The sequence below is a fragment of the Pseudomonas sp. FW306-02-D09B genome, from assembly GCF_058782685.1.
Genome location: NZ_JBYSXY010000010.1, coordinates 135,800 through 192,300 on the forward strand (window position 1 = coordinate 135,800; position 56,501 = coordinate 192,300).

The following is a 56,501-nucleotide window of genomic DNA, read 5'->3' on the forward strand; positions in this document are numbered from 1 at the left end:
AGTACACCGAAGCGCCGGCTTCGGAGACCATGACCTTGGTCATTTTCATCGCCGGGTATTTTTTGATCAGGTCCGCGGCGAGCTTGTCGGTTTCACGGCTGGCAGTGCCGTTGCCGATGGCGATCAGGTCCACCGAGTGCTTGGCGCACAGGGCGGCGAGCACGGCGATGGTCTGGTCCCACTTGTTGTGCGGCACGTGCGGGTAAACCGTAGCGTGATCCAGCAGCTTGCCGGTGGCGTCGACCACCGCCACCTTGCAACCGGTGCGCAGGCCCGGGTCCAGGCCTAGTGTGGCGCGTGGGCCGGCAGGCGCGGCCAGCAGCAAGTCGTGCAGGTTGTGCGCGAACACGTTGATCGCCTCGGTCTCGGCGCCGTCACGCAGCTCGCCGAGCAGGTCGGTTTCCAGGTGGGTGTAGAGCTTGACCTTCCAGGTCCAGCGCACCACTTCACCGAGCCATTTGTCGGCCGGGCGGTTCTGGTTGGCGATGCCGAATTGCTGACCGATCATGCCCTCGCACGGGTGCATGGTGCCCGGCAGCTCGTCACCGACTTTCAGCGCGGAGCTGAGAATGCCTTCGTTGCGGCCACGGAAAATCGCCAGGGCGCGGTGCGATGGCATGCTTTTCAGCGGTTCGTCGTGTTCGAAATAGTCGCGGAACTTGGCGCCTTCTTCTTCCTTGCCGGCGATCACGCGGGCACTGAGGGTGGCTTCCTGCTTCAGGTAACTGCGCAACTTGTCGAGCAGGTTGGCGTCCTCGGCGAAGCGTTCCATGAGGATGTACTTGGCGCCTTCGAGGGCCGCTTTCACATCCGCCACGCCTTTTTCAGCGTTGACGAAGCGTGCGGCTTCGGTGTCTGGCGTCAGGTTCGGGTCGTTGAACAGGCCGTCGGCCAGTTCGCCAAGGCCGGCTTCCAGGGCGATCTGGCCCTTGGTGCGGCGTTTTTGCTTGTACGGCAGGTACAAGTCTTCGAGGCGGGTCTTGGTGTCGGCGAGTTTGATATCGCGCTCGAGTTGCGGGGTCAGCTTGCCTTGCTCTTCGATGCTGGCAAGGATGCTGATGCGCCGTTCGTCGAGTTCTCGCAGGTAGCGCAGACGCTCTTCCAGATGACGCAATTGCGTGTCATCGAGGCTGCCGGTCACTTCTTTCCGGTAGCGGGCGATGAAGGGCACCGTGGAGCCTTCATCGAGTAGCGCGACGGCCGCTTCGACCTGTTGTGGGCGTACACCGAGTTCCTCGGCGATGCGGCTGTTGATGCTGTCCATAAAACCACCTGACAAATTGTGAAAGCAGGCTCGCGGGCGCAGGGAATAAGGCCCGGCGAGTCTGGTTGAGCGGCCTGGCGAGCGCCGCTACCTGGATCAAAAGGCATCCCATTGACCCGTGGAATCGAACAATTACTGCCGGGCGATGAAAAATAAAAAGCCGCCACCGGCAGTAACGATCAGACGTTGCCCGACACAAAAGGCCGCGCATTATAACCGCCGTTCTGCCCGATGGGGGCATCGCAGGCTGTAGGCATAAAGGCCATGTCGCTGGCGGTAGAGGAAAAATCTGCTAACAATGCACACGGTGCGTATAACGGCAGCTACGCCATAATGCGCACCGAGATCAAAGGAGCATCCAATGAGCAGCACTGCACAAACTGCTGAAGGCGAAAAAATTCTTATCGTTGACGACGATCCGGGGCTCAGCAGCCTGCTGGAACGTTTTTTCGTCAGCAAGGGCTATCGTGCCCGCGCCGTACCGAACACCGAACAGATGGATCGTTTGCTGGCGCGTGAAGTGTTCAACCTGGTCGTCCTCGACCTGATGTTGCCCGGCGAAGACGGCCTGACTGCGTGCCGTCGTTTGCGTGGCGCAAACAATCAGATTCCGATCATCATGCTCACCGCCAAGGGCGATGAGCTGAGCCGTATCAAGGGCCTGGAACTGGGCGCCGACGATTACCTGGCCAAGCCGTTCAACCCGGACGAGCTGATGGCGCGTGTCAAAGCGGTCCTGCGTCGCCAGTCGGCTCCCGTACCGGGCGCACCGGGCAGCGAAGACGAAAGCGTGACCTTCGGTGATTACGAATTGTCGCTGGCGACTCGCGAACTCAAGCGCGGCGACGAAGTACACATGCTCACCACCGGTGAATTCGCGGTGCTCAAGGCGTTGGTGATGAATGCGCGTCAACCACTGACCCGCGACAAGCTGATGAATCTGGCCCGTGGCCGCGAATGGGATGCACTGGAGCGTTCCATCGACGTCCAGATCTCCCGCCTGCGCCGGATGATCGAGCCTGATCCATCGAAACCACGCTACATTCAAACGGTCTGGGGCGTGGGTTACGTGTTCGTTCCGGACGGCACCGCGACCAAGTGATCGGTGATTTGTAGGAGCGGGTCAGCCGGGTAACGTGTCACCCGGTTGATTCGCGATCCGCAATTCTGCGAGCTTCGCTCGCTCCTGCAAAGTATGTAGCGGTTGTCTATGAAAACCCCCGTGTGGTTCCCCCAAAGTTTCTTCTCTCGCACCCTCTGGCTGGTGCTGATCGTCGTGCTGTTTTCCAAGGCGCTGACCCTGGTTTATCTGTTGATGAACGAGGACGTGCTGGTGGATCGCCAATACAGTCACGGTGTCGCGCTGACCTTGCGTGCCTACTGGGCTGCGGACGAAGAAAACCGGGCAAAGATTGCCGATGCCGCGACACTGATTCGTGTGGTGGGCGCCGGTGTTCCCGAGGGTGAACAGCATTGGCCCTACAGCGAAATCTACCAACGCCAGATGCAGGCCGAACTGGGTGCCGACACCGAAGTGCGATTGCGCATGCACGCACCGCCGGCGCTTTGGGTTCGGGCCCCGAGCCTGGGTGACGGCTGGTTGAAAGTACCGCTGTACCCGCATCCGTTGCGTGGCCAGAAAATCTGGAACGTCCTCGGCTGGTTTCTCGCCATCGGCTTGTTATCCACCGCGTCGGCGTGGATTTTCGTCAGCCAGCTCAACCAACCGCTCAAGCGGCTGGTCGATGCCGCCCGGCAACTGGGCCAGGGGCGCAGCGTGCGCCTGCCGATCAGCGACACGCCGAGTGAAATGACCGAGGTCTATCGGGCGTTCAACCAGATGGCGGAAGACGTTGAACAGGCCGGCCGCGAACGTGAATTGATGCTCGCCGGGGTATCACACGACCTGCGCACACCGTTGACCCGTTTGCGTCTGTCGCTGGAGCTGATGGGTAATCACAGCGACCTGAGCGACGACATGGTGCGTGACATCGAAGACATGGACGCGATTCTCGACCAGTTCCTGGCATTCATTCGCGATGGTCGGGACGAGTCGGTCGAGGAAGTCGACCTGAGTGATCTGGTGCGCGAAGTAGCGGCGCCTTACAACCAGAATGAGGAGCGGGTGCGCTTACGCCTGGAGCCGATCCAGCCATTCCCGTTGCGCCGGGTCTCGATGAAACGTCTCTTGAACAACCTGATCGGCAACGCCTTGCATCACGCGGGCAGCGGCGTTGAGGTGGCGGCGTATGTTTCGGGCGACGTCAGTGCGCCTTACGTGGTGCTGAGCGTCATGGACCGTGGCGCCGGGATCGATCCGTCAGAGCTGGAAGCGATCTTCAACCCGTTCACCCGTGGCGACCGCGCGCGGGGCGGCAAGGGCACCGGGCTAGGGCTGGCCATCGTCAAGCGAATTGCGTCGATGCATGGCGGCAACGTTGAACTGCGCAACCGCTCCGGTGGCGGCCTGGAAGCGCGAGTGCGGTTGCCGCTTGGGCTGATGTTGCCGAGGGATGCTGTCTAACGGCAGGTCGCGATCCTTGTGGCGAGGGAGCTTGCTCCCGCTCGGTTGCGCAGCAACCGCAAAACCAGCGATTGTGTTTAACCTGATCCAGCACAACCGCTGCATTTGGGAGTCCTTCGGCCTCCAGCGGGAGCAAGCTCCCTCGCCACCATGGGACTGGCCGAGCGTTAGCCTTTTCCTTTGGTCCGCGTCATATTCGGCCCGCCGTTCTTCTCGATGTGCTGAATGATGATCCCCGCCACGTCCTTGCTGGTGGTGGTTTCGATCCCTTCCAGCCCTGGCGACGAGTTCACTTCCATCACCAGTGGCCCATGGTTGGAACGCAGGATATCCACACCCGCCACGCTCAAACCCATGACCTTGGCCGCACGCAGCGCGGTCATGCGCTCTTCGGGGGTGATCTTGATCAGGCTGGCGCTACCGCCACGGTGCAGGTTGGAACGGAACTCGCCGGGCTTGGCCTGACGCTTCATCGCGGCGATCACCTTGTCGCCGACCACGAAGCAGCGAATGTCCGCGCCGCCGGCTTCCTTGATGTATTCCTGAACCATGATGTTCTGCTTGAGGCCCATGAACGCCTCGATCACCGACTCCGCCGCCGTCGCCGTTTCACACATCACCACGCCGATGCCCTGAGTGCCTTCCAGCACCTTGATCACCAACGGTGCGCCGTTGACCATTTCGATCAGGTCGGGAATGTCGTCCGGCGAGTGAGCAAAACCGGTGACCGGCAAACCGATACCGCGACGAGAAAGCAATTGCAGCGAGCGCAGTTTGTCCCGCGAGCGGGCGATGGCCACCGACTCGTTGAGCGGGAACACGCCCATCATTTCGAACTGGCGCAACACCGCGCAGCCGTAAAAAGTTACCGAGGCGCCGATCCGCGGGATCACAGCGTCAAAGCCTTCCAGCGGCTTGCCGCGGTAGTGGATCTGCGGCTTATGACTGGCGATGTTCATATAGGCGCGCAGGGTATCGATCACCACCATCTCATGGCCGCGTTCGGTGCCGGCTTCAACCAAACGACGAGTGGAATACAGACGCGGGTTCCGCGACAGCACAGCGATCTTCATGCAACACCTGTGGAAGAGGTAGTGGACACCGGGAACACCGGCTTGTCTTGAACGTATTTAATGCCTGGATTGACCACCAATTGGCCGTCGATCAGGGCTTTGGAACCGAGCAGCAGGCGATAACGCATGGACTTGCGGCAGGCGAGGGTGAACTCCACTCGCCAAACCCGATCGCCGAGCGCCAGGGTGGTACTGATCACGTAACGCACCTGTGCTTGGCCATTGGAGCTTTTAATGGTCTTCATCGTCACCAGCGGCGCTTCGCAGCGACGGTGACGCAACTGCACCACCGTGCCCAGGTGCGCGTTGAAACGCACCCACGTTTCCCCGTCGCGCTCGAACGGCTCGATTTCGGTGGCATGCAGGCTGGAGGTGCTGGCGCCGGTGTCGATCTTCGCCCGCAGGCCCGCGACTCCCAAATCAGGGAGCGCCACCCACTCGCGCAGACCCACAACGGTCAAATGGTCAAATGTCTTCAAATGTGCTCAACCGGTGAGGAACCGTTCGCACCGCAAAGCGGCCGAATTTGCGGTATTCACGCAGAATAAAGGTTAAAAGGCGACAGATATCTACGGCCCGGATTCTCGGCTGCCGAGCGAGGCTCGAAAGCGTCGCGCATTGTATGCTGAACCGGCGAAATTCATGGCACGACAGAAACGGTAGTACAGTTCAGAAATATTTCAGAATGAGGAAAACCCATGGCACAAAAAAACGAAGAGGACGACAAAGTCCGTCTCGATAAGTGGTTGTGGGCGGCGCGCTTCTACAAAACCCGTGCGTTGGCCAAAGCAGCGATCGAAAGCGGCAAGGTGCATTGCCGGGGGGAGCGCTGCAAGCCGGGCAAAGAACCGAGGATTGGCGACGAGTTTCAGATTCGCGCCGGTTTCGATGAGCGCACCGTGGTGGTCCAGGCACTCTCGATCGTCCGCCGTGGCGCCCCTGAGGCCCAGTCGTTGTACGTTGAGACCGAAGCCAGCATCGCCAAACGCGAAAACGCCGCAGCCCAGCGCAAGGCCGGTGCGTTGGGCGTCAGCACTGACGGCAAACCGAGCAAGAAACAGCGCCGGGACCTGTTCAAGTTTCATGGCGGGAACGCAGGCGAGTAATCGCGCTTGTGTGGCGAGGGAGCTTGCTCCCGCCGGCCGGTCCGCGCTCGGGCGAAGCAGCCGTAAACCCAGCTTCCGGGTAGTACCTGACCTCACCGCGTTGGCCGGGTCTTGGAGTCCTTCGGCCTCCAGCGGGAGCAAGCTCCCTCGCCACAGGCTAACGGGGCTAAACTAGCGAGCATCGTTACGTCGCGGTTCGAGCTTGCTTGGAACAAACCCGGATTGTTCATAAAATGCCTGCCATGGCCAATATTAATGCACCGAAACGGTGCGCAAGGCGCGGCTTTCAGCCCTTGTCATCCTTTAGTCTTCACTTCAGATACCCAGACCTATGACTGATCTACCGGATACCGACTTCACCCAACGCTTCATCTTCGATGACAGCGACACCCGCGGCGAGCTGGTGGCGTTGGAGCGTAGCTATGCCGAAGTCCTCGCCAAACATCCCTATCCGGAGCCGGTCGCGCAACTGCTTGGCGAACTGATGGCGGCTGCGGCGCTGCTGGTCGGCACCTTGAAGTTCGATGGCTTGCTGATCCTGCAGGCGCGTTCCGAAGGCCCGGTGTCGCTGTTGATGATCGAGTGCTCCAGCGAGCGTGAAATCCGTGGTCTGGCCCGTTACGACGCAGACCTGATCGCCGCTGACGCGACTCTGGCCGACATGATGCCCGACGGCGTGCTGGCGCTCACCGTCGACCCGACCCAGGGCCAGCGTTACCAGGGCATCGTCGACCTCGACGGCGCGACCCTGGCCGACTGCTTCACCAACTATTTCGTCATGTCGCAGCAAGTCGGCACGCGCTTCTGGCTGCACGCCGACGGTCGTCGCGCCCGTGGTCTGCTGCTGCAACAACTGCCGGCCGACCGCCTGAAAGACGAAGAAGAACGCGCCGCCAGCTGGCAGCACATCACCGCGCTGGGCAGCACCCTGACCGCCGATGAATTGCTGAGCCTGGACAACGAAACCATCTTGCATCGTCTCTACCACGAAGAGCAGGTGCGCCTGTTTGATGTGCAGAAACTACGCTTCCATTGCAGTTGCTCGCGTGAGCGTTCTGCAAACGCGCTGTCCAGCCTGGGTCAGGAAGATGCTCAGGCACTGGTCGTCGAGCACGGTGGCCACATCGAAATCGACTGCCAGTTCTGCAACCAGCGCTACCTGTTCGATGCGGCCGATATCACCCAATTGTTCGCCGGAGCGGGTGTCGATACGCCGTCAGATACCCGTCACTAAAACGCTTCAGCGCAGGTAAATTCACTGGTAAACGCCGGAATAACGCCGTCCTGACGGGAGGGCCCTACTATTTTTGGGCTTTTCTGGCATAATCCGGCCCACTTTTTTAGCGGTAGTAGTGCGCGACTTTCTACTACAAAACGTTTGGAGCACTCGGCCACTGGCCGACGGGGAACCTCATGACGCAAGCCAATAATGCTGTGTACACCGATCTGAGTGTTGATGATCTGGTTAAAGAAGCCCTGAGTCGCGGTGAGGGCGAGCTTGCCGATACCGGCGCGCTGGTCGTTCGCACCGGTCACCGTACCGGTCGTTCGCCCGTCGACCGTTTCATTGTTGAAGAGCCAACCACTCAGGCCGCTATCGCCTGGGGCCCGATCAACCGCAAGTTCCCGGCCGACAAGTTCGATGCCCTGTGGGCTCGTGTTGAGGCGTTCAACAACGCGCAAGAGCATTTCGTTTCCCACGTGCACGTAGGTTCTGCCGAAGAGCATTACCTGGCCGTGAAAATGACCACCCAGACTGCCTGGCAGAACCTGTTCGGTCGTTGCCTGTTCATCAACCCGGCCCAGTACAACCCGGCTGGTCGTGAAGAGTGGCAAGTTCTGAACGTCGCCAACTTCGAGTGCGTGCCAGAGCGTGACGGCACCAACTCCGACGGCTGCGTGATCATCAACTTCGCGCAGAAGAAAGTGCTGCTCGCCGGCATGCGCTACGCCGGTGAAATGAAGAAAGCCATGTTCTCGGTGCAGAACTTCCTGCTGCCGGCCGCCGACGTACTGCCAATGCACTGCGCTGCCAACATCGGCGAAGAAGGCGACGTGACCCTGTTCTTCGGTCTGTCCGGCACCGGCAAGACCACCCTGTCCGCCGACGAAAGCCGTTACCTGATCGGTGACGACGAACACGGCTGGGGCGAGGGCGTGGTGTTCAACATCGAAGGCGGTTGCTATGCCAAGTGCATCGACCTGTCCGAGAAGAACGAGCCTGTCATCTGGAAAGCCATCAAGCACGGCGCCGTCCTGGAAAACGTCGTGATCGACGACGCCAAGCACGCCGACTACACCGATGTCAGCCTGACCCAGAACAGCCGCGCCGCCTACCCGCTGGAGCACGTTGCCAAGCGTTCCGAGAAGAACCTGGGTGGCGAGCCAAACGCTGTGATCTTCCTGACCTGCGACCTGACCGGCGTACTGCCGCCAGTGTCGATTCTCAATGAAGAACAAGCGGCCTACCACTTCCTGTCTGGCTACACCGCGCTGGTGGGCTCGACCGAAATGGGTTCGGGCAGCGGCATCAAGTCGACCTTCTCCACCTGCTTCGGCGCACCGTTCTTCCCGCGTCCGGCTGGCGAATACGCAGAACTGCTGATCAAGCGCATCCGCGGCTTCGGCTCCAAGGTCTACCTGGTCAACACCGGCTGGACCGGCGGCGGCTACGGCGTCGGCAAACGCTTCAACATCCCGACCACTCGCGGCGTGATCGCAGCAATCCAGAGCGGCGCGTTGATCGGTGCAGCCACCGAACACCTCGACACCATCAACCTCGACGTGCCACTGGCTGTGCCAGGCGTTGAGACTGGCCTGTTGAACCCACGTAACACCTGGGCTGACAAGGCTGCTTACGACGAAGCTGCTAAAGCGCTGGCGGGTCTGTTCATTGAGAACTTCAAGAAGTTCGAAGTGAGCGACGCGATCAAGGCTGCTGGGCCGAAGTTGTAAGTATCGGTAGTGGTTTGAGGTAAGAGAAAGCCGCCCTTAGGGGCGGCTTTTTTGTACGTGAGACTTTAGCCATTGCTCGGTTGGAGTATGTAGTCATCAAAATTGATGATGTTAATGTTGTCATAGTCTTCGGCTGTTAGTATTTCATTGAGATCAATGCTTGTTGCAATAATAACTTGGCCACCAAAATTTTCGGTGTGGGTTGCTTTTTTTATGAGTGATCCGAAATCTTTTTTATTAGCTTCGTGTTGTCTTGGCTCGTCAAAAACGACAAAGCCAGAATGTTTGACCTGTTCATAGACACTTGAAAGCTCTAGCAGTGCTAGTGTGTATGACCAAATAATTCGTATGTAATCACTAGCGGAAGAGTCCGCGACTATGTCGAATCCGTCAAGCTCGGGTCTGTATGTGAGTCTAGATACTTTAATGGCGTTGATGTCAGAACTGTTGTAACCGAACTTCATTAGGTTGGATTTTAGTGTTTCTTCAAGAGTGGTCAATATGTTGGAGGATATGCTTGTTGTTGCACGTTTTTTTGCCTGCTCCAATGCTCCCTTTGAAAGGCTCCAATCTTTATGAATGGCGAGAGCTCTCGTGTTGAGCTTAAGTTCTTGTATTTGAATTTTCTTTGTTTCTCGAATGGATTGCTCTGTTTCAATTCGTTCTCTGAGTAGAGATATTTCATCCTTATTTAAATTTTCCTCATCTTTCCTTAGAGTTGTAATTTCTGCATGTAATAGATTTTTCTGCTCATTGCGAGCATTTATTTCAAGCTGAAGATTTTTTGCTGTTGCTGATTGATTTAGTATTATTTTTTGATAGAAGTCTTTTTGGTTTTTTAAGTATTCGACATTTTGCTCTACGGATAACGGTTTGATAGATGCATTTGGCTTGACTAAGCTCTCATACATTTCACTTTCGCATATAGGGCAATTTTTTGTGACAACAGGAAGGTCAGCCTTACTGCCGACATCTTGTAATCGTTTCAATTGTTTGTAGCGATCTAGGTCATTCTCGATTAAGTCGAGCTTCTGTTGTGATTTAAATTCTGACGACAAAAGGCTTTCGAATTTCAGTTCAAGGCTTTCTATTGTTTTATTTGTCTGAAATAGTGCTTTGCTTTTTTCTAATAATGGCTCATGTATAATTCTTTTCTTCGAGTTGCTAGTTATTTCGTTGAGCCTATTTTGAAGGCTGCGGAGTCTTTGATCTAATGTTAAAGTAATATTTCCTGAAGGGAAGATAAAAGAAATTGGATTCGCACCAAGCTCATTGTCTAGTTGTAGGTGCGCTTTTAATTGAATGGAGTTTAGCTCTGCGATTGAGAAAGACGCAGTGATGTTTTTATCCCATTCGCTCTGCAATTCGTCTATGCTTTTTCTTAGTTGGGCAATTTTATTTCTTTCAGCGTAATCTTCAAGCCCTAAGACAAATTCAGTTGCGGAGGATTTTACGTTTTTTATTTTATAGTAGCTTGGTGTGTTGGCTTGTATTTCAGACCAACCTCTTTTTTGCTCGATGAAGAAAAGAGGGAATATGCACTCTAGATATAAAGGAGTTTCCCTGCCTTCGTAGGTGACAACTTTTGGTAGTGTCCAGCCGATAAAACGCTCCAGCCAAAAATGAAAACCAAATGTGCTTTTTGCAGACCCTATGTCTCCCGCTGCCCCCAAAAAATAATCTCTTGTAGTTTCTCCCTCAACAATCACAGTTATTTTGTTCGGGTTGCCTAGTGCCTCCCGTTTAAGACAAGCTTTCACTCCTGATCTATTAGATAGCGATAGCTCGACGCCGGAAAAAAGAACTTTATTGTGATGCTCAGAGCCTTTGTTTTTAAGAAGATAGCTGTACATCGATTTGGGGAAAGGTTGTTTTCTACTCGGGCCAAGAATAGCTTCTAATCCAAGTGCGTAAGCTATTGCATTTATGCAGGTTGATTTGCCGGAGGTGTTTTCGGCTCGAATTATATTTAGACCTGGCTTTAACGGAATTACAGTTGAGAATACCCCTTCTGAGGTTTCAGAGTAAATTTTTATTTCTTCAAGGTTCAAACCAAGCATTTTACTCTCCTAGAATTTTAGAAACTGCCGTGTTAGTTAGGCTTGAAGATATAGATTGAAGAAAATCGACTTCGCTAGTTAGAATATTCTCCTCGCTAATTAATGAGTTCAGCGAGATCCCGAGTTCGGTGAGACTAAGTCTGGAGTCTTCTATAAGGATTAGGTTTTTGGCTAGGCACAGCTCAATAGCTTTCTCGTCACTTCTGTCAATTGAAATATCGAAAGTGTCTTTGTTGGTTAACCTTTCGACATAAAAGGCCCACTGCTGTTTTCGAATTAACATCCAAACAGCAACCTTTATTTTGTTTATTGTTACTTGTGAGTTTTTGTCTTTCAAGTTATTCAGGGAAATTATGATCAGCGATATGCGCCAGAGTGGCCGCATTTCGATAGGTAGAGGGTAGCCTTGTTCACTAATTTTTAGCGTTGATGTGCTTTCAGCTATGGTGTTATTCATATATGACAAACTCCAAATTGCATTCGGCTAGCCATTTTGCAAGATGGCCTGTGGCTAAAAGTTCAATATTCCTAGTCGATATGTTATGGTTGCTATTCAGGAATGAATCTCTGTTTAGCTTTAGAAGCTCTTTAAGTACTTCTTGAGGTGTTAAGCCCCCATAGTGAAAGTCGCTTTTTGTACGATCCAGACTTTCAATTGCTTGGACAAAAATGTCTGTTTCAATTTGAGGAAATACTGCGCGGTAGTAATCCATTAGTTCATTGAGCTGTATATATTTTGTTACTTGCTCTTCTTTGAATATTTCTGTAGCGCGGTCTTTTAAAATTGCGTTAGATTTTCTTTTAAGGTTTTCATGGAATGTCGAATTGGAACTCATCCAGTTTTCAATATCTACATGGCTAACAGGGTTTACTTCAAGGTCGACTTTTTCTAGGACTAGATGCCTTGCGGTTAAAGCAGCTTCTGGAAAGCTTTCATCTGTTTCGATTTTGACTTGAAAAAAATTATCTATAAAGTCGAGGCTTTGAAGTCGGACCTCCTTTTCTTTGACCTTGCATTTTTTGATTAAGTCACGACTCTTTATTTCAGGGATCATTAAGATCCAATGAGTTATTTTTAGGTCGCCAATTAATTTCTTAATTTCTACTTTGTATTTCTCAAGTTTTTTCAGGTCGTCCGTTATTTTTTTTGTAACTTTTTTCTTGTATTCCGCCATGGAGTAATCTGGCTTTGGAAAATAGCACTGATATATCGTCCCGTCTGAAGTGAAAAATTCAATTCCATGATCACCTCTGTCGTCTGCCGGCACATATGTGAAATATTTAAATCCATATTGCTTTCTTAGAATTTGTTCGCAATATTTTTCCCATAGCGGACCATCTAATTGTTGTTTGTATTTATTTAGTAAGCTAGAAATTGTTGTTTTAGGATTTCCGCCATCGCTCATAGAAATGCGCCCAATCGATTTAGAGGTTTAAGCTTGTAGTCGACTAACGGTCGTCCTGAGTGTAATTGTGTCGTCTGCACTTTCGAGTAGTTGTTATCGCTCTGCCACTGTTTTGGTAGGGCAGTAAAGTACAATTTACTTGAGTCGTAATTGTTGTTTTTTTCTGGTGACAGTTGCTGCTTTGTTTGTTTGATGTTGGTTGAGGCGGAAGGGTTGTTGTATGACTTTTTCGAGGTGCAGCGGTACCGCAGTACTCAAGACAAATACTGATTTGGAGGCGGGAATCTACCGTGTCCTGATCCTGGGACTTCATGGCATCCATTTCTCATGCTAGGTAAGCTGAGTACCATATATCTTGTAGATGTCACTCAGCATTGGAGTGAGATTAAACTGGATGGCATCATTTTGCTAGCACCTGCACAGCGGGTGCCTTGAGACTTTGGTATGGGATATACGTCCTGGAGTCTGGAACTCCGAGGTGCGTTAGCTGAGGATAGACGTCTATGTCTTTCCCTCAACTCTCGAAGAGTCGAAGCAGCAATGGCTTTTGCTGAATGCGTTTCTTCATCGGTGGAGCGAAGGCGAGACTCGAGTCGCTTCAGAACGCGTTCACGTTATGACGCAAGTCACTTGCCTTCTAAATCTTGCGTATACCAGCGTTGCGCCTTGATGGCCTGGTAGAGCATGCCAATGGTCAGCGGGACTTTGTCGCCACGTCCCTTGGCCCGTCGTTTGAGAAACACGTCAAAGCCTTCGGGGTGAAAATAGCGATAGGCGTCGTAGTCGACGAGGTCGATCGCGAATTGTTCTTCCAGGGTTTCCATCAGGTGCCGGGCGTCTGAGCCATCGCAGCCGAGGTCGAAATTGATCGAGGTGCTGAGGGTGATGGTTTTGCGTTCGGGCAGGCCGAGTTCTTCGTGCAGCAGCTGCATTAGCAGGTGCATGACATGATCGTCGGGGAAGTTGGGTGCGAGGTTCATTACGGGACGTCCGGTTGGGCTTATGGGGATCTTATTGGCCGTCGGGCTTGGGGGGAAGGGCAGAAGCAGAGGTTGGAGGTTCGTCTTGTCGGTACTTTGCGAGCACTTCTTCTCGTGTAGGAAGTGGTTTGTCGAGGTCTGCCTGTGACGTGTCGAATCCGGCGAGGCGTAGGCTGGCCAAGTAGTTTGAGCGGCGGACTTTTTCGTAATGCGCTTGTTTTTGTTTGAAGGTTAATTGGCTCATGACGGCAGTCTCGGGGCTGCTGTTTCTTTCATTTATGTCTGAAAACACGCGGTGCGTTCATCGCTGGCAAGCCAGGCTCCTACAGGAACGTGGCGTGCCAGCGCGTGTGGTGTGTCAGGTAGGCGCTTTCCAGTTCAGCATGCGTTGCTGGGCAACCTGAAGTAGGTCGCCTCCGATGTAGGGCATCTCGTTTTTTGCCATAGACGCTTGGCTTTCTCATCTTCAATGCCGGGCCAAAGGCTGTCGATGTTGGCTTGTACTCGCCTCCTGACTCCGACGCTTAGGGTAATGGTGTCGACCTATGCGTCATGGCGGTGCTGGAGCATCCATCGCAACGGCATTCCCGTAGGTATTTCCTGAAACCTCTTGACTCTTAAAGTTTACGCATGCGACAGCTGTCCACGTTTTATGGAATGTGGACAGTTGGAAAAACGGTTTCGTGGAGAGTCAAGATCTTTGATGGTTCCCGCGCTCTGGGACCCTGCGATGAGATATGGCGACGTTGTACCGTTCAACCGGCTAACGCGCTCAACACATGGACAGGGTCATTGTGTATGGCTTTCAGCAGGGCTTTGGCTGGTCCTGTCGGTTCTCGACGGCCCTGCTCCCAATTGCGCAGAGTGCCGAGTTGGACGTCGATCAACGCTGCGAATTTGGCCTGAGTCAGACCGGTAGCCTTACGAATTTCTTTGACTTGCAACGCGTCAACATGGAATTCGCGGGAAGGCAGGCGTTCACCCCGTACGATCTCGTCCATCTGTTGCACGCTTTCCATCAGCTCATCAAAAAACTTGCTCATGGTTATCTCCAGTGTTCGATGACGGCTTTCAACGCTTTGCGTTCATCGGCGGTTAGGTCTTGTTGCTCATTTTTAGGGTAGATCATCAACAAAGCGATCTGCGATGCCGAGACGAAATGGTAGTAAATCACTCGGGCTCCTCCTCGTTTGCCGTGCCCCTTGGCCGCGACCCGCATTTTTCGAATCCCGGCTGTCCCTTCGATGACGTCGCCAGCCGAGGGGTTTAGCACCAGCACCTTCTGCAAGGCGATATAGGCATCATCATCTAATAGTTCTTTGGCTCGACGAGTGAAGATTGGAGTCTCAATGAAAATCATTGTTAATGTACGCCATTGGCTTACTTTCGGGCAATGCTGATCAGCATGAATGGACTTTCATCTGTTCAGTTGTAACTGGTGTTTGATCGTTCTCACGCAGAACGTGAGAACGATCTGCTCACTCGGACTTCAGGACGGCGCTTTCCAGTTCAGCATGCGTTGCTGGGCAACCTGGAGTAGATCGCAGCCATCTTGAGTCAGCAGGTACAGGGCGTGGGTGATATGGGGGATGTCTTTGATATCGCCGTGTTTGAAGCATTGGCAGTGCAGGGTTTCGAGCAGGTCGCTGGAGGCGCGGATGCGTTGTAGGGCGGCTTCGAGGATGTCTTGCGGATCGGCCTCTGTGTCGATGATCAGGAGCGGGGAATCGGTGAGGTTGGTTTGGAGTGGGCGGTAGCGATCGGTGAACGGATTCCATGAATTCATTTTTTGTAGCCTCAAATGCATCAGGAGTAACCGCCGCCATCGTGACCAAGCGAAGGAGGCGGACTGTGTTCGGGTTGGTCAACCAGTGAGGCTCACATTCCTGGCACGCCCGAGGGCGTCCCAAACACAGCCACCATATAGCGTGCAGGCACTTGATGTGCCGGCAGCATACAACGGACGCGGATATATGAGCTATTCGGGTGACCAAGCCCGAGCCGCTGATTTTGCAGCGACGCTAACGACTATAGGTGTGGTGTGCCGGCTGGCGATAGCCGACAAGGAGCACGAGGTTGTAGGACGGGGACGAAGATTGGTAAGGCCGTGTCTATCGGTCTGTCTGCCGACGTAGGACGTCTCGTTTTTCAGCCATAAAGCGCTTGGCTTCGTCATCTTCAATGCTGGGACGAAGATCGTTGATGCTGGCTTGTACTTGCTCCCTGAACCATACATCGTAGGCAGCATGGTCGATGGTGTTTTGTGTCTCTATGGGTTTGCTGGGGTTGGCCATGTTTTTCACCTCGTCATCCGCTGCCGAGCCACCTCAAGCAACTCACTCCCATCCTGAGTCAGCAGATAAAGCGCATTGACGATATTCGGAATGTCTTTCACATCCGCTTGCTTGAAGCACAGGCAATAAAGCGTTTCGAGCAGGTCGCTGGAGGCGCGGATGCGTTGTCGGGCGGCGTCCAGGATGGCGTGGGGGGTGGCCTCGGTGTCGATGACCAGGACCGGGGTTTCGCTGTAGTTGGTTTTGAGTGGGCGATAGCGGTTGTTAGACGGATCGTGCGGGTTCATTGAACGTGTCCTGTAGGAAGTCGCGGCGTCGCTCCTGCAGGCCGACACACGGGGTTTAGCCGCGCCGCAAACTATAGAACCCGATCCCGAAGTCTCGCAAGACAGCCCGAATGGACAGGTTTTGTAGGGGGTTTACTTGCTCTTAAGGCTGGGGACTACGCACCGCCCGAGGTTTTTTCAGCGAATCCCCTAGAGGTCAATTTTCCTACGCGATTGTCAGGCGAAACGCGGCAAATTTCGGTATGGTGCGCGCCAGAATCCGTAGGGCGTTTCTCGACGTCTGTTTAAACACTTAAAGGGAATTAGGTATGCGATTGCATCGTATGGCTTCGATTTTGTCGCTGTGGGCCGCTTTTGGCTCGGCGCAGGCTGAACAACTGCCGATCGAGGTGTTGAGTGCGGTGGTCAAGGATCAGAAGATCGCCGACGCTGAAGTGCTGTTGCAACGCAACGGCGCGCAGAACGTGGTGGGGCGTACCAATGCTCAGGGCCAGGTCAGCCTGACCGCCGATTTTGCCGATGACGCCAGCAACCTGCTGATCATCAAGAAGCCGGGTTACTCCAACCTGGTGGTCAAGTGCCCGTGCAAGGGCATGACCTATGCCGTCAGCCCGGTGATGACCAACCTCGACGGCCTGCGAGTGGTGCTGACCTGGGGCGCAACCCCGCGGGACCTCGACTCGCATATGATCTTCCCCGGCAACAACATCTACTTCGGCAGCAAGCAGGGCACCGACGCTCATCTGGATGTCGATGACACCACCAGCTATGGCCCGGAAACCATCACCCTGGAGAAAAAGCACTACGGCGAGAGCTACGTTTACGCCGTGCATGACTTCAGTAACGGCGGTAATCCAAGCTCGAGTGAGCTCTCCAACAGCCAGGCCAAAGTGTTCGTGTACATGGGCCAATCGCTGGTACGCACTTACTACGTGCCGCAAAACCGCAGTGGCAACCTGTGGACCGTATTCCGCATGACCGGCAGCGGCGATTTCCAGGACATCAACAACTTCACGGGCTCGCAGGTCGATGCCAAGAACGTATTGAACGAAGTCTCGCCGTTGCTTGATGACAGCGTTGCCGTCACTGCCGTTGCGGTCAGTGCTTCGGCACTGTCGGATGCGAAAAGCCTGAACCAGAAAGGCGAAGCGGCCTACCACGCCGGCGACCTGCCGCAGGCGATCGACTTCTATCGTCAGGCTATCGAACTGAACAACGGTTTCGGTCAGGCCTACAGCAACCTGGGTCTGGCGTATCAGAAGGCCGGCAACACTGCCGAGTCGATCTGGGCCAACCGCAAGGCTATCGCTCTGGCCAGCGGCAATTCGGCTGCCACTGTTCGCGCCAGTTCCTACTACAACATCGCCCGTATCTATGAAGCGGCGAATCAGTTCCCCGACGCATTGCGTCATTACCAGTTGGCCAAGCAGCAAAAAGCCAACCCGGTGTATGACAAGGCGATCGAGCGCGTGCAAAACCGCTGATCGGTTTGCGTTGAGTTGACCCCATAACGCGCCTCTATCGGCGCGTTGTGCATTTAAGGAGCTGGGTATGCGGTTGCGGGTTTTTACGTTTTTACTGCTCGGTTGCCTGTGGGCAAACACCGCGCACGCGGTGGGTGCGGCGGTGTTCGCGACGATTGATCGCGGCGGCTGGCCAGGCTCGCTGGCCACTGAGGCGGGTTTCGATACGGCCTCGCGCGCCGAGATGCTGATGTTCGGCAAGGCGTTGCTGGCCAGCGAAGCACTGGACGAAAACGCCCTCAAGCAGCGTTTGGGTTTGAAGCAAGTCGAGTTCAAATCCGTGGAGCAGGTGCGCCAGCGTTTCTGGGACCGGCTATTGAGCAACTACCGCAGCGCCAGCCAGAACTGCGAGGCCGAGCTGTTTTGTCCACAGGTGCGTGGTCTCGACGATTTGCGTCAGCAGGCGGCTAGCTTCACCGGCGAGGTCGTCCCGGCCTATGCCGCATGGGCTTCGGTCAGCCGGGTATTTCACGAGCAGTATTTGAACGAGCAACTGCGTCTGGCCGCGTTGTTCCCGAGGATCAGCAGCGAGATCGAGCGCTTCGACAGCGCCGAACTGACCGGCGATGAGCTGGCCGACCGACAGTTTCTGCTGACGTTCGACGATGGCCCGAGTGGCATCGACAAGCACACCGATACCGTGGCCAATGTGCTGCGGGCCAACGATTTGCACGGCGTGTTCTTTGTGCTCGGCGAGCCCTTTCAGGCACGCTTGCGTCAATCTTCGCCAGACAAAATGCGCGAGTTGTACCGAGGCCAGTGCGTTGCCCTGCATGGCTGGGAGCACAAATCCCACAGCGCCTGGAGCGAGTGGCAATCGTCGATCAACCGTTCGGTGACGCTGGTACGCGGTACGGTTCCGGATGACTATCAGTCGTTGTTTCGCCCACCGTATGGCCAGCGTCGCAGCGATAGCGCCGGGTTCTTCAAGGCTCAGGGGCTGAAAGTGATGCTTTGGGGCATCGACTCCCAGGACTGGAGCAAACAGATCAACGCAGACGCCGCGACCCAACGTGTGCAGACCCTGATGCTGCTATGGCGCCGCGGGATCATCCTGTTCCATGACATCCACGACAAGGCACCGAAGGCCGTTCCCGCGTTGATTGCGGCGAATCAGCGCAACGGCGTGAAGTGGGTCGACTGTCGGGCCCAAATGTAGGCTCGACTCATTCGTTTACGATCGTTCCACGTCCGGCGCGGAACGATCGATGCTCTTGCGACACGCCCTCCCTGTATCATCCCGTATCTCTTTTGCGCCCGACCTTTTCTCGACTCGCTGCTTTGGCCGGCTAGGCTTTCGGCATGGCAGCAGTCAACGGAGTGACAGCTTATGCACAACACCCTCGAACAGGTCTTTGGTTATCCACAGTTCCGGCCCGGCCAGGAGGCGGCGGTCAGTGCAGTGTTGGCCGGGCGCTCGGCGGCGGCGATTTTCCCGACCGGCTCCGGCAAATCCTTGTGCTATCAGTTGCCGGCCTTGTTGCTGCCGCACCTGACGCTGGTGGTGTCGCCGTTGCTGGCGCTGATGCAGGACCAATTGGCGTTCTTGCAGCGCCACGGGATTGCCGCGGCGAGTATCGATTCGGCGCAGAGCCGCGATGACGCCAACGAGGTAATGGCGCGGGCGCGTTCCGGCGAATTGAAGATCCTGATGATTTCCGTGGAGCGCTTGAAGAACGAGCGCTTTCGCAACTTTTTGCAGCAAGTGCCGATCTCGTTGCTGGTGGTGGACGAGGCGCACTGTATCTCCGAGTGGGGCCACAACTTCAGGCCCGACTATTTGAAACTGCCGGACTACCAGCGCCAGTTCAACATCCCGCAAGCCTTGCTACTGACCGCCACTGCCACGCCCAAAGTGATCGCCGACATGCAGGCGAAATTCGCCATCGCGGCGAACGATGTGGTGACCACCGGTTTCTACCGGCCCAACCTGAATTTGCTGGTTGAACCGGTGCGTGGCCAGGACAAGCGCCGGCGTCTGGTGGAGTGGATGGGCCAGCGTGCCGGGCAGCCGAGCATCGTCTACGTGACCTTGCAGAAAACCGCCGAGCAGATTGCCCAGCACCTGAGCCAGAACGGTCTTCAGGCCGAGGCCTATCACGCCGGTTTGCCCCATGAACAGCGGGAAGCCATTCAGCGTCGATTCATGGGCGGGCAGTCCAATTGCATCGTCGCCACCATCGCGTTCGGGATGGGTATCGACAAGAGCGATATCCGCAACGTGGTGCATTTTGACCTGCCGAAATCCATCGAAAACTACAGTCAGGAAATTGGCCGTGCCGGGCGTGACGGGCAGCCTTCCGACTGCCTGGTGCTGGCCAACCGCGACAGCCTCAACGTGTTGGAAAACTTCGTGTACGGCGACACGCCGGAGCTGGACGGCATCCGCTGTGTGCTCGACGAACTGCAAGCGGCCGCGCCAGATGGGCAGTGGGAGTTTTTACTGGGACCGCTGGCTGACCAGAGCAATATCCGCCAATTGCCGCTCAAGACCTTGCTGGTGCAACTTGAACTCAAAGGCTTGATCGCCCCGCGTTACGCCTACTTTGCCGAATACCGTTTCAAGTTCCTGCTGGAGCCTGAAGCCTTGTTGGCACGTTTCGAAGGCGAGCGACGGGACTTTGTCGCGGCGATCATCCAGACCTCCAGCCGTGCGCGAACCTGGGCCACGGTGAATTTCGAGGCGCTGTACCAACAGCATCAAGCCGAGCGCAACCGGGTAGTCAAGGCGCTGGATTACTTCCAGGAGAAGGGCTGGGTCGAGCTGGAAAGCAAGCAGATGACCGAGGTCTACAGCCTGCTGCTGGCGGACTTCGATGCCCAGGCGTTGAGTGCCGAGTTGCATGGTTATTTCACGCAACATGAACGTACCGAAATCGCACGTATCCACGCGATGCTCGATCTGTTCGCCACCGAGCACTGCCTGGGTTATCGATTGGCGCAGTACTTCGGTGACGACAATGCGCCGCAGCAGTGCGGGCATTGTTCGGTGTGTCATGGGCAGGTGGCCCGTCTGCCGGAACCGCCTGAGCTGCCGGCGCTTGTGGATAAAAACTTCGAGTCGCTGTGTGGCGACTTTATCCACAGGCATGAGGCGTATAGCGGCGATCTACCGCGTGCGGAACGGCTGACGCGATTCTTGTGCGGTATCAGCGTGCCGTTGTTTACCAAGCTCAAGGCGCGAGCGATTCCGGGGTTTGCAGCGCTGGAGGATTATCCGTATGCCGAGGTACGCGAGTGGGCCGAAGCGAATCTGGCTGACTGAACTGTCACTCATGTAGGAGCGGGCCGGGCGGTTTTCGCCTTAGACTGGCTGTTCAATTCCAGGAACCGACACTGATGTCCAACCCGATACCCCAGCGCTCCGACTACCGCTACTTCCAGCCGATCATCACCCGCTGGCACGACAACGATGTCTATGGGCATGTGAATAACGTGACCTATTACAGTTTCTTCGACACGGCGGTGAATACCTATCTGATCGAAGTCGGTGGTCTGGATATTCACGGCGGTGAAGTGGTGGGGTTTGTGGTGAGTTCGGCGTGCGATTACTTCGCCTCGATCGCTTTTCCCGAGCGCATTGAAATCGGTTTGCGGGTGGGCAAGTTGGGCAGCAGTTCGGTGCAATACGAACTGGCGGTGTTCAAGGCCGGGGAAGTGGACGCCTGTGCGGCAGGGCGCTTTGTGCATGTGTTTGTGGATCGGGCCTCGAATCAGCCGGTGGCGATTCCTGCCGGGTTACGCGGGGCGTTGGAGCGGTTGGTGGTGTGAAACGAAAAATCGCAGCCCGAGGGCTGCGATTTTTTTGGAATCCGTTGCGTGACACTACTCGAGTATCAGTCGCGATAGTACCGGTGGTGATGCTTGCGATGGCCGTAGGCGTGGCCACGACCGCGGTGGTCATCGTCATCATCGCGGTAGTAACGGCGGCCACCACGGTCACGACCGCCACGGTCTTCGTCATAGCTGCTGTTGCCCATATGGTTACCCAGCGCACCGCCCACGCCACCGCCGGCGGCTGCGCCGATCAGGCTGCCCGTAGTGCCGCCCATGCTGCGGCCGACCACGTTACCGCCGGCTGCGCCTAGCGCACCACCGATGGCGGCTTCGCCACGGCTGTGTCTGTTGGCACCTACCGCACTACCGCCGGCGCCGCCCAGGGCTGCACCAATGGTCGAGCCGGTGCTGCCACCCAGCGATTGACCAACCACTGAGCCAAGTACCCCGCCCAATGCGCCGCCAACACCTGCCTCGGCGGTGCCACCGGCAGATGCGGCGCCACTGATCAGGCCAAGGGACAACAAGAGAATCGAGGAGAACTTCATGAGAGGAGCCTCAAAGGGATGACGGCGCGATCCTGAGGCTGTGTCGCGATGGTTACAATAGAAATCCGACGAGTAACACGACTTGTGCACAATTTGCTAAGTTATTGTTTTATAGACGGAACTTAATGGATTTTCGCGGGTCTTTAGCTACTTGCGACAGGCCGCTTTGATACAAAAGCGGCCTTTTTTGTGGGCGTTTGAAAAGTGTTCCAACACCGCGTCAGTGAGGTGAACATAGTCCTGTGGCGAGGGAACTTGCTCCCGTTGGGTCGCGAAGCGGCCCCAAGGTTCACGGCTGCTACGCACCCGAGCGGGAGCAAGCTCCCTCGCCACAGAGGTTTGACTTTGTCTCAGGCAGACTTCGCCATGATCAACCCGGTTTCGCTTGCTGCTTCCAAACGGATCGCCACGAACTTGGAGGTCGGTGTGTGGCTGCCATCACCGATGCTTTCCAGCGGCACCAACGGGTTCACTTCCGGGTAGTAGGCGGCGGCTTGTCCGGCGGGAATATCGAACGCCAGCAAGGTGAAGCCTTTGACGCGGCGCTCACGGCCGTCATCCCAGATCGATACGATATCGGCTTTCTGCCCCGGTTTGAAACCCAGGCGGATGATGTCGGCTTCGTTGACGAACAGCACGTCACGCTGGCCCTTGACCCCACGATAACGGTCGTCGAGACCGTAAATGGTGGTGTTGTACTGATCGTGAGAGCGCATCGATTGCATGATCAGGTCTGGTAACTGCCCGGTGGTGCGGGTGCGCTCGTGTACCAGATCAGCTGGCAGGATGTTCGGGCGGAAATTGGCGCGGCCCGACGGCGTGTGCCAGCGCCGGGCACGTGCGCTGTTGCCGAGATAAAAGCCGCCCGGGTTCTCGATTTTCTGGTTGAAGTCCTTGAAGCCCGGAATAGTGTCGGCAATCAGTTCGCGGATACGGCGGTAATCGGCCACCAGCCAATTCCAGTCGACAGGCGTGGTGCCCAAGGTTGCGGCAGCGATGCCGGCGATGATCGACGGCTCCGAGCGCATCTGTTTCGACAACGGCTGCAGTTGGCCGTTGGAGGCGTGAACCATGCTGAACGAATCTTCAACGGTCACCGCTTGCGCCCCTTCGGTTTGCAAGTCGATGTCGGTGCGCCCCAGGCACGGCAGGATCAGCGCCTCTTTACCGTGCGCCAGATGGCTGCGGTTGAGCTTGGTGCTGATTTGCACGGTGAGGTCGCAATTGCTCAGGGCCTGGAAGGTCCGTGGGCTGTCCGGCGTGGCTTGGGCAAAGTTGCCGCCCAGACCGATGAAGACTTTCGAGCGACCGTCGAGCATCGCGTGGATGGCCTCGACCACGTTGTGACCGTTTTCACGCGGCACCTTGAACTGGAAGCGGCGCTCCAGGGCATCGAGGAAAAACGCCGGTGGGCGTTCGTTGATGCCCATGGTCCGGTCGCCTTGCACGTTGCTGTGCCCACGCACCGGGCACAGGCCCGCGCCCGGCCGACCGATGTTGCCGCGCAGCAGCATCAGGTTGGCGATTTCCTGGATGGTCGCCACCGAGTGCCGGTGCTGGGTAATGCCCATCGCCCAGCACATGATCACATTCTTGCCTTTGGCGTACATGCGCGCCGCTTGCTCGATCTCCTCCAGAGTCAGCCCGGACTGCTCGACGATCTGCTCCCATGAGGTGTCGTCGATTTCGCCCAGGTAGTCGAGCACGCTGACGGTGTGTTCGTTGAGGAAGTCGTGGTCGAACACCGATGGCGCGTCGGTTTGCTGCGCCTCGCGTTCCCATTGCAGCAGGAACTTGGCCATGCCGCGCAGCAGCGCCATGTCACCACCCAACGCTGGGCGGAAGTACGCGGTGTTGGTCGGCTTGTCACCGTTGGTGAGCATTTCGATCGGGTGCTGTGGGTGCTGGAAACGCTCCAGGCCACGCTCTTTGAGCGGGTTGATGCACACCACCTGAGCGCCGCGCTTCACTGCTTCGCGCAGAGGTTCGAGCATCCGTGGATGGTTGGTGCCGGGGTTCTGGCCCCAGACGAAAATCGCGTCCGCGTGTTCGAAGTCGTCGAAGGTCACGGTGCCTTTGCCGACACCGACACTCTGCGCCATGGCCACACCGCTGGCCTCGTGGCACATGTTTGAACAGTCGGGGAAGTTATTGGTGCCGAACGCACGGACGAACAGCTGATAGAGATACGCCGCTTCGTTGCTGGCGCGGCCCGACGTGTAGAACTCGGCCTGATTCGGACTCGGCAGGTTCTGCAGGTGTTTACCGATCAGCGCGAAGGCTGCTTCCCAGCTGATGGGAGTGTAGCGGTCGGTTTCGGCGTTGTAGCTCATCGGCTCGGTCAACCGGCCCTGGTATTCGAGCCAGTAGTCACTTTGTTCCAGCAGCGAGCTGACGCTGTGCTTGGCGAAGAAAGCGGCATCGACCCGGCGCTTGGTGGCTTCCCAGTTGACCGCCTTGGCGCCGTTCTCGCAGAACATCACCATGCCCTTTTCCGGAGAGTCGCCCCAGGCGCAACCGGGGCAGTCGAAGCCGCCGTTCTGGTTGGTCTTGAGCATTATGCGGAGGTTTTTCAGCGCGTTATCACTGGTCAACCAGGCCTGGGCGACGCTGATCAGCGCGCCCCAGCCACCGGCTGGGCCTTTGTAGGGTTTGTAGCGGGGGACGGGTTTCTGGTCGGCTTGACGATGTTGACTCACGCTTGGTTCTCCGTCGCAGGGCTGTAGACCCGCGGCGCACTTTTTTGCGGCAGGTGGATAAGATTGAGGTTGTGCCGGCGTGCCCATTGCACGGCCAGGCCGGTGGGCGACGACAGGCTGACCAGTGTCTGGATGCCGGCGCGCAGCACTTTCTGGATCAGTTCGAGGCTGCAACGGCTGGTGACTATCACCAGTCCACCTGCCATCGGGATGTTCTGGCGGATCAGCGCGCCAATCAGCTTGTCGAGCGCGTTGTGCCGGCCGATGTCTTCACGCCCCAGCAGCAACTCGCCCTGGTTGTTCATGAACACAGCGGCGTGCACTGCGCCGCTGTATTGGCCCAATGGCTGGAATTCACCGATGCGCTGGCGCAGGCCTTCAAGCCATTGTGCGGGCGGTAAGGGGGCGCCCGGCAATATGTTGAGTTGCGGCAAGGCTTGCTCAACCGCTTCGACGCCACAGAGTCCACAACCGCTGGTACCGGCCAGTTGCCGGCGCTGCTGTTTGAGGTTCCAGAACGCGCGGCTGGAAATACTGACCTGCGCGTACTGCGCCGAACCGGACCCGCTGAGTTGCAGGTCATAGAGGTCGGACACGTCACTGATGATCCCGCTACCCAGGCTGAAACCGACGATGAAGTCTTCCAGGTCACTCGGTGTCACCAGCATCACCGCCTGGCTGATGCCGTTGTAGGCGATTGCCAACGCCACTTCCTCAGCGAGCGCGGTGCTGGCTGATTCGCTATGGTCGAGGTTGCAATACTGATAGTTCTGACTGGCGGCTGGCGTGGGCATTTCGACGGCGGGCGCCCCGCAAACCGGACGCTTGGCTTTCATGGGGCATTACCGGCGGTTTATCCAGCCTTAAGCCTAGGCGCGTCAATGTGTCACGTCTAATCGCTATTACTGATCTACCGATAGATGGCGTCGATCAAGAGCTCGTCAGTGATTTCTGGTAGTGCGCGAAACACGCCTCAGCCAGTGCCGAGCGCGGTGTACCGCGGCGCATGATCAGCCCCAGCCGGCCAAGGGTTTGCGCATTTTCAATCGGTTGCAGGCGCAGATGCTCGGTCAGCGTTTCGAGTCCGCCTTCCAGTGGCATCACTGCGCAACACAGGCCTCCGTGCACAGCTTGCAACAATTGATGGACTGCGTCGGTCTGTAACAACGGCTGCGGGCTGAGGCCACGGCTATGGAAGTTGTGGTCGATGGACTGGCGAAAGTGCATGCCGCTGGTGAGCATGCCCAAGGGCAGCTCGATCAGAGCCTCCCAGCTCAAGGGCTTTTCACCGAAGCTGAAAAAGCGCTGGTCGTAGAGCAGGCCCATGCGGGTTTCGCTGAAGGTCAGTGAGTCGAAACGCTCGCTATCAAGGCGTTCAAGATAGGACACGCCGAGGTCCAGGCGATTGTTCGCCAAGTGTTCGAGGATCTGCTCGGAACTCAAGGCCGAGAGTTCGAAGCGCAGGTTCGGGTGTTCGGCGTGCAGTTTCTGCATCAGTGGCAGCGGATCAAAACTCGACAGCGGCACCACGCCCAGGCGCAAGGTGCCGACCAGGTTGCCGCGACAGGCTGCGGCTTCGGCCTGCAAGCCGTCACAGGCGGCCAGCACGGTGCGCGCCCAGGCCAGCACCCGCTCGCCCGGCGCGGTGAAACCTTCGAAGCGCTGGCCACGATTGACCAACGGCAGATCGAGTTCTTCTTCAAGGCTGCGCAAGCGCATCGACAGGGTGGGCTGGGTGATGTGGCAGCGCGCTGCGGCTTGGCCGAAGTGTCGGGTTTCGTCGAGGGCGATGAGGAATTTCAGCTGTTTGATGTCCATCGTCGCTCCGTGGCGCAGGCAAAAGGCGCGATTCTAGCGCTTGTGCCGAAGTTGAGTCATTGGTCGGGCACTGTGGATTTCTAGGCCGTGTGATGGCCATCGCGAGCAAGCTTTGCTCCTACAGACGATTGCGCGATCACACGGTCCGTAGGAGCAAGGCTTGCCCGCGATGCAGGCGACTCGATCTCAGAGGCCTGCAATGAGATCCCGATAATCCCCGACGGCTGCAAATTCCGCAGTGTCTTTCGGTTCTTTGCGGCTGTCCGGCTGGCTCACGGCCAACAGATGCGCCACGCCAAATTCCCGGGCACTGCGCAGGATCGGCAATGTGTCGTCGATGAACAGGCTGCGGCCTGGGTCGAAGTCGATGTCTGCGTGCAAGGCGTCCCAGAATTGCGGATTTTCCTTGGCGAAACCGTAATCGTGGGAGCTGATCAACCGCTCGAAGTAGGGCGCCAGTTCGACTTTTTCCAGCTTCAGCGACAACGAGTCACGGTGGGCGTTGGTGATCAGGATCACGCGCTTTCCGGCCTGCTTGATCGCTGCCAGAAAGGTATCGGCGTCCGGTCGCAATGCGATCAGATGGGCGGTCTCGAGTTTCAACTCGCGCACCGGCAGCTTCAGTTCAGCGCTCCAGAAGTCCAGGCAGTACCACTGCAACTGACCGGCGTTGCGCTCGAACAACGGCTGCAATTCCAGCTCGGCCATGGCCCGACTGACACCATGCAGCTCGGCATAACGCTTGGGCAGGTGTTCCATCCAGAAATGGTTGTCGTAGTGCAGGTCCAGCAGCGTGCCGTCCATATCCAGCAGAACGGTATCAATGTCGCGCCAGGGCAGTGATGGCATTGAAAACTTCTCCAGCGGTAAAAAGATATCCGACATAAACAATCAAGAAAGCCGCGTTATAGTACCGCGTTCACGCCAAGGAGCCGCCATGCGCCAGAAACCCGAAGTATTAGCCCGCGAGATCGTCGCCACCACCCGCTTGTTCTGCGTTGAAGAGGTGCAGTTGCGCTTTTCCAATGGCGTCGAGCGCACCTATGAGCGATTGGTCGGCAAGGGCGCGGGGTATGGCGCAGTAATGATCGTGGCGATGCTCGATTCCGACCACGCGGTGCTGGTTGAAGAATACTGCGGCGGAACCGATGCCTATGAACTGTCGTTGCCCAAGGGCTTGATCGAACCTGGCGAGGATGTGTTGGCAGCGGCCGAGCGTGAGCTCAAGGAAGAGGCCGGTTTTGGCGCCCGGCAACTGGAGCATCTGACCGAGCTGTCGCTGTCGCCCGGTTATATGAGCCAGAAAATTCAGGTGGTGTTGGCGACTGATTTGTACGAAGAAAGCCTTGAAGGCGATGAGCCAGAGCCGATGCGTGTGGACCGGGTCAATCTGCGAGAGCTCGCGGCGCTGGCGCAGAACCCGCAGTTCACCGAAGGCCGCGCCTTGGCGGCGTTGTACCTGGCCCGTGATTTATTGACCCAGCGTGGAGTGTTTCAACCGTGAGTGATTTCCCCCAGGTTCATCCTTTGCTGGCCCCCGTGGTCGAGTTGGCGTTGAAGGCCGGCGAAGTCATCCTGCCGTTCTGGCGCACAGGCACGGACGTGACCACCAAGGCTGACGATTCTCCGGTCACCGCCGCTGATCTCGCCGCTCATCATCTGATTCTGGCCGGGCTGACAGCGCTTGATCCGAGCATCCCGGTGCTCTCGGAAGAAGACGCCGACATTGCGCAATCGGTGCGCGCCGGTTGGCAGCGCTGGTGGTTGGTCGACCCGTTGGATGGCACCAAGGAGTTCATTTCCGGCAGTGAAGAATTCACCGTCAACATCGCGCTGATCGAACAGGGACGTGTGGTGTTTGGCGTAGTGTCGATGCCGACCAATGGCCGCTGCTACTTCGGTGGCGCCGGACTTGGGGCCTGGCGTGCCGACAAGGATGCTGCGCCGCTGCCGATTCAGGTCCGTGACGTACTGCCTGCTGGCGAAGCGTTCACCGTGGTCGCCAGTCGTCGACATTCAAGCCCTGAGCAGGAGCGCTTGCTCGCTGGCTTGAGTGCCAGTCTGGGTGAGCTGCAACTGGCCAATATCGGCAGTTCGCTGAAGTTTTGTCTGTTGGCCGAAGGCGCGGCGGATTGTTACCCGCGTTTGGCACCAACCTCCCAGTGGGACACGGCTGCCGCACAAGGCGTGCTCGAAGGTGCGGGTGGCGAGGTGCTGGAGTTGAGCGGTGAGCCGTTCAGCTATCCGGCGCGAGAGTCGTTGCGCAATGCGTTTTTCCTGGCGCTGCCGGCCAAAGCCGCGTGGCGCGAGAAGCTGCTGGAACTGGCTCGTTCCTGAGCACACCGCAGCCTTGTGGCGAGGGGGCTTGCCCCCGTTCGGCTGCGCAGCAGTCGCAATACAGTCAATGGGGTTTAACGGATACCGTTCGGTGTCTGGGCTCGGGGTCGCTTCGCGCCCCAACGGGGGCAAGCCCCCTCACCACAAGTTTTGCGTAAACTTTGGCTGACCTCCTGCAAAGGGACTACCGATGCAACACATACTGCCCGGTAAACGTCACCGCATCCTCATCGCTATCGACGTTGACGACCCGTGTATGCAACGCCAACCGCGCCCGGCCGTAGCGTTGGTACATCGCCAAAAACTTCCTCCACACTGCCGCACTTGGCGCCGTGCAAATGGCAATGGCATCGCCAGTGACCGGCAGCGGATAGCTGATCTGACCTTCCTGAATCACGATGTGCCCGCCCTCGACGCCTTCTTCGCGCAGGCGCAAATGCAGCCAGCCCCAACCCGCCAACACCGCGCCACAGTACAAACTACCGCCAAACATGGTGCTCTTGTGATTGACGTTGGCCGCCAGCGGCAAGTGCAGGCGTAATTGCCGGTCGTGCCAGTCGAGTACCTTGAGGCCCATATCCCGGGTGAGGGGAATGTCGCGATGGAGGACGGATTCCAGGTGACGACTGTCGCGGTTCATGCACGGGCCTCGCAGTGTGGGACGCTTGGGTGAAGGTTAGTCGGCATGGCTCAATCGAGCTCGTCGGCATTGCTGTTGGTGCCAGCGCCATCGGCGAAGTTCAAGCCGTGTTTGCGCAGTTTGTCATGCAGGGTTTTGCGTGGAATACCCAGCGCTTCGGCGACACTGCGCAGTGAGCTGTGAGTGCGCGCCAGTTCGGCGGCGATCAGGTTCTTTTCAAAGCTTTCCACCTGCTCGCTCAGATTGCCGCCGAGCACTGTACTGTGCGGCGCAGCACTGCCATCCGGAACGCTGTTGTCCAGCGCCAGTTCCAGACCCAGGGCGAATCGCTCGGCGGCGTTTTGCAGTTCGCGGACGTTGCCGGGCCAGGAATGGCGCAACAGCAGGGCTCGTTGTCCGGGTTGCAGTTCGTGGGGTGGCAAGCCATGGCGCTCGCTGGCTTCGTTGGCGAAATGCTGGAACAGCATCAGCGCGTCTTCGCCCCGTTCGCGCAGCGGTGGAATGCGCAGTGGTGCGACGTTCAGGCGGTAGTACAAGTCCGCGCGAAAACGCCCTTGATCCGCCGATTGGCGCAGGTCTTCCTTGGTCGCGGCGATGATCCGGATGTCCAGCGGGATCAGCTGATTGCCCCCCAAACGCTCGACCACCCGCTCTTGCAGCAGGCGCAGCAATTTCACCTGCACATCCAGGCTCATGCTTTCGATTTCATCGAGGAACAGCGTGCCGCCGTTGGCGAATTCGAATTTGCCGATGCGGCGTTTTTGCGCGCCAGTGAAGGCGCCGGGTTCGTGGCCGAAGAGTTCGCTTTCGACCACCGATTCGGCCAGTGCTCCGGCATTGATTGCCACAAACGGGCCATTGCGGCGATTCGACAGGTCGTGCAGGGCACGGGCCACGACCTCCTTGCCGGCACCGGTTTCACCGAGGATCAGCACGTCGGCCTTGGTCGGTGCCAATGCGCCGATCTGTTCGCGCAGGCGCAGCATCGGCGCCGATTGCCCGACCAGTCGGGTGCTCAGCTCGTTGCGATCGCTCAAGGCCAACCGCAGACTGCGGTTGTCCAGCACCAATTGCCGCAGGGCCAGGGCGCGGCGCACGCTGTCGAGCAATGCGTCACTGGCGAACGGCTTTTCGAGGAAGTCATAAGCGCCGGCACGCATCGCCTGCACCGCGAGCGGTACATCGCCGTGGCCGGTGATCAGCAACACCGGCAGTTCCGGGTCCTGGGCGTGCAATTCATTCAACAGTTCGAGACCGTCCATGCCCGGCATGCGAATGTCACTGACCACCACGCCCGGCCAGTCGCGCTCAAGGCGCGAAGCGAGGCCCTTGGCTTCGGCCAACGGGAGGATTTTCAGACCGGCGAGATCCAGCGTCTGGCTCAGGGCCTGACGCAGATGCGGATCATCGTCGATCAGCACCACCTGGATACGGTTGTCTATGAGGTTACTCATTCACTGCGGTCCTCGGACGGTTGCAGACTTACACCGGGTGCGCCCGCGCGCAGCCGCAGGGTGATCAGGGCGCCGCCTTCCTTGTGGTTGGCGAACGACAGTTCACCGCCGAAGGCGCGCATCAACGTGTCGCAAATGGCCAACCCCAGCCCAAGGCCCTGAGTGCGGGTCTTGGTGGTGTAGAACGGTTCACCGGCGCGACCGAGGGCCTCCATGCAGAACCCCGGGCCGTTATCGCGAATGTACAGGTTGACGCCGTCGGCGGTGGATTCGGCACTCAACCAGAGTTTACGGGGCGGGCCTTTTTCGGTCAGGGCGTCGAGGGCGTTGGCCAACAGGTTACCGAGTACCTGGCGCAGACGGGTTTCGCCGGCCTCGACCCACAGCGTGGCAGCCGGCAGGTCACGGATCAGTTCGACTTCCATTGCCCGCCTGCGCTTGGCCAGCAACGCCAGTGCATCATCCAGCGCCGGTTGCAGCGCAACGCTTTCCGGGGCGTGACGGTCGCGACGGGCGAAGGCACGCAGGTGGGCGATGATCGAGGCCATGCGCCCGGTCAGTTCGCTGATCAGTTTCAGGTTGCCGCGGGCATCGTCGGTGCGTTGATGGTCAAGCAGCACTTCGGCGTTTTCCGCGTAGCTGCGAATCGCCGCCAGCGGTTGATTGAGCTCGTGACTGATGCTTGCCGACATGGTGCCCAGCGCCGAGAGTTTGCCGGCCTGGACCAGATCGTCCTGGGCGCGCACCAGCTCTTGTTGCGCCTGTTCGCGTTCCAGCACTTCCTGCTTGAGACGGCGGTTGAGCCCTTCGAGGTCGCTGGTTCTTTCGGCGACGCGCGCTTCCAGTTCGCGGCGGGTCTTGGCCTCGAAGGCGATGCGCTGCAAGTAGTGGCGACGGCGTTGCATCATCAGTCCCAGCAGCAACATCAACACCAACAGCGTCGCCCCACCGATGGCCACTACTGTGCGCACGGGGCGGTCGATCAAGGTTCTGGGCGCGAGGATGCTGACGCTCCAGCCGGTTTCTTCGATTTGCTGAGTCTGGATCAGCCAAGCGTCCGGGTTGAGGTTCAGCGGTTGCGGATCACGGGTCGGGTAGGGCTGGACGGCAGAGATCGCGTGGCGTTCTTCGTCAGTCAGCGGTCGGGTCGCCCTGAAGCGCCACTCCGGGCGTGAGGTGATGATGACCACTCCGTTGTGATCGGTCAGCAGCAGTTGCTCGGGGGTTTTACCCCAAAGGCTTTCGGTGTGGTCGAGGTCGACCTTGACCACCAGCACACCGATGATCTGCTCGCCATCGCGCACGGCTCCCGCAAAGAAATAACCGCGTTTGGCCGACGTCGTGCCCAGGCCGAAAAAGCGCCCGAGGCGGCCTTGCATGGCTTCGCTGAAATACGGTCGGAAGGCAAAGTTACGCCCGACAAAACTATCGTGTTTGTCCCAGTTGGACGCCGCCAGGGTCTTGCCGTGGGTGTCCATCAGGTACATGACTTCGGCGCCAGTCTGGGCGCGGATGTCCTTGAGCAGGCGATTGGCGTTGTCGGTGGCCTGCGGCTCATATGGCGCGGCGAGAACGGCACGCAGGGCCGGTAGATCACCGAGGATCTGCGGCAAGACTTCATAGCGGTGCAGGGTCCCCAGCAGGTTGGCGACGTAGAGGTCCAGCGTCTGGCGGTTTTGTCCAACCAGCTCGCTGCGGTAATAACGCTCGGCCAGGTGCTGCAGTGGCCACAACAACGGCGCCAGGCACAGGGCGAGCAGCGCCAGGCTGCGCCAGCGGGGTCTGCGGGGGAGTGTTGGGGTCATAAGCATCGGGCGCCTGAAGGTACAGGCGCATTATGCCTAGGCTTGTTCGGCAAGACACTCGCGCAACGCGTCGCGCCAGTCGGGTTGGCTGACCTGCCATTGCTGTTGCAGAAGGCGGCAATCCAGACGCGAGTTCAGTGGGCGAGTGGCGGGTGTCGGGTAGTCGCGGCTGGGGATCGCCTCCAGGCTGGCGCAGGTTTTGTGCTGCGCCTGTAAATGTTCGGCGATGGCTTGAGCAAATCCAAACCATGACGTTTCGCCCTGAGCGGTCAGGTGGTAAGTGCCCCAGGCACCGGCTTGCCCCGATTGCCAGCGCTCGATCAAGGCGCGCGTGCTGGTGGCGATGGTGCCGGCCCAGGTTGGTGCGCCGATTTGGTCGGCGACGATGCGCAAGTGCGGTTTCTCTTGCAGCAACCGTTGCATGGTCAGCAGGAAGTTGCGCCCGTGGTTCGAGTAGACCCAACTGGTGCGCAGAATCAGGTGTTGACCGTTGACGGCGCGAATGGCCTGCTCTCCGGCCAGTTTGCTGGCGCCGTAGACGCTCAGCGGGTGGGGTTCGTCGGTCTCGGTATAAGGCGAGGCTTTGCAGCCGTCGAACACGTAGTCGGTTGAGTAGTGAATCAGCGGGATACCCAGTTCCAGGGCCTGCTCGGCGAGCACTCCCGGCGCTGTGGCGTTTATGGCGAACGCCAACTCGGGTTCACTTTCCGCTTGATCGACGGCTGTGTGTGCGGCGGCATTGATGATCAGATTCGGACGTAAAGCGCGAATCTGCAGACGGATCTGCTCCGGATATGCCAGATCGAGCTGATCACGCCCCAGCACGATCAGTTCGCCGAGCCCTTTGAGGCGACGTTGCAGCTCGATGGAAACCTGACCGTGCTGGCCACTGATGAGGATTTTCAGGGGCGTGCTCATACAAATACCTGCGCCTCGCGCAGAAGCTTGCCGGCCTGGTCCTTGGCTGACAGCTGTGGTGTTTGCGTGAGTTGCCAGTCGATGGCCAGATCGGGATCGTCCCAGCGAATGCAGCGTTCGGCCGATGGGGTGTAGTAGTCGGTGGTTTTGTAGAGGAACTCGGCGTAGTCGCTCAGCACGACGAATCCATGGGCAAAACCTTCGGGAATCCACAGTTGGCGATGGTTTTGTGCAGACAAGCGCACGCCCACCCAGCGTCCAAAATTCGCCGAGCTGCGGCGGATGTCGACGGCGATGTCGAGGACTTCCCCATCAGTGACCCGCACCAGTTTTCCCTGGGTATTTTCCAGTTGGTAATGCAAGCCGCGCAGCACACCTTTCTGCGAGCGTGAGTGGTTGTCCTGAACGAACGTTGTGTTCAGCCCCGTCGCTTGCTGAAAATCCCTGGCGTTGAAGCTTTCGTAGAAAAATCCACGCTCGTCACCAAACACTTTCGGCTCGATGATCAGAACCTCGGGCAATTGGGTGGCGATGACCTTCATTGGTGTGTTCCGGCGAGGCTGAACAGGTACTGGCCGTAACCGGTCTTGCCAAAGTATTCGGCGTGCTTGAGCAAATGATCGCGATCGATCCAGCCCTGGTAGTAGGCGATTTCTTCAAGGCAGGCGACTTTCAGGCCTTGGCGATGCTCGATGGTTTGTACGTACTGCGACGCTTCCAGCAGGCTGTCGTGGGTGCCGGTATCGAGCCAGGCAAAACCCCGGCCGAACCGCTCGACGCGCAAGTCGCCACGCTGCAGGTACGCATTGTTGATGTCGGTAATTTCCAGCTCGCCACGAGCCGATGGTTTGACCGCTTTGGCGATCTCCACCACCGAATTGTCATAGAAATACAGGCCGGTGACCGCGTAACTCGATTTGGGATGCAGGGGTTTTTCTTCGATCGACAGCGCGTTGCCCTGATCGTCGAAATCAATCACACCAAAACGCTGCGGGTCTTTGACCCAGTAGCCGAAAACCGTGGCGCCTTCGGTGTGCTCGGCGGCACGTTGCAATTTTTCGGTGAAGTGCTGTCCGTGAAAGATGTTATCGCCCAGGATCAGGCACACCGAATCGCCACCGATAAACTCCTCGCCAATCAGGAACGCCTGGGCCAGGCCGTCTGGAGACGGTTGCTCGGCATAGCTGAAATGCACCCCGAACTGACTGCCGTCGCCCAACAGATTGCGGTATTGCGGCAGGTCCTGAGGGGTGGAAATCACCAGGATTTCTTTGATGCCTGCGAGCATCAGCACCGAGATCGGGTAATAGATCATCGGTTTGTCGTAGATCGGCAACAGTTGTTTGGACACCCCGAGTGTGATCGGGTGCAGGCGGGTACCAGAGCCGCCTGCCAGAACAATTCCCTTCATCATGCGATCAAGTCCTTGAAGTCAGTGAAGCCCAGGCGTTGGCCTTGATAGCTGCCATCCTGGACTCGTTGGCACCAGTCTAGGTTATCGAGGTACCACTGCACGGTTTTACGCAGGCCACTGGCGAAAGTTTCTTCGGGAACCCAACCCAACTCGCGTTCGATTTTGCTGGCGTCGATGGCGTAACGCTGGTCGTGGCCGGGGCGATCCTGGACAAAAGTGATCAGGTCGGCGAAGTGCTCGACGCCTTCAGGTTTTTGCGGCGCCAACTCCTCCAGCAGGCTGCAGATGCTGCGGACTACGTCGATGTTTTTCTGTTCATTGTGGCCGCCGATATTGTACGTCTCACCGACCACACCGTTGGTCACCACGGTGAGCAGTGCGCGGGCATGATCCTCGACGAACAGCCAATCACGCACTTGCAGGCCGTTGCCGTACACCGGCAGTGGCTTACCGGCGAGGGCGTTGAGGATTACCAGCGGAATGAGTTTCTCGGGGAAGTGGAACGGCCCGTAATTGTTCGAGCAATTGGTCAGCAGCACCGGCAAACCATAGGTGCGTTGCCAGGCGCGGACCAGATGGTCGGACGCCGCCTTGCTGGCGGAGTACGGCGAACTCGGCGCATAGGGTGTGGTTTCGGTGAACAGGTCATCGACGCCATGCAGGTCGCCATACACCTCGTCGGTCGAAATGTGGTGAAAGCGAAAGGCGCTTTTCTCAGGCTCTGCCAAGCTGTTCCAGTAGGCACGAGTGGCTTCCAGCAGGCTGTAGGTACCGACAATGTTGGTCTGGATGAAGTCCGACGGGCCGTCGATGGAGCGGTCTACATGGGACTCTGCGGCCAGGTGCATGATCGCGTGCGGCTGGAACCGCGCCAGTACCGCACTGACGGTGGCCTGGTCGACGATATCGGCCTGCACGAATTCATAGCGGGTGTTGGTGGCGATACTGCTCAGTGACTCTAGATTGCCGGCGTAGGTCAGCTTGTCCAGGTTGAGCACTTCATGTTCAGTGTGGCGGATCAGGTGGCGAATCAGCGCCGAGCCGATGAAGCCGGCACCGCCGGTGATGAGAATGCGCATGTAGAGTTGCCTTTTCCGTCGAACGATTATGCGTATGGATCATAGCTTGTCGGCAGGAGGGGGGCGGCACAAGAGTGGGGTGGTCGGATTTTTGTTTTTATGAAGTATTGTTGAGCTGCGGGAGGGGGGGCGGACAAACCATGTTCTTGCGATCGCTGTAGCATTCGTGTAGGAGCAAGGCTTGCCCGCGATGGCGGCCTGGCATGTTGCGGACTTTTTTGTCTGAGAATGCAATTCGGCGCATAGGGGATATTCTTTCCATAGGTTAATTCAGCTCAAGCGAAGCTGGTTAAAAAAAGCTCCAGATCTCTGGGTAGCCTTATTGAGCAGGCTTTCTCTATGTCACAAATTTGTTGCTCGGTGAGTAGGTAGTCAAAGGCGCACTCATTGGGATGGCGCCACCCCATAATCGGCATTAGTTCTGTTGCAGTAAGAGGAAGCTCCTTCTCAAGGGTTGGAAAGTCTTCATCGTGTGGAACACCCATTAGCATGTGCTTCATGGTTCTACCCATCTTGTTGGATCAGCATCTTTCGTTTTTTCGCCTGTCACATGGTTGAACTCACCGAGGTGTTTTCCTCGCTTCGTATATTTTTCTACGGCTTTACTTTCTGAGTCCCATTCGTAAATTTTCCCCTCAGGATCCTTCCAGCGGGCACGTTTTCCGCCCCCTCCTCGAATAGGAGTTTTGGGTTTTGCCCATATGGTGTTGGGAAATGCGGGCAGAAATGTAGGTTTGGAGTGGTACTTGTGATCAGGGTCTACAAGGCCGCTTCTCCGACCGCTCACCACCACATAAAGCGGCCTAACCCCGGAATCCGCAGGAAACACGAGGATGAAATCCTGATACTCCGGCGGGTAGATCGGGTTGACCAATATGTCGTTGCTCGCCTCGGTCGGAGGATAGACCCAGATGTTCGGCGCTTGCGGCGCGGCCTCCAGTGCGGGAATGCCGAGGGTGTCTGCTGGGTCGATAGCCGGGGTCCAGATCAGTTCCAGACCTTCGCCGAATACGGCGACCTGTCTGGCTTCGCGTGTCTGGAACTGAATGACCGGGATCCGTTGCCATTCGGCGTTGTTGCCGGTGTAGAAGCCGTAACCCTTGAGGGTGCCGTCAGCCTGTTGCTCGATGCGCAGGCGCACCCGTGAGTTGGCGTGTTCAAGCGAGCGCAGTTGCTCTTCGCTATAGAGGGCGCTGTCGCCCAGCTCGGAGGGCCAGAACAGGGCGACCAGACCGGTTAGCAAACGGGCGGCAACAGTGCCACCGACTGCTGTGATATCACTGACCGATGACCCGCCCAGAGCAAGGCCGCCAAGGCCGATTGGCAATGCACTGCCACTGATTTTCTTCAGCGGCACGGCGCCAGAACTGTCGGTCTCTCGCCCGCCCAGCAGGGCGAAGTTTCCGTAATCCTTCAACGAATCCAGCGGCACGAAACCGGACGGATTGGCGTAATTGATGATGCCGTCCGGCAACTTGCAGGATTTGGCGAAAACGCAGCCCAGCGGTTTGTTGGGGGCGGGATCAGCGGGTCGATTCACCGGCAAATCGGCAATCGGCGGATACAGGTTGGGTGATGGCGGCGGCTGCAAAATACGGCGGCGCAGCTGTTCTTTGTACGTCAGCGGGTATGAGCGTTCTGGCATGTGCGGCGGGCTTCCCTGTCCATGGGAGGCAGCCTAGGGGCGTGAGAACGCGCCGAACATTCCTCGGGTTCGACACGTTTCGTGGGAAAGTTCACCGCTGTGTGGCGTGGCTTGAAGCCTCCCGCCGTTATCCATCACTGACCGGTATAAGGGGGTTGCGTATCGCGGTCAGCAGTGGCGATATAGACGCCTTATAAAAATTCCAGGGGTCGTTGTATGTCGCTCGCCACGTTGATTCATCGTGCCAGTCTGCCCAGCCCGCAAGTTACCGTGCAGCAAGCGCTGGAGCTGTTGCGCGAGCACTACGGCCTGAGCGGGACGTTGCAGTCGCTGGGCAGCCAGCAGGATCTCAACTACCGGCTCGACAGCGACCAGGGCCGTTTCGTCTTGAAAATCTGCCGGGGTGACTACGCGGCGCTGGAGCTGCACGCCCAGCACGCGGCACTCAAACACCTGGGCTCGCAGCCGGGTTTGCATGTGCCACGGGCGATTCCGGCGAAAAACGGCGAGGACCTGCTGACCCTGGAACTCGCCGGGCAAGCACTGCATGTGCGTTTGCTCGATTACATCGAAGGTCAATCGCTGACCCACCTCAAGCACCTTGGCCATGAACTGGTTGCCGGCCTCGGCCAACTCTGTGGCGAAATGGATCTGGCGCTGGCCGGGTTCGAGCATCCGGGGCTTGAGCGTGCCTTGCAGTGGGATGCCCGGCACGCCAATGCGTTGATCAATCACCTGCTGCCGGTGATCAGCGATGAGCGGCAACGAACATTGATCGCCGAGGCCGCGCAACAGGCCGAGCGGCGTTTGCAGCCGCTGATGGTGAAGTTGCCGGTGCAGGCGATTCACATGGACATCACCGATGACAATGTGGTCTGGAAACGGGATAAGCAGCGTCACTGGCGGTTGCAGGGCGTCATCGATTTTGGCGATCTGATTCGTACCTGGCGCATTACCGATCTGTCGGTGACCTGCGCTGCGCTGCTGCACCATGCCGATGGCGATCCACTGTGCATTTTGCCGGCGGTCCAGGCTTATCACGCGGTCAATCCGCTGAAGCACGAAGAGTTGCTGGCGCTGTGGCCGCTGATCGTCGCGCGTGCAGCGGTGCTGGTGCTCAGCGGTGAGCAGCAGGTCAGCATCGATCCGCAGAATCAGTACAGCCGCGACAATCTGAACCACGAGTGGGAGATCTTCCGCGTCGCGACCTCGGTGCCATTTGAACTGATGGAAGCGGCGATTCTGATAGCGGTCGGCCAGTCGTTGCCGGCGATTGCCAGTCAGGGTTTTGCGCCATTGCTGCCGAGCCTGGTCGGCCGCGAGTTTGCCTTGATCGACCTCGGTGTCTTGAGCCCGCATTTCGAAGCGGGCAACTGGGAGCAGGACGGCATCGATCAACGTCTGCTGGTCGAGGCGGCTGCAGCCCATGGTTTGGCGGCCAGTCGTTACGGGCAATACCGTTTATCGCAGACGCGTCCGGACAGTGCCGTCGAGCCGGACACGTGCCCGCTGCACGTTGACTTGCAGGTGCCGCAGGGCACAACGGTTGAAGCGCCCTTTGCCGGCGTCGTGCACCTGTGCACCGACGGCCGCGTGCAACTGGACAGCGCACAATTGAGCGTGCGCCTGTGGGGTGTCAAACCTTCACTGCACACCGGTGCGGCCGTGCTCAAAGGGCAGGTGCTGGGCGAGGTCGGCGGCGCGCTGCGGGTTCAGCTCAGCCGTGGCGCGGAACTGAATCCACCACTGTTTTGCTTACCGTCCCGCGCATCTGCCTGGCAGGCGTTGTGCCCATCGCCCGCGGCGTTGTTGGGGCTGGCTTGCGACGCAGAGGCCGAACTTGATCCGCATACTTTGTTGGAACGCCGCGATGCGAGTTTTGCCCGCTCGCAAAAACACTATTACGTCGATCCGCCGCGCATCGAGCGGGGCTGGCGCAATCATCTGATCGACATGCAGGGCCGCTCCTACCTGGACATGCTCAACAACGTTGCGGTGCTCGGTCACGGCCACCCGCGCATGGCAGCCGAGGCCAGCCGCCAGTGGTCGTTGCTCAACACCAACTCGCGTTTCCACTACGCGGCTATCGCCGAGTTCTCCGAGCGTTTGCTGGCACTGGCGCCGGACTCGATGGATCGGGTGTTTCTGGTCAACAGCGGTACCGAGGCCAATGACCTGGCGATTCGTCTGGCGTGGGCCTACAGCGGCGGTCGCGACATGCTCAGCGTGCTTGAGGCGTATCACGGCTGGTCGGTGGCCGCCGATGCGGTGTCGACTTCAATTGCAGATAACCCCAAGGCTCTCAGCAGTCGTCCGGACTGGGTGCACCCGGTGACGGCGCCGAACACCTATCGTGGCGAGTTCCGTGGCCTCGACAGCGCGCCGGATTACGTGCGCAGCGTCGAACACAACCTGGCGAAGATTGCCGAGCAGAAGCGACAACTGGCCGGTTTTATCTGCGAGCCGGTGTACGGCAACGCCGGTGGAATCTCTCTGCCACCGGGTTACCTGAAACAGGTGTATGCGCTGGTCCGTGCCCAAGGTGGCGTGTGCATCGCCGATGAAGTGCAGGTCGGCTACGGTCGCATGGGCAAGTTCTTCTGGGGCTTTGAAGAGCAGGGCGTAGTGCCGGACATCGTCACCATGGCCAAAGGTATGGGCAACGGCCAGCCATTGGGCGCGGTCATTACCCGTCGCGAAATCGCCGAGGCGCTGGAGGCAGAAGGCTATTTCTTCTCGTCGGCAGGCGGCAGCCCGGTCAGTTGCCGCATCGGCATGGCGGTGCTGGATGTGATGAAGGAAGAGAAACTCTGGGAAAACGCCCGGATCGTTGGCGGGTATTTCAAGGAGCGGCTTGAGGCGTTAATCGAGCGCCATCCTTTGGTAGGCGCGGTGCATGGCTCCGGTTTCTATCTGGGCGTGGAGCTGATTCGTAACCGCGAAACCCTGGAACCGGCCACGGAAGAAACCACGGCGTTGTGCGACCGCCTGCGCGAATTGGGCATTTTCATGCAGCCGACCGGCGATTACTTGAACATTCTCAAGATCAAACCACCGATGGTGACCACGCGACACAGTGTGGATTTCTTTGTCGATACCTTGTCGAAGGTGCTGGGCGAAGGCCTCTAAACACATCCCTGTGGGAGCGGGCTTGCTCGCGAATACGGTTTGCCATTCAGCATTGATGTCGACTGATCCACCGCATTCGCGAGCAAGCCCGCTCCCACAGGATATAAGTTCGATTGTTATCGGTGTTTTATGAAGTATTTTCGACGGAACGGATGATTGTCGCTTTTAAAGCCGATTTTTATCGGTTATAAAGTCGCCTAACGCCACGGCGTAGTTCACCGCGCCTGGCCGTTCCCATTTCTGTCATCGGTCGATGCCACTATCGACCCTCTGAACCCGCCCGGGAGATGATTCATGAGCCGTATCGTTACCGTCGCCGCTACCCAGATGGCTTGTTCCTGGGACCTTGAAGCCAACATCGAGACCGCTGAGAAGCTGGTCCGTGAGGCCGCAGCCAAAGGCGCACAGATCATCCTGATCCAGGAACTGTTCGAGACCCCGTACTTCTGCCAGAAGCCGAACCCGGACTACCTGCAGCTGGCCACTTCAGTTGAAGACAACGTGGCCATCAAGCACTTCCAGAAAGTCGCCAAAGAACTGCAAGTCGTGCTGCCGATCAGCTTCTTCGAACTGGCGGGTCGCGCACGCTTCAACAGCATCGCGATCATCGATGCCGATGGCAGCAACCTCGGGATTTATCGTAAAAGCCACATCCCGGACGGTCCTGGGTATCACGAAAAGTACTACTTCAACCCGGGTGATACCGGCTTCAAAGTCTGGAACACCCGTTACGCGAAAATCGGCGTGGGCATCTGCTGGGATCAGTGGTTCCCGGAATGCGCCCGCAGCATGGCGTTGCAAGGCGCGGAAATCCTGTTCTACCCAACCGCCATCGGCAGCGAACCGCACGACAAGACCATCTCGTCCCGCGACCACTGGCAGCGCGTCCAGCAAGGCCATGCCGGTGCCAACCTGATGCCGCTGATCGCCAGCAACCGCATCGGCAATGAAGAGCAGGACGGCTACGACATCACTTTCTACGGCTCCTCGTTCATCGCCAACCAGTTCGGCGAGAAAGTCCAGGAGCTCAACGAAACCGAAGAAGGCGTACTGGTTCAGAGCTTCGACCTCGACGAACTGGAGCACATCCGCAGCGCCTGGGGTTCGTTCCGTGACCGTCGTCCAAACCTGTACGGCGCAATCAAAACCCTCGACGGTTCCCTGGAGTCCTGATCACTATGACTACTTTGCACAGCACGCCTCGCGCTGACGGTTTTTATATGCCCGCCGAGTGGGCGACCCAAACCCAGACCTGGATGGTCTGGCCGGAGCGCCCGGACAACTGGCGCCTGGGTGGCAAGCCGGCGCAAGCCGCTCATGTTGCGGTGGCCAAGGCCATCGCGCGTTTTGAACCGGTGACCGTTGCCGTCTCGGCGGCCCAGTACGAAAACGCCCGTGCGCGTCTGGACGTGCCGAATATCCGCCTCGTCGAGATGTCCAGCGACGACGCTTGGGTCCGTGATACCGGCCCGACCTTCGTCATCAATAACAGCGGCGAAGTCCGTGGTGTCGACTGGGACTTCAACGCCTGGGGCGGCTTTGATGGCGGTCTGTATTCGCCGTGGAATCGTGACTCGCAAGTGGCCGGCAAGATCCTCGAGATCGAGCGCAGCCCACGTTACCGCACCGAGGGTTTCGTGCTCGAAGGCGGTTCGATCCACGTCGATGGCGAAGGCACGCTGATTACAACCGAAGAGTGCCTGTTGAATCGTAATCGCAATCCGCACATGAGCCGTGCCGACATCGAAGCGGTGCTGAGCGCACAATTGGCTGTGGATAAAATCATCTGGCTGCCGGACGGTTTGTTCAACGACGAAACCGACGGTCATGTGGATAACTTCTGCTGCTATGTGCGTCCCGGTGAAGTGCTATTGGCCTGGACCGACGATCCGCAGGATCCGAACTACCCGCGTTGCCAGGCTGCAATGAAGGTCTTGCAAAGCACCAAGGACGCCAAGGGCCGCCCATTTAAGGTGCACAAAATGCCGATTCCGGGGCCGCTTTACGCGACCGAGGAAGAGTGCGCCGGTGTCGACCCGGTGGACGGTACCCAAGAACGTAACCCTTCAGTGCGCCTGGCCGGTTCCTACGTGAACTTCCTGATCGTCAACGGCGGCATCATTGCGCCGAGCTTTGACGATCCGCTGGACGCGCAAGCCAAGGAAATCCTCCAGAACCTGTTCCCGCAGCACGAAGTGGTGATGGTGCCGGGGCGTGAACTGTTACTGGGTGGCGGTAACATCCATTGCCTTACCCAACAACAGCCGGCACCGCACAAAGGTTGAGTGAAGTTGTAACAACTAGTGGCGCTGAATTGATCCGTGTTTTATCCGGTTCATGTGAGTGACCCCTTATCTAACCCGCAGCTCCTATGGACTGCGGGTTTTTTTATATCCACATGCCGGCCTGGCAGGCACTTTGGCATAGCTCTTGTATCTGTCTGAGAGCAATTCTCGGGAATGTAGAACCGCGTTGTTCTGTCATAAACCTTGGATAAGTTAGCCGCTCACGAACCAGGAGAGAGCGCCGGAAATGAATATGGTCAGCGAGCGGACATCGCATCCCTTGGCAATGAATGGCGAATCGCTTCAGGTGCTGGCGCAATGGTTGAAATCCAACGGAACGCGACAGGTCAGAGAACCTGACCCGCGCAGGATGATGATCGAGCGTTATCCCGCTGGTTTATTCAGTGAGGCAGAACTTGAAGCCTTGTGGGATGTGATTGAAGGATAGAAAGCAAAGGATTGGTAAAGCGCTGCCCGGATGGCAGCGCTTTTTTTTGCCCTTGGAAAAGCGGGTTCAGGTTTGGTCCAGCCTGTCGTAGCCCAAACACACCATTTGACCGATCTGCGAAACAGACTAAAAGCCATTACGGCGTTTTTCCCTCTCCGTCATAGGAATAGTCTGCCGGCATCGAATTCCTACGACTTTGCTGGAGCTTTCCATGTCTACCGCGACCCTTCATTACATCTACGACCCACTGTGCGGCTGGTGCTACGGTGCCAAGCCATTGGTGCAAGCGGCACAGGCAGTCTTGCCGGTGATCGCCCATGGTGGCGGCATGATGACTGGCGCCAACCGGCAGACTGTTTCACCTCAACTGCGTGATTACGTGATGCCTCACGACCGACGCATCGCCGAATACACCGGGCAGCCATTTGGTGAGGCGTATTTCGAAGGCCTGTTGCGCGATCACACCGCCGTGTTTGATTCGGCACCACCGATTGCTGCCGTATTGGCGGCTGAGCAACTCGCCGGACGTGGGCTGGAACTGCTGGGGCGTTTGCAGAGCGCACACTACGTGGAAGGTCGGCGGATTGCCGATGAAGCGGTGTTGTTGGAACTCGCTGCATCGATTGGCCTGGAAGCTGAGTCCTTCAAGCGCGAGTTCAAGGACGCACTGGCGAACGAAACCCAAGACCACATCAAGAAAAGCCGCGCACTATTGGCGAAAGTCGGTGGCCAGGGCTTCCCGACATTGGTGCTGGAGCAGGACGATCAATTCACTGTGGTCGACATCAGTCCATGGCTCGGTAAGCCTGAAGCATTTGCGGCCTGGTTGAGCCAATCAGTCGTCGCCCATCCGAACGAATCCACTTCCCCGGTTCAAGCCTGTGGCCTGGACGGTTGTGCTCACTGATCTCATCGACTACGCGGAGCGACCCATGGATAACCTGAGCCTGATCAAAAGTACTTACGAAGGTGCCAACTCCCAGGAGAATGCACGCAACACTGCTGCAGCGTTGGCCGCCGATGCGCAATGGACAGAAGCGGCTGGGTTTCCCTATGCGGGGACCTACGTCGGTTTTGACGCCATCGTCGAGAATGTCTTCAAGCGACTGGGCACTGAATGGGAAAATTTTCAGTTCAAGGTCGAGAGCTACGTCGCGCAGGGTGACAAGGTATTCGCCTATGGAAATTACAGCGGAATCTACAAGGCCACGGGTCGTCCGATGAACGCCCGAGTCGCGCATTTGTGGACTTTGGCGAACGGTAAAGTCACCCATTTCGAGCAGTTTGTGGACAGCCACACAGTGCAATTGGCGATCGCTGAGCAGTAAGTTCTTAGACGATTTTCGCCTAATTACAGAAGATTCACGAAATTGACACATGCTTAAGGGCACGGCTAGGATTCGCCCCAACGCCTGTGGCCAACCGCCACGACTCCAAAAAATAATAAGGGCCTGCCTCGCTTTTGCGTGGGCGGGCCTTTTGTTTCGGAGTGAAAAAAGAGCGCAATAGCAGCCATTTCAGCCAGCGGTCACAGCGCGTATCAACCCGTAATAAGGAAAATAACATGTTGAATAAGCGGATCGGTCTGATCGCTCTGGGGATTTTTAGCGCCACTCAAGCCATGGCTAACGACCAGGCGGAGTCCAAAGGTTTTGTTGAAGACAGCAGCCTGAAAGTGCTGTTGCGCAACGCCTACATCAATCGTGATTACAAGAACGGTAAAGAAGACAAGGCCGAGTGGGGCCAGGCTGCCATCGGCACCTTCTCGTCGGGCTTCACCCAGGGCACCGTGGGTGTCGGCGTTGATGCCTTCGGTCTGTACGCCCTGCGCCTCGATGGCGGCAAGGGCCGTAGCGGCGCCGGCGGTATCGACTTCTTCAAGCAAGGCGACAGCGGCGAAGCTGCCGATGACCTGGCCAAGGCTGGCGCGGCGGTAAAATTCCGTCTGTCCAACACCGTGTTGACCTACGGCGACCAGATGCCGGAGCTGCCGGTGCTGAACTATGACAACTCGCGTCTGCTGCCTGAAAGCTACACCGGCACCTTGATCACCTCCAAGGAGATCAAAGGCCTGGAGCTGAACGCTGGCCGTTTCACCGCCGAATCGCGCAAGAGCGCCGAAGGTCGTGACAGCGGTGGCCTGAAATCGATCAACGTCTTGGGCGGTCGCTACCAGTTCACCGAACAGTTCAAAGGTGCGTTCTACGCGTCCAACGTTGAAGACGTCCTGAAGAAACAGTACGTGAACCTGAACTACGTGTTCCCGCTGGCCACCGATCAGTCCCTGACCTTCGACTTCAACGGCTACCAGACCAAGCTGGACAAGTCCTACGCCCTTGATAACAAAACCGAAGGCCAGGACAACAAAATCTGGAGCCTGGCGGCGACCTTTGTCACCGGCCCGCACTCGTTCACCCTCGCACACCAGCGCAGCACCGGTGACAGCAACCTTGGCTACCCGTACGGCGGCTATCAGAAAGAACAGGGTCGTGTCGGTGACGGTGGCAACACCATCTACCTCGCCAACTCCTACTGGTCCGACTTCAACGCTGAAGACGAACGCAGCTGGCAGCTAGGCTACGGCCTCGACTTCGGCGCTTTCGGCGTTCCAGGCCTGACCTACAACGTGGCATACGTGCGTGGCGACAACATCACCACCGCCACCAGCACCGGCGGTACCGAGCGCGAAATCTTCAACCAGTTCAAGTACGTGGTCCAAAGCGGCCCGGCCAAAGACTTGAGCGTGAAAGTGCGCAGCTCGGTCCTGCGCGTGTCGCAGAAATCCAGCGACTACAACGTCAGCGGCAACGAAGTCCGTGTGTTCGTGGATTACCCGATCAACATCTTCTGATGATCGGTTGCGTGGTTGAGGCCTGAAGCAAGGCCGAAATGAGAAAGCCCCGACTGGTTCGGGGCTTTTTCTTGCGTGCGGATCAGGTTCAGACAGCGACGTTACTGGCTGCGGTTGTTACCTGGCGCGCCCAACACCTTCACCACGTCATCGATCACCGCCTTACTCATCTCCTGCAAATAGTGCGACGCCCAGGCATAGCGGTCCGTATTGCGCTCCATCGCCGCGTCTTCGGCCAGCAGTTTGGAAAGGTGGAGCAAGTCGGAAACGTGGGACAGGGCTTCGCGGATCGGGACGCCGCTGTTGACGCGGAAGAGGGGTTGGTCGGAGTGGATGGAGAAGGGCCGCAAGCGTGGCGAATTGGAAGCTTTGGTCGGGGGAGTTTTAGTGAAAAACCTGGCGACGACCTTATCAGTGCGAGTAAACCGGGCATTGGATATGGCCCATAAACACGCTCAAAACCAGCGTTCTTCCAGGGTTTTTCAGGGGCGGAAAGCCGGTTTAGACATATCAATATCCTGCCCATATTAATTACATCACGTCACTAATGATGTGCTTGAACCCATCTTTATCCCACCAAGGCAACGTCATACAGTCGACTCCACCACCTGCCCATCATCCCGAAGGGAAGGTCACTGGAGAGTCGTCATGCCTTTCGTCAGCGTGCGCATTACCCGCGATGGCGTTACCCCGGAGCAGAAAGCTCAGGTGATCGCCGAAATCACTGAAACCCTGGAGCGGGTCCTCAACAAACGCCCGGACCTGACTCACATCGTGATCGAAGAAGTCGACACCGATAACTGGGGCTATGCCGGGATCACCACCACCCAGTACCGAAAACAACTGGCAGAGGGGCAGTCATGAGGCGCCCCGTCACCATCGATTTCATCTCCGATGTGGTGTGCCCGTGGTGCGCCTTGGGTGTGACGGCGCTGGAGCTAGCTATCGAGAATCTGGCTGGGGAAGTTCCGGTCGAGCTGACCTTCAAGCCTTTTGAGTTGAACCCGGACATGCCGGCTGAAGGTGAGAACGCGGTCCAGCACCTGATGCGCAAATACGGGCGCAGCGCCGAGGACATCGCGGCCGGCAAAGCGATGCAGATCGCCCGTGGTCAAGCCATCGGTTTCACGTTCGATTTGGAGAAACGCAGCCACTTCTACAACACCTTTGATGCTCACCGCCTGTTGTTCTGGGCATTGCAGGAAGGGCGGCAGATCGAACTGAAGAAAGGCTTGCTGCGTGCTTATTTCAGCGACGGCCAGAACCCCAGCGATCGCGAGACGCTGGTCCGTCTGGCGGCTGATGCGGGCCTGGATGCGGCGCGTGCGCGTGAGGTGTCGGCGTCAGGAGCGTTTGCCACGGAGGTGCGTGAGCTTGAAGCGTTTTACCGCGATCACGGCATCAATTCGGTACCGGCCATGATCCTCAACGGTCGTCACCTGGTGTCCGGTTCGCAATCGGTCGAGTACTACGAACAGATGCTGAGGCAAATGGCGCAGGCCCCCGCTGAAGCCTGATTGATCACGTTTAAAACTCCATTATTTTGTAGAGGTTCATCATGAGCAATTCGAAAAAAGTCATTGTTATTACCGGCGCATCCCAAGGTCTCGGCGCAGGCATGGTCAAGGCCTTCCGTGATCTCGATTACCGGGTGGTTGCCACTTCGCGTTCGATCAAACCGTCCACCGACCCGGACATCCTCACCGTGGCAGGCGACATCGGCGACCCGGCGATTGCCGAGCGGGTGATTCGTGAAGCGATCGCACGTTTTGGCCGTATCGACACCCTGGTCAACAATGCCGGGATCTTCGTCGCCAAGCCGTTCACCGCGTATACCCACGAAGACTATGCCGCGGTGTTGTCGGTGAACCTGAATGGCTTCTTCTACATCACCCAACTCGCCATCGCCGAGATGGAAAAACAAGGACGCGGCCACGTCGTCAACATCACCACCAGCCTGACAGACCACGCTGTCGACGGCGTGCCGTCGGTACTGGCATCGTTGACCAAAGGGGGCCTCAACGCCGCAACCAAATCCCTGGCCATCGAATACGCCAAGCGTGGCATTCGCGTGAACGCGGTCAGCCCCGGCATCATCAAAACGCCAATGCACGCCGAAGAAACCCACGAAGCGCTGGGCAATTTGCACCCGGTCGGGCACATGGGCGAGATCAGCGACATCGCCCAGGCCGTTGTGTATCTGGACTCCGCCGGATTCGTCACCGGCGAAATCCTGCACGTCGATGGCGGTCAGAGTGCCGGTCACTAAGACATGCTTTTCCAAACCCCGGAAACAACAAAGCCCTCGCATTACTGCGGGGGCTTTGTTTGATAACTCCAAGTATTTAGTGGTCCGTCATTGCGCCAAAAAAGTCTAAATCCATCCTGTTGTTTCTACGATATTTAAAGATTCGTTGCTGGAGTTGTCCTGCTGCCGGCTCTGGCATGGGCGCCAGCGAACTAAACTAAGTTGTACCTCTGGTGCAGATGTCTCCAGAGAGGTAAGGAGGTGCCAAATGGCCATTCGTGATACCTATCGGGAAATTGAGCAGACCCTGGGTCAGGTACCGGAGTGGATCAAGCAGATGCCGGAAGGTGCAGCGAACGGATTCTGGGGCGTAGCCCGGGATTTTTGGCTGGCAGAAACAAAGATTCCTAACAAATACAAGGAGTTGATAGGTCTGGCAGTGTCCGGGGCGACTCGTTGTAAGTATTGCGCCCTGTTCCATACCGAAGCCGCGCGCTTGTTTGGCGCGAGCGATGAGGAAATTTCCGAAGCCAGCTTTATGGGGTCGCTGACCATGATGGGCAGCACCTTTATTAACGCCCAGCAGATCGACTACGAGCAGTTCCGGCAGGAAACGCTGAGTATCGTCCGGTATGTCAAAGAACACTCGCAACCCAAAGCCGCATAAGCCGTTGCGGGAACCAGCCCTTCGCCAACTGACGGAGGATAAATTGATTGCAATCACCGGCGATGGTCTTAGGACCACCGCTCGGTGGCAAGCGGCCGTGATGCGCGCCATCAGCGAACTCATGCAATACAGCGACAGCGCCCGCGAAGAAAACCAGGACTTGCGCATTCCCTTCGCCAAAGCACTGCATGACCTCTATGCGGGACAGAAGTCCGACGCCGAATTGACGGAAATGGTGTTGCTGATGCTGGAAGTGGAAACCGCGCCTTTGCTTGGCAAAGGGCCCTAGGCGGGAGCGCGGGTTTTTCCAAACCCCGGAAACAACGAAGCCCTCGCATCGCTGCGGGGGCTTTGTTTGTAGGAGGCGGAAGAAAAAATCGGGACAGACCACGATTTATTCAGCATCTGCATATTCATTTAAGTCAGAAATCGTGGTCTGTCTCCGAATTACTCGTCAATCAGGAGCATTGTCAAGGAGGTGTCCATAGTGAGTGTCACTCGACAATCATATCAAGCTCGTTGTGAGCTTTTGATAGCGGCTTACTCGGCGGGTAGTGAATGCCGCATGTATAGTCAATAAGCAAATGCTCTGAATTTTCTTGTTGGGCAATATTATATTTTTGAAAGGGGAACATTGCTCTGCGCACAGGTGACTGATTCAATATATTTTTAAATGTGACTTGTGAATCATCAGCAATCCAAAGTCTTCTTACTTTTCTTTTCTTGCTGCCATCAACGAACTGATGGCGTGCGTGTAAAACTCTAAGGTTATCCATGACCAGAATGTCCCCAGGGTCAAGGCTTATATTAATGATGTAGTTCTCGTTAGTGGAGTAATTGTTTTGGATGTAATTGAATGCAGCGCTAGCCCACTGAGGAATAAAGGCAGTGCTGTCATATCTATAACGAATTCTTAACCGGTTATCATTAATTTTTTCGAATACAGAACAATCCATGGATAATAAGTCGTCTCGACAGTAGGTGACACTGCCGCTGGTCATCAATACCTTTAATATGTCAGCTTGATTTGCAAGCAAATCATTGTAGATTTTTTGCCCGTCAATCAAAAAATTATCTCCGCCAGTCTCCGGCTTTGATACGCATTGGAGAATTACAAATTTGGGAGGTGTGATTTTTCTTGCCACGCCGTCAACATAAGCCATCCCATTCAAAAAAGACCCATCAGTATGAGGGAAAAAATCACTTGATAATTCACCGTGGTAATCATCTTTGAAGTTTTGCCAGTCCTTGTTTATTGATTCTCCACCTCCCACCACTCCATTTTTATCGGATTTTGTATGGAATTGAATTGATCCAAACTTGCCGGCGATATCCCTAAATGCCTCCAAAGAGTTATCTTGAGGTTTGACAACACAATATCCATGCTCATTAAGAAAAGCTGAGATTCCTTTGATGTCAGAACAATCGATTTTTTTGCTTTTCGCCATTTCACACTCCTTGTTGTGATGAGATAAATTTCAAACGCTCTGAATGAAATGATCCAGAATCATTTTAAAACCAAAAAACGTAACGCCAACTTTCAAAAGCATGGCGCCTACACGCTGCGATATTCGATCTCTAAGAAATCCACCGAAATACGAGCCGCCAGTGGAGGCTATGATCATGATGGTGATGAGGTATGCGTAGTCCATGAATGCAAAGCCAGCCATAACAAAAGCAGCGACCTTCAAACCGTGCAGTACACTCATTTGCATTGCATGGGTGACGATCACTTCATCTTTTTTAATATTCATCCTCATCAAAATAGGCTGTGATATCAAACCGGTTACAGCCACAAAGAGTGAAAGAAATGTTTGAACAAACCCAACGATTGCAAAATTTTTAAATATGAACCCCAGGTGTGACACGATCTTGGTCCATGTTATTGCCAGAATGAAAAAACCAAGCGCGAGTGATAGATATTTCTCAGGGAATTTCCCTATAAAGAAATATCCAATGAGTGCTCCCGCCAGACAGCCGATGATGTATTTAGGAAGAATTTCTATTTTTGCACTCTTGTAATCAAAAGCAAATCGACTGGCATTGCTCACCATTTGAATTAAGCCGTGAACCGGCACAACCGCTGATATAGGTAAAAATTGAGGCATCACTGCAAGCAATCCAATTCCGCCACCAACGCCAATGGCGGCAGTCATAAATGAAGTTATAAAGCTGACGCCCACCAAGACATATAAGCCGGAAAAATGTTCAATCATTTTTAATTCCTGTTGAGTTTTCTTAAAATTACAATGTGTATCTCGGTGCGGTGGCTTCTCGCATTGCTGTTTTTTCGCTGCATAAGTGTCTGTGGACGGTCATAACATAATGATGGGTTTTCAGTTGGCCTCAGTCGTCATTGCTTTTAAAGGCAATAAGATGATCACGCGTGCACAGATCATCCGTCTCACCATTTGAGCTGCATGCTTTTTCAAGGGTGATAAAATTCTGCCCCTGCTCAAGGGCTCGTAGATAACAATGAGTAAAGTCGGGCTAGTACGTGAGTGCTGGGGCTGGTGTAATAAACAGCTGGCCGATCACTTCTTTCATAGGGAAAATTTTGATGTCATAAATAATTAGGCCGGTGGTGCGCTGCAGTGAAGCGCTAAAGAGCTGACTCCCCTTGCGGGTCATGATCTCCTTTATATCAATATTCATCCAGTTCGCCGAGGCGCCGTCTGCTGTTTAAGTTGCTGGGAGACGGTGTCTAGGACACTATTAGATTTTTGGTAGTTGCTATCGCTCTTTGCGAAAAGTTTCTGAATGCCGGCGTGATAGTGTGCCAGTTCTTATAATTTGGTAAGGGCGTTGATGTATGAGGGTCAAGGTGTTGGAGAGCTTGTCTTCGAAAGTTCTTGAGGTGTTACCAGGCTCTCCACCATCACTGAAGTTTTCCTCGTTAGCAGGCGAGGCTATTCGAATATCCATATATTTACCTCCCTGTCCGACAGTGTTACGGAGAGCCTTTTCAGGCGGAGTACGATTTACTTCTCGGGCAGGGCCCAAGCGATGATGCTGTCACCCAACTTGGTTGGAATTCGGTCATGACCGCCGACTACTGCCACGACGTACTGTCGGCCCTGGCTCATGTAGGTCAAGGGTGAAGCCTGATTGCCCGCGGGAAGGCGTTCTTCCCACAGTAGTTCTCCACTTTCACTGTCGTAAGCCCGCATGAAACGATCAATGGCGGCACCGATGAACGTCACGCCCCCAGCGGTTGTCACACCTGTTGCGTCACTCGGCGTGCCGATTTCGAAGCGCGTACGAGAGGCGATTCCCCAAGGCCCGCTGTCGTACCCCGTACCGAACGGACGACTCCAGACTACGTCGCGTGTACGCAGGTCTATGCCAGCAATGAAGCCCCAAGGTGGAGCAATGCATGGTTGGTCAAGGGATGACATCCATGGATCTTTGATGGCGCCGTAAGGCAGTCCGGCCTGGACGCGAAAGCCTTGGCTTTTACCCGGCGCTTCTTGGAATGACTTGGCATTGATGGCGTCGAGTTGTTCGCGAGGAACTAGCCCCTGCATGTAAGGGATCCGCTGGTTATTAATGATCAGTAGGCCTCGTTTGAGGTCTACCATCACGCCTCCCCAGTTCAAGCCGCCATGATGGCCGGGGAAAATCAGGCTTTGTTGGCCTACGACTGGCGGTGTGAAGATCCCTTCGTAGCGTGCCAGGCGAAACTCGATGCGACATTGCAACTGATCGAATGGAGTTAAGCCCCAGGCATTTGCCTCGGTCAGTACTTCCGGCGTTTTCGATGGGCGTCCCATGGTGCTCGGCATATTGGGCGAAAGCGGCTGGGTGGCCGAAGTGTAGTCTCCAGGAGCGGTTCCCTGTGGGACGGGAGATTGCACGATATCCACCAAAGGCTCGCCGGTGGCGCGGTCAAGTACGAACAGTTGGCCGGATTTGGTAGCTTGAATGACGGCGGGGCGTGTGCCCGTTGATGTGGGGAAATCAATCAGATTGGGTTGTGGGCTCAGGTCGTAGTCCCATAGATCGTGGTGAACTGTCTGGAAATGCCATCTGACCTTGCCTGTGGCCGCATCCAGTGCAACCAGGGAGGAGCTGAACGTGTCTTCTTGTTCCGTGCGAGTACCCCCATAGAAGTCGCCGGCAGCGTTGCCGGTGGTGACATACACCAATCCCAGTTCATCGTCGGCGGATAGCGGTGCCCAGGAGTTGGGTGTGCTGAGCGTGTAGGTTTCGTCGTCGCGAGCGGGGGCATTGGTGTCTGGACGGCCTAAGTCCCAAGCCCATTTTTGTTTGCCGGTAACCGCGTCGTAGGCACGAACCACTCCCGAGGGTGCTGGGCGCACATCTGAATCAAGGACTCGGCCTCCGGTGATCACCACCCCGCGGATTACAATGGGGGCGGAGGTAATACCGGTCGACCCTTTTCTGAAGGTGCCTAACCCGTCTTTCAAATCCGCAAAGCCTGCATTGCCGAAGCCGGGGCACGTTTGGCCAGTCAAGGCGTCTACCGCTCCCAAGCGAATATCGTTGGTGCCCCAGATAATGCGCGAAGCGCACAGGCCACTGGCATTTGGCACTTCGAAATAGGAGACACCGCGACAGTATGCGCCGCCATTGTCGAAGTAGGCTGGGTCGACTTTGGAGTCAAACCGCCAGTTTTCCTTCCCGGTGGTGGCATCCAGAGAAATGATGATTTGCTTTGGGGTGCAGGTATAGAGCGAGTTACCCACCTTGATCGGAGTGGCCTCGTTCAAGTATTTGGTTTTTTCACCTGGTTGCTTCACGTCGCCGTGGTGGTATTCCCAGGCTTTCACCAAGCCCGACACATTCGAAGGAGTGATTTGCGATGCTGCGGAATAGTGGTTGCCCAAGTTGGAGCCTGCATAAGCGGTCCAGTTGGTTTCGTCGTGTGACGCGGCAACATTACCGTCCGGTGACGTCACCGTGTTGCGACTGAAGGGTTGTTCGGGGCGCGTCGTTGCAAGCGTCAAGTCGGCAAGGTGAACGGCTGTCGGGAAGAACAGGGGCACCAGGATGGTGACTGCCATGAGTATCGGCAGTAGACCCATGATGGTGAAGTAATGACTTCTTCTGGCGTTTGCAAAGTCACGACGCACCAAGGGCCAAAAAGCCAGAAATGGAACGCTGAGAACAGCCAGCCAGGCTAAGCGTGGAATGAAGGCCCAACCATCGTACCCGGACTCCCAGATCGCCCAAGCGTAGGTGGCCAGGGAGGCCGCACCATAGAGGTAGATGCCGAGAGACTGTTTCAGGCCAATGAGAATGGCCGATAGCAACAGGGCGGTGCCCATCATGGCGTAATAAGGTGACCCGCCTGCTGCCACCAGAGCGCCCCCTTGATAGGCCAGTGTCACTCCAAGCAGGGCAACACATATTGTGTACACACCGAACAGAAGGTTCGAGACTCCCGCTCCTCTACTCAACGTCCTTCCGTTCATTACGATCATCCCTGTGCGTTTGGATATGGCTTCGCGTCCGAGCGGTGCGCATAATTGATCATTGTTGCAATGAAATACAATATCCGAAGTTAATATTAACTATTTAGTGCGGATGAAATGTGTTTCTGTATATTACGTCGATGAAAAACAATCGTGCCAAGCTGATCAGAGAGCTATTGGAGCGCGCGCTGACGAAGCTTCGATCAGTAATAGGGGGCTAGTGGTGCGCTCTATATCCCATCATCTTCTGGCATGACGTCCTGATGGGTCTTGAGTCGGCCCACTTCGTCCAGATGCCTCCAGAGAAATTGCGCGGCTTCTTCACGGCGATCAGACTCGATGAGGTCGAGCAAATGGATGTGTTCCTGGCATTGCGCCATAAGACGAGTGCGATCGACGTTGGCTTTGTAGCCCACGAAACGTCTGAGTTGGTTTTGCTGGCGGATGGAATCGATGAAAAAGACATTTCCGGAGCACTGCACGATCAGTTCGTGAAACTGGGCGCCGACTTGGAACAGTTGGGCACGTGACAAGGTGTGGATATCCCCATCGAGCATGGCCTGCTGTTGCTGCCTGGCCTTGGCAAACGCGGCGTGATTGATCTGATAACCGGGCTCAAGCAGAGCGGCCGGCTCGATGGCCATACGGAAGCGGTAGCTTTGGATGTATGTCTGGGCGTTATGCACGAAGTCCTTGAGACCCCATCCTTGCCCTGGCTTGCGCTCCACCATGGCTTCGCTGGCCAGCCTGTTCAATACCTTGAGCAATTGTCCACGGGGCACTTCGTAACGGCGCAACAACTGCGCTTCGAAAAAGTGGGCCGGTATTTCGCCGCCAAGAATGTCGTCGACTACACGAAGGTAAAAGTCTTCGAAAGGATCACTGGCGAGAGGGAATGTTGTTTCCTGAATCTGCCCAGCGCCTTGTTTCAGAAAGTAGCCACGATTGGGTTCCTGGATGGCGAGATCCCACTCGGCGAGCAAGGCAAAAACTCGCCGAATAGGTGAGCGCGAAACACCAAGCGCTTGTGCGAACGTCTGCTCGCGCAACGGCTCACCGGCTTTCATCGACCGGGCGCGAACCATGTCGATGACGCGTGGGGCCAACTGCAAGGCGAGGTCTTTCTTGATCACAGGCTCTATCTCGAATGGTTAGCTTCAGTCCGTTCCCGTTGGGGTAGATACCCCCATCGGACTGGAGTTGGAAAATACCATACGAAGAGGATGTGGGTGTCTGTACAAAGAGCGTTGGTGGACTTGTCGAACAACCTTGTCGAGGCACATGAGCATGAAGGCTCCACGCATTTTTCTGATCCACGCGACCGCGTTGGCGATCGATCCCATCATGGCGGCCTTTGCCCGGCAATGGCCGGAGGCACAGATCATCAATCTGCTCGAAGACTCGTTGTCCCGAGACCGAGTGGAGGAGGGAGAATTAACCACGAGTATGAAGGCGCGTTTTCTGACACTTTCCCAGTACGCAGTACAATGCGCAGCGGACGCCATACTTTTTACCTGCTCGGCTTTTGGCGATGCCATCGACCTTTGCAAGCCTGACATTGCCATTCCAGTACTCAAGCCGAACGAAGCTATGATCAACCTGGCTCTAACGCAAGCATCGCGTGTTGCCGTGCTGGCGACGTTCGAGCCTACCATCACCTCGATAATCACCGAGTTCAAGCAAGTGGCTGAGCGTAGTGGTCGGGCGATGGAGGTGGTGCCCTATTTTGTCCCTGGTGCAATGCAGGCATTGAGTGAAGGGAACAAAGACGGTCACGATACCGCCATCGCGGAAATGGCTGCTCAGGTCGGAGCCTGCGATCTGATCTG

Annotated in this window: 55 protein-coding genes and 1 pseudogene (2 of these 56 running past the window's edge); 24 read left to right on the top strand and 32 right to left on the bottom strand. The window is 56.8% G+C overall.

The window, feature by feature from the left end:
- Window positions 1-1,264: the 5' portion of a Tex family protein gene (locus AC3WK5_RS17900; protein WP_103318267.1), read on the bottom strand. The gene continues 1,061 nt to the left of window position 1, outside the view; only the first 1,264 of its 2,325 coding nucleotides appear in the window; it begins with the start codon at window positions 1,262-1,264; its stop codon lies beyond the left edge, outside the window.
- Window positions 1,265-1,625: 361 nt separating this feature from the next.
- On the opposite strand from AC3WK5_RS17900, the gene ompR reads away from it, so the two are divergent.
- On the top strand, window positions 1,626-2,366 hold the full coding sequence (ompR, locus tag AC3WK5_RS17905; RefSeq protein WP_054595095.1) for an osmolarity response regulator transcription factor OmpR: 741 nt from the start codon (window positions 1,626-1,628) through the stop codon (window positions 2,364-2,366).
- A gap of 108 nt (window positions 2,367-2,474) precedes the next feature.
- Window positions 2,475-3,788 (top strand): ATP-binding protein, encoded by a 1,314-nt coding sequence (locus tag AC3WK5_RS17910; RefSeq protein WP_054595096.1) that lies wholly within the window; start codon window positions 2,475-2,477, stop codon window positions 3,786-3,788.
- 167 nt (window positions 3,789-3,955) lie between these two features.
- On the opposite strand, the gene rimK is transcribed toward AC3WK5_RS17910, so the two are convergent.
- Window positions 3,956-4,861 (bottom strand): 30S ribosomal protein S6--L-glutamate ligase, encoded by a 906-nt coding sequence (rimK, locus tag AC3WK5_RS17915; RefSeq protein ID WP_054595097.1) that lies wholly within the window; start codon window positions 4,859-4,861, stop codon window positions 3,956-3,958.
- On the bottom strand, window positions 4,858-5,340 hold the full coding sequence (gene rimB, locus AC3WK5_RS17920; protein ID WP_054595098.1) for a retropepsin-like aspartic endopeptidase RimB: 483 nt from the start codon (window positions 5,338-5,340) through the stop codon (window positions 4,858-4,860). The genes rimK and rimB overlap by 4 nt, the downstream gene beginning before the upstream one ends.
- Before the next feature lie 219 nt (window positions 5,341-5,559).
- On the opposite strand from rimB, the gene AC3WK5_RS17925 reads away from it, so the two are divergent.
- The 3 genes from AC3WK5_RS17925 (at window position 5,560) to AC3WK5_RS17935 (ending at window position 8,922) form a co-directional block, all read left to right on the top strand.
- Window positions 5,560-5,967: an RNA-binding S4 domain-containing protein gene (locus AC3WK5_RS17925; RefSeq protein ID WP_103318264.1), complete on the top strand. Its 408-nt coding sequence runs from the start codon at window positions 5,560-5,562 to the stop codon at window positions 5,965-5,967.
- Between the two features lie 331 nt (window positions 5,968-6,298).
- Complete coding sequence (gene hslO / locus AC3WK5_RS17930; RefSeq protein WP_054595100.1) at window positions 6,299-7,201, top strand: Hsp33 family molecular chaperone HslO; 903 nt, start codon at window positions 6,299-6,301, stop codon at window positions 7,199-7,201.
- Window positions 7,202-7,380: 179 nt separating this feature from the next.
- Entirely contained in the window at window positions 7,381-8,922 is a 1,542-nt protein-coding gene (locus AC3WK5_RS17935) for a phosphoenolpyruvate carboxykinase (RefSeq protein WP_103318262.1), read from the top strand.
- Between the two features lie 65 nt (window positions 8,923-8,987).
- On the opposite strand, the gene AC3WK5_RS17940 is transcribed toward AC3WK5_RS17935, so the two are convergent.
- From AC3WK5_RS17940 to AC3WK5_RS17985, 10 genes and pseudogenes are all read right to left on the bottom strand, one after another.
- On the bottom strand, window positions 8,988-10,982 hold the full coding sequence (locus AC3WK5_RS17940; protein WP_103318259.1) for an AAA family ATPase: 1,995 nt from the start codon (window positions 10,980-10,982) through the stop codon (window positions 8,988-8,990).
- A gap of 1 nt (window position 10,983) precedes the next feature.
- Window positions 10,984-11,439, bottom strand: a complete 456-nt coding sequence (locus tag AC3WK5_RS17945) for a hypothetical protein (protein WP_103318257.1) — start codon at window positions 11,437-11,439, stop codon at window positions 10,984-10,986.
- Window positions 11,432-12,388 (bottom strand): hypothetical protein, encoded by a 957-nt coding sequence (locus tag AC3WK5_RS17950; protein ID WP_146039826.1) that lies wholly within the window; start codon window positions 12,386-12,388, stop codon window positions 11,432-11,434. The genes AC3WK5_RS17945 and AC3WK5_RS17950 overlap by 8 nt, the downstream gene beginning before the upstream one ends.
- A 626-nt stretch (window positions 12,389-13,014) precedes the next feature.
- Window positions 13,015-13,368, bottom strand: coding sequence for a DUF1493 family protein (locus tag AC3WK5_RS17955; RefSeq protein ID WP_103318254.1), 354 nt, complete (start codon window positions 13,366-13,368; stop codon window positions 13,015-13,017).
- Window positions 13,369-13,456: 88 nt separating this feature from the next.
- Window positions 13,457-13,612 (bottom strand): annotated as a pseudogene (locus tag AC3WK5_RS17960) (YhfG family protein); the annotation flags it as partial.
- Between the two features lie 511 nt (window positions 13,613-14,123).
- Complete coding sequence (locus AC3WK5_RS17965; protein WP_103318249.1) at window positions 14,124-14,411, bottom strand: helix-turn-helix domain-containing protein; 288 nt, start codon at window positions 14,409-14,411, stop codon at window positions 14,124-14,126.
- A gap of 2 nt (window positions 14,412-14,413) precedes the next feature.
- Window positions 14,414-14,728, bottom strand: a complete 315-nt coding sequence (locus AC3WK5_RS17970; protein WP_103318247.1) for a type II toxin-antitoxin system RelE/ParE family toxin — start codon at window positions 14,726-14,728, stop codon at window positions 14,414-14,416.
- 129 nt (window positions 14,729-14,857) lie between these two features.
- Window positions 14,858-15,154, bottom strand: coding sequence for a hypothetical protein (locus tag AC3WK5_RS17975; RefSeq protein ID WP_103318245.1), 297 nt, complete (start codon window positions 15,152-15,154; stop codon window positions 14,858-14,860).
- A gap of 325 nt (window positions 15,155-15,479) precedes the next feature.
- The gene (locus AC3WK5_RS17980) at window positions 15,480-15,662 is read right to left on the bottom strand and encodes an antitoxin PaaA2 family protein (protein WP_103318308.1); all 183 of its coding nucleotides are present in this window, start codon (window positions 15,660-15,662) and stop codon (window positions 15,480-15,482) included.
- 5 nt (window positions 15,663-15,667) lie between these two features.
- Window positions 15,668-15,949, bottom strand: coding sequence for a hypothetical protein (locus AC3WK5_RS17985; RefSeq protein WP_103318243.1), 282 nt, complete (start codon window positions 15,947-15,949; stop codon window positions 15,668-15,670).
- Between the two features lie 308 nt (window positions 15,950-16,257).
- Between AC3WK5_RS17985 and AC3WK5_RS17990 the strand changes: the two genes are divergently transcribed.
- From AC3WK5_RS17990 to AC3WK5_RS18005, 4 genes are all read left to right on the top strand, one after another.
- Window positions 16,258-17,433 carry a tetratricopeptide repeat protein gene (locus tag AC3WK5_RS17990; RefSeq protein ID WP_103318241.1) on the top strand — a complete coding sequence of 392 codons (1,176 nt, stop codon included), beginning with the start codon at window positions 16,258-16,260 and terminating at the stop codon, window positions 17,431-17,433.
- Window positions 17,434-17,500: 67 nt separating this feature from the next.
- Window positions 17,501-18,631: a polysaccharide deacetylase family protein gene (locus tag AC3WK5_RS17995; protein WP_103318238.1), complete on the top strand. Its 1,131-nt coding sequence runs from the start codon at window positions 17,501-17,503 to the stop codon at window positions 18,629-18,631.
- Window positions 18,632-18,802: 171 nt separating this feature from the next.
- Window positions 18,803-20,737: a RecQ family ATP-dependent DNA helicase gene (locus AC3WK5_RS18000; protein WP_103318236.1), complete on the top strand. Its 1,935-nt coding sequence runs from the start codon at window positions 18,803-18,805 to the stop codon at window positions 20,735-20,737.
- A gap of 74 nt (window positions 20,738-20,811) precedes the next feature.
- Window positions 20,812-21,243 (top strand): acyl-CoA thioesterase, encoded by a 432-nt coding sequence (locus AC3WK5_RS18005; protein WP_103318234.1) that lies wholly within the window; start codon window positions 20,812-20,814, stop codon window positions 21,241-21,243.
- 65 nt (window positions 21,244-21,308) lie between these two features.
- Here the strand turns inward: AC3WK5_RS18005 and AC3WK5_RS18010 are convergent, their stop codons facing one another.
- The 5 genes from AC3WK5_RS18010 to yrfG all read right to left on the bottom strand — a co-directional run bounded on the left by AC3WK5_RS18010 (window position 21,309) and on the right by yrfG (window position 27,163).
- Entirely contained in the window at window positions 21,309-21,797 is a 489-nt protein-coding gene (locus tag AC3WK5_RS18010) for a glycine zipper domain-containing protein (RefSeq protein WP_103318232.1), read from the bottom strand.
- Window positions 21,798-22,147: 350 nt separating this feature from the next.
- Complete coding sequence (locus AC3WK5_RS18015; RefSeq protein WP_103318230.1) at window positions 22,148-24,496, bottom strand: FdhF/YdeP family oxidoreductase; 2,349 nt, start codon at window positions 24,494-24,496, stop codon at window positions 22,148-22,150.
- Window positions 24,493-25,332 carry a formate dehydrogenase accessory sulfurtransferase FdhD gene (gene fdhD / locus AC3WK5_RS18020; protein ID WP_103318229.1) on the bottom strand — a complete coding sequence of 280 codons (840 nt, stop codon included), beginning with the start codon at window positions 25,330-25,332 and terminating at the stop codon, window positions 24,493-24,495. Before fdhD ends, AC3WK5_RS18015 begins: the two co-directional genes overlap by 4 nt.
- Window positions 25,333-25,426: 94 nt before the next feature.
- Window positions 25,427-26,314: a LysR family transcriptional regulator gene (locus AC3WK5_RS18025; protein ID WP_103318227.1), complete on the bottom strand. Its 888-nt coding sequence runs from the start codon at window positions 26,312-26,314 to the stop codon at window positions 25,427-25,429.
- Window positions 26,315-26,500: 186 nt separating this feature from the next.
- On the bottom strand, window positions 26,501-27,163 hold the full coding sequence (gene yrfG / locus AC3WK5_RS18030; protein WP_103318225.1) for a GMP/IMP nucleotidase: 663 nt from the start codon (window positions 27,161-27,163) through the stop codon (window positions 26,501-26,503).
- An 88-nt stretch (window positions 27,164-27,251) separates the two neighbouring features.
- Here yrfG and nudE point away from each other — a divergent pair, with 88 nt between their 5' ends.
- Both nudE and cysQ read left to right on the top strand, forming a co-directional pair.
- Window positions 27,252-27,818: an ADP compounds hydrolase NudE gene (gene nudE / locus AC3WK5_RS18035; RefSeq protein ID WP_054595115.1), complete on the top strand. Its 567-nt coding sequence runs from the start codon at window positions 27,252-27,254 to the stop codon at window positions 27,816-27,818.
- Window positions 27,815-28,651, top strand: a complete 837-nt coding sequence (gene cysQ, locus AC3WK5_RS18040) for a 3'(2'),5'-bisphosphate nucleotidase CysQ (RefSeq protein ID WP_103318223.1) — start codon at window positions 27,815-27,817, stop codon at window positions 28,649-28,651. The genes nudE and cysQ overlap by 4 nt, the downstream gene beginning before the upstream one ends.
- 184 nt (window positions 28,652-28,835) lie before the next feature.
- On the opposite strand, the gene AC3WK5_RS18045 is transcribed toward cysQ, so the two are convergent.
- The 8 genes from AC3WK5_RS18045 to AC3WK5_RS18080 form a co-directional block, all read right to left on the bottom strand.
- Window positions 28,836-29,291, bottom strand: coding sequence for a YiiD C-terminal domain-containing protein (locus tag AC3WK5_RS18045; RefSeq protein ID WP_103318221.1), 456 nt, complete (start codon window positions 29,289-29,291; stop codon window positions 28,836-28,838).
- A gap of 50 nt (window positions 29,292-29,341) precedes the next feature.
- Window positions 29,342-30,745, bottom strand: a complete 1,404-nt coding sequence (locus AC3WK5_RS18050; protein ID WP_054595118.1) for a sigma-54-dependent transcriptional regulator — start codon at window positions 30,743-30,745, stop codon at window positions 29,342-29,344.
- Entirely contained in the window at window positions 30,742-32,550 is a 1,809-nt protein-coding gene (locus AC3WK5_RS18055; RefSeq protein WP_054595119.1) for a sensor histidine kinase, read from the bottom strand. Before AC3WK5_RS18055 ends, AC3WK5_RS18050 begins: the two co-directional genes overlap by 4 nt.
- 36 nt (window positions 32,551-32,586) lie before the next feature.
- A complete protein-coding gene (gene rfbD, locus AC3WK5_RS18060) occupies window positions 32,587-33,468 on the bottom strand; it encodes a dTDP-4-dehydrorhamnose reductase (RefSeq protein ID WP_103318219.1) in 882 nt (293 codons plus the stop codon).
- On the bottom strand, window positions 33,465-34,010 hold the full coding sequence (rfbC, locus tag AC3WK5_RS18065; protein ID WP_103318216.1) for a dTDP-4-dehydrorhamnose 3,5-epimerase: 546 nt from the start codon (window positions 34,008-34,010) through the stop codon (window positions 33,465-33,467). Before rfbC ends, rfbD begins: the two co-directional genes overlap by 4 nt.
- A complete protein-coding gene (gene rfbA, locus AC3WK5_RS18070) occupies window positions 34,007-34,882 on the bottom strand; it encodes a glucose-1-phosphate thymidylyltransferase RfbA (RefSeq protein WP_103318214.1) in 876 nt (291 codons plus the stop codon). The genes rfbC and rfbA overlap by 4 nt, the downstream gene beginning before the upstream one ends.
- Window positions 34,879-35,961, bottom strand: a complete 1,083-nt coding sequence (gene rfbB, locus AC3WK5_RS18075) for a dTDP-glucose 4,6-dehydratase (protein ID WP_103318212.1) — start codon at window positions 35,959-35,961, stop codon at window positions 34,879-34,881. The genes rfbA and rfbB overlap by 4 nt, the downstream gene beginning before the upstream one ends.
- A gap of 496 nt (window positions 35,962-36,457) precedes the next feature.
- Window positions 36,458-37,606 carry an S-type pyocin domain-containing protein gene (locus AC3WK5_RS18080; protein WP_103318207.1) on the bottom strand — a complete coding sequence of 383 codons (1,149 nt, stop codon included), beginning with the start codon at window positions 37,604-37,606 and terminating at the stop codon, window positions 36,458-36,460.
- Between the two features lie 216 nt (window positions 37,607-37,822).
- Here AC3WK5_RS18080 and AC3WK5_RS18085 point away from each other — a divergent pair, with 216 nt between their 5' ends.
- From AC3WK5_RS18085 to AC3WK5_RS18115, 7 genes are all read left to right on the top strand, one after another.
- Window positions 37,823-40,735: an aminotransferase gene (locus AC3WK5_RS18085; RefSeq protein WP_103318205.1), complete on the top strand. Its 2,913-nt coding sequence runs from the start codon at window positions 37,823-37,825 to the stop codon at window positions 40,733-40,735.
- A gap of 294 nt (window positions 40,736-41,029) precedes the next feature.
- Entirely contained in the window at window positions 41,030-41,908 is an 879-nt protein-coding gene (gene aguB, locus AC3WK5_RS18090; protein WP_103318203.1) for an N-carbamoylputrescine amidase, read from the top strand.
- 5 nt (window positions 41,909-41,913) lie between these two features.
- A complete protein-coding gene (aguA, locus tag AC3WK5_RS18095; RefSeq protein WP_054595129.1) occupies window positions 41,914-43,020 on the top strand; it encodes an agmatine deiminase in 1,107 nt (368 codons plus the stop codon).
- A gap of 247 nt (window positions 43,021-43,267) precedes the next feature.
- Window positions 43,268-43,468 (top strand): hypothetical protein, encoded by a 201-nt coding sequence (locus AC3WK5_RS18100; RefSeq protein WP_054595130.1) that lies wholly within the window; start codon window positions 43,268-43,270, stop codon window positions 43,466-43,468.
- A gap of 211 nt (window positions 43,469-43,679) precedes the next feature.
- Window positions 43,680-44,375 carry a DsbA family protein gene (locus tag AC3WK5_RS18105; RefSeq protein ID WP_103318201.1) on the top strand — a complete coding sequence of 232 codons (696 nt, stop codon included), beginning with the start codon at window positions 43,680-43,682 and terminating at the stop codon, window positions 44,373-44,375.
- Window positions 44,376-44,400: 25 nt separating this feature from the next.
- Entirely contained in the window at window positions 44,401-44,796 is a 396-nt protein-coding gene (locus AC3WK5_RS18110; RefSeq protein WP_103318199.1) for a nuclear transport factor 2 family protein, read from the top strand.
- A 236-nt stretch (window positions 44,797-45,032) separates the two neighbouring features.
- Window positions 45,033-46,319 (top strand): OprD family porin, encoded by a 1,287-nt coding sequence (locus AC3WK5_RS18115; RefSeq protein WP_054595133.1) that lies wholly within the window; start codon window positions 45,033-45,035, stop codon window positions 46,317-46,319.
- A 101-nt stretch (window positions 46,320-46,420) separates the two neighbouring features.
- Here the strand turns inward: AC3WK5_RS18115 and AC3WK5_RS18120 are convergent, their stop codons facing one another.
- Complete coding sequence (locus tag AC3WK5_RS18120; RefSeq protein ID WP_103318197.1) at window positions 46,421-46,669, bottom strand: DUF3077 domain-containing protein; 249 nt, start codon at window positions 46,667-46,669, stop codon at window positions 46,421-46,423.
- Between the two features lie 298 nt (window positions 46,670-46,967).
- Between AC3WK5_RS18120 and AC3WK5_RS18125 the strand changes: the two genes are divergently transcribed.
- The 5 genes from AC3WK5_RS18125 (at window position 46,968) to AC3WK5_RS18145 (ending at window position 49,523) form a co-directional block, all read left to right on the top strand.
- Complete coding sequence (locus AC3WK5_RS18125) at window positions 46,968-47,183, top strand: tautomerase family protein (protein WP_103318195.1); 216 nt, start codon at window positions 46,968-46,970, stop codon at window positions 47,181-47,183.
- A complete protein-coding gene (locus tag AC3WK5_RS18130; RefSeq protein ID WP_103318193.1) occupies window positions 47,180-47,836 on the top strand; it encodes a DsbA family oxidoreductase in 657 nt (218 codons plus the stop codon). The genes AC3WK5_RS18125 and AC3WK5_RS18130 overlap by 4 nt, the downstream gene beginning before the upstream one ends.
- A 41-nt stretch (window positions 47,837-47,877) precedes the next feature.
- The gene (locus AC3WK5_RS18135; protein ID WP_103318191.1) at window positions 47,878-48,588 is read left to right on the top strand and encodes an SDR family NAD(P)-dependent oxidoreductase; all 711 of its coding nucleotides are present in this window, start codon (window positions 47,878-47,880) and stop codon (window positions 48,586-48,588) included.
- 247 nt (window positions 48,589-48,835) lie between these two features.
- Window positions 48,836-49,234, top strand: coding sequence for a carboxymuconolactone decarboxylase family protein (locus tag AC3WK5_RS18140; protein WP_103318188.1), 399 nt, complete (start codon window positions 48,836-48,838; stop codon window positions 49,232-49,234).
- Window positions 49,235-49,277: 43 nt separating this feature from the next.
- Window positions 49,278-49,523: a hypothetical protein gene (locus tag AC3WK5_RS18145; RefSeq protein ID WP_103318186.1), complete on the top strand. Its 246-nt coding sequence runs from the start codon at window positions 49,278-49,280 to the stop codon at window positions 49,521-49,523.
- A gap of 205 nt (window positions 49,524-49,728) precedes the next feature.
- On the opposite strand, the gene AC3WK5_RS18150 is transcribed toward AC3WK5_RS18145, so the two are convergent.
- From AC3WK5_RS18150 to AC3WK5_RS18170, 5 genes are all read right to left on the bottom strand, one after another.
- Window positions 49,729-50,682: a TauD/TfdA family dioxygenase gene (locus AC3WK5_RS18150; RefSeq protein ID WP_103318184.1), complete on the bottom strand. Its 954-nt coding sequence runs from the start codon at window positions 50,680-50,682 to the stop codon at window positions 49,729-49,731.
- Window positions 50,683-50,712: 30 nt separating this feature from the next.
- Window positions 50,713-51,450: a TSUP family transporter gene (locus AC3WK5_RS18155; protein WP_103322130.1), complete on the bottom strand. Its 738-nt coding sequence runs from the start codon at window positions 51,448-51,450 to the stop codon at window positions 50,713-50,715.
- Between the two features lie 274 nt (window positions 51,451-51,724).
- Window positions 51,725-51,889, bottom strand: coding sequence for a hypothetical protein (locus tag AC3WK5_RS18160; protein ID WP_158248928.1), 165 nt, complete (start codon window positions 51,887-51,889; stop codon window positions 51,725-51,727).
- A 326-nt stretch (window positions 51,890-52,215) separates the two neighbouring features.
- Window positions 52,216-54,672, bottom strand: coding sequence for a membrane-bound PQQ-dependent dehydrogenase, glucose/quinate/shikimate family (locus tag AC3WK5_RS18165; protein WP_103319716.1), 2,457 nt, complete (start codon window positions 54,670-54,672; stop codon window positions 52,216-52,218).
- Between the two features lie 230 nt (window positions 54,673-54,902).
- Window positions 54,903-55,805, bottom strand: a complete 903-nt coding sequence (locus tag AC3WK5_RS18170) for a GntR family transcriptional regulator (protein WP_103319714.1) — start codon at window positions 55,803-55,805, stop codon at window positions 54,903-54,905.
- Between the two features lie 154 nt (window positions 55,806-55,959).
- Between AC3WK5_RS18170 and AC3WK5_RS18175 the strand changes: the two genes are divergently transcribed.
- Window positions 55,960-56,501, top strand: partial view of an arylsulfatase gene (locus AC3WK5_RS18175; protein WP_103319712.1) — the 5' portion only. Its footprint extends 160 nt past the window's final position; 542 of the gene's 702 nt are visible here — the first part of the coding sequence; the start codon lies at window positions 55,960-55,962; the stop codon falls past the right edge of the window.

Bases quoted from the DNA above. Each gene is read 5' to 3' on its own strand.
- ompR (WP_054595095.1), top strand. From the start codon at position 1,626: ATGAGCAGCACTGCACAAACTGCTGAAGGCGAAAAAATTCTTATCGTT.
- AC3WK5_RS17975 (WP_103318245.1), bottom strand. From the start codon at position 15,154: ATGAATTCATGGAATCCGTTCACCGATCGCTACCGCCCACTCCAAACC.
- AC3WK5_RS18000 (WP_103318236.1), top strand. From the start codon at position 18,803: ATGCACAACACCCTCGAACAGGTCTTTGGTTATCCACAGTTCCGGCCC.
- AC3WK5_RS18160 (WP_158248928.1), bottom strand. From the start codon at position 51,889: ATGAATATTGATATAAAGGAGATCATGACCCGCAAGGGGAGTCAGCTC.
- AC3WK5_RS17980 (WP_103318308.1), bottom strand. From the start codon at position 15,662: ATGGCCAACCCCAGCAAACCCATAGAGACACAAAACACCATCGACCAT.
- fdhD (WP_103318229.1), bottom strand. From the start codon at position 25,332: ATGAAAGCCAAGCGTCCGGTTTGCGGGGCGCCCGCCGTCGAAATGCCC.
- AC3WK5_RS18110 (WP_103318199.1), top strand. From the start codon at position 44,401: ATGGATAACCTGAGCCTGATCAAAAGTACTTACGAAGGTGCCAACTCC.
- rfbD (WP_103318219.1), bottom strand. From the start codon at position 33,468: ATGAGCACGCCCCTGAAAATCCTCATCAGTGGCCAGCACGGTCAGGTT.
- rimK (WP_054595097.1), bottom strand. From the start codon at position 4,861: ATGAAGATCGCTGTGCTGTCGCGGAACCCGCGTCTGTATTCCACTCGT.
- AC3WK5_RS18045 (WP_103318221.1), bottom strand. From the start codon at position 29,291: ATGAACCGCGACAGTCGTCACCTGGAATCCGTCCTCCATCGCGACATT.
- AC3WK5_RS18115 (WP_054595133.1), top strand. From the start codon at position 45,033: ATGTTGAATAAGCGGATCGGTCTGATCGCTCTGGGGATTTTTAGCGCC.
- AC3WK5_RS18010 (WP_103318232.1), bottom strand. From the start codon at position 21,797: ATGAAGTTCTCCTCGATTCTCTTGTTGTCCCTTGGCCTGATCAGTGGC.
- AC3WK5_RS18055 (WP_054595119.1), bottom strand. From the start codon at position 32,550: ATGACCCCAACACTCCCCCGCAGACCCCGCTGGCGCAGCCTGGCGCTG.
- rfbC (WP_103318216.1), bottom strand. From the start codon at position 34,010: ATGAAGGTCATCGCCACCCAATTGCCCGAGGTTCTGATCATCGAGCCG.
- rfbB (WP_103318212.1), bottom strand. From the start codon at position 35,961: ATGCGCATTCTCATCACCGGCGGTGCCGGCTTCATCGGCTCGGCGCTG.
- AC3WK5_RS18135 (WP_103318191.1), top strand. From the start codon at position 47,878: ATGAGCAATTCGAAAAAAGTCATTGTTATTACCGGCGCATCCCAAGGT.
- AC3WK5_RS18125 (WP_103318195.1), top strand. From the start codon at position 46,968: ATGCCTTTCGTCAGCGTGCGCATTACCCGCGATGGCGTTACCCCGGAG.
- AC3WK5_RS17910 (WP_054595096.1), top strand. From the start codon at position 2,475: ATGAAAACCCCCGTGTGGTTCCCCCAAAGTTTCTTCTCTCGCACCCTC.
- AC3WK5_RS17965 (WP_103318249.1), bottom strand. From the start codon at position 14,411: ATGAGCAAGTTTTTTGATGAGCTGATGGAAAGCGTGCAACAGATGGAC.
- rfbA (WP_103318214.1), bottom strand. From the start codon at position 34,882: ATGATGAAGGGAATTGTTCTGGCAGGCGGCTCTGGTACCCGCCTGCAC.
- AC3WK5_RS18130 (WP_103318193.1), top strand. From the start codon at position 47,180: ATGAGGCGCCCCGTCACCATCGATTTCATCTCCGATGTGGTGTGCCCG.
- AC3WK5_RS17985 (WP_103318243.1), bottom strand. From the start codon at position 15,949: ATGAACCCGCACGATCCGTCTAACAACCGCTATCGCCCACTCAAAACC.
- aguB (WP_103318203.1), top strand. From the start codon at position 41,030: ATGAGCCGTATCGTTACCGTCGCCGCTACCCAGATGGCTTGTTCCTGG.
- AC3WK5_RS18080 (WP_103318207.1), bottom strand. From the start codon at position 37,606: ATGCCAGAACGCTCATACCCGCTGACGTACAAAGAACAGCTGCGCCGC.
- AC3WK5_RS17950 (WP_146039826.1), bottom strand. From the start codon at position 12,388: ATGAGCGATGGCGGAAATCCTAAAACAACAATTTCTAGCTTACTAAAT.
- AC3WK5_RS17925 (WP_103318264.1), top strand. From the start codon at position 5,560: ATGGCACAAAAAAACGAAGAGGACGACAAAGTCCGTCTCGATAAGTGG.
- AC3WK5_RS18165 (WP_103319716.1), bottom strand. From the start codon at position 54,672: ATGAACGGAAGGACGTTGAGTAGAGGAGCGGGAGTCTCGAACCTTCTG.
- AC3WK5_RS18085 (WP_103318205.1), top strand. From the start codon at position 37,823: ATGTCGCTCGCCACGTTGATTCATCGTGCCAGTCTGCCCAGCCCGCAA.
- AC3WK5_RS18100 (WP_054595130.1), top strand. From the start codon at position 43,268: ATGAATATGGTCAGCGAGCGGACATCGCATCCCTTGGCAATGAATGGC.
- nudE (WP_054595115.1), top strand. From the start codon at position 27,252: ATGCGCCAGAAACCCGAAGTATTAGCCCGCGAGATCGTCGCCACCACC.
- AC3WK5_RS17955 (WP_103318254.1), bottom strand. From the start codon at position 13,368: ATGAACCTCGCACCCAACTTCCCCGACGATCATGTCATGCACCTGCTA.
- AC3WK5_RS17935 (WP_103318262.1), top strand. From the start codon at position 7,381: ATGACGCAAGCCAATAATGCTGTGTACACCGATCTGAGTGTTGATGAT.
- AC3WK5_RS17990 (WP_103318241.1), top strand. From the start codon at position 16,258: ATGCGATTGCATCGTATGGCTTCGATTTTGTCGCTGTGGGCCGCTTTT.
- hslO (WP_054595100.1), top strand. From the start codon at position 6,299: ATGACTGATCTACCGGATACCGACTTCACCCAACGCTTCATCTTCGAT.
- AC3WK5_RS18150 (WP_103318184.1), bottom strand. From the start codon at position 50,682: ATGGCGAAAAGCAAAAAAATCGATTGTTCTGACATCAAAGGAATCTCA.
- AC3WK5_RS18050 (WP_054595118.1), bottom strand. From the start codon at position 30,745: ATGAGTAACCTCATAGACAACCGTATCCAGGTGGTGCTGATCGACGAT.
- AC3WK5_RS17945 (WP_103318257.1), bottom strand. From the start codon at position 11,439: ATGAATAACACCATAGCTGAAAGCACATCAACGCTAAAAATTAGTGAA.
- AC3WK5_RS18005 (WP_103318234.1), top strand. From the start codon at position 20,812: ATGTCCAACCCGATACCCCAGCGCTCCGACTACCGCTACTTCCAGCCG.
- AC3WK5_RS17970 (WP_103318247.1), bottom strand. From the start codon at position 14,728: ATGATTTTCATTGAGACTCCAATCTTCACTCGTCGAGCCAAAGAACTA.
- AC3WK5_RS18155 (WP_103322130.1), bottom strand. From the start codon at position 51,450: ATGATTGAACATTTTTCCGGCTTATATGTCTTGGTGGGCGTCAGCTTT.
- AC3WK5_RS18105 (WP_103318201.1), top strand. From the start codon at position 43,680: ATGTCTACCGCGACCCTTCATTACATCTACGACCCACTGTGCGGCTGG.
- AC3WK5_RS17995 (WP_103318238.1), top strand. From the start codon at position 17,501: ATGCGGTTGCGGGTTTTTACGTTTTTACTGCTCGGTTGCCTGTGGGCA.
- yrfG (WP_103318225.1), bottom strand. From the start codon at position 27,163: ATGCCATCACTGCCCTGGCGCGACATTGATACCGTTCTGCTGGATATG.
- AC3WK5_RS18025 (WP_103318227.1), bottom strand. From the start codon at position 26,314: ATGGACATCAAACAGCTGAAATTCCTCATCGCCCTCGACGAAACCCGA.
- aguA (WP_054595129.1), top strand. From the start codon at position 41,914: ATGACTACTTTGCACAGCACGCCTCGCGCTGACGGTTTTTATATGCCC.
- AC3WK5_RS17940 (WP_103318259.1), bottom strand. From the start codon at position 10,982: ATGCTTGGTTTGAACCTTGAAGAAATAAAAATTTACTCTGAAACCTCA.
- AC3WK5_RS18140 (WP_103318188.1), top strand. From the start codon at position 48,836: ATGGCCATTCGTGATACCTATCGGGAAATTGAGCAGACCCTGGGTCAG.